Origin of the sequence: Pseudoalteromonas sp. T1lg76 (genome assembly GCF_002964725.1) — a bacterium.
In the GTDB taxonomy this organism is placed as follows: Bacteria; Pseudomonadota; Gammaproteobacteria; order Enterobacterales; family Alteromonadaceae; genus Pseudoalteromonas.
In genome coordinates this window covers 57,672-115,070 of the sequence record NZ_PQCE01000006.1, presented here as the reverse complement: position 1 = coordinate 115,070, position 57,399 = coordinate 57,672, and the positions used below count along the sequence as shown (strand labels likewise).

Annotated in this window: 53 protein-coding genes, 1 tRNA gene and 2 pseudogenes (1 of these 56 cut by a window edge); 30 read left to right on the top strand and 26 right to left on the bottom strand. The window is 49.7% G+C overall.

The window, feature by feature from the left end:
* The first annotated feature begins 98 nt into the window (after positions 1-98).
* On the top strand, positions 99-914 hold the full coding sequence (cysE, locus tag C2M35_RS02565; protein ID WP_105199651.1) for a serine O-acetyltransferase: 816 nt from the start codon (positions 99-101) through the stop codon (positions 912-914).
* A gap of 20 nt (positions 915-934) precedes the next feature.
* Positions 935-1,645: a hypothetical protein gene (locus tag C2M35_RS02560; RefSeq protein ID WP_105264538.1), complete on the top strand. Its 711-nt coding sequence runs from the start codon at positions 935-937 to the stop codon at positions 1,643-1,645.
* On the opposite strand, the gene xseA is transcribed toward C2M35_RS02560, so the two are convergent.
* A complete protein-coding gene (xseA, locus tag C2M35_RS02555) occupies positions 1,608-2,966 on the bottom strand; it encodes an exodeoxyribonuclease VII large subunit (protein WP_105264537.1) in 1,359 nt (452 codons plus the stop codon). The two genes, C2M35_RS02560 and xseA, sit on opposite strands and share 38 nt — an antisense overlap.
* Before the next feature lie 134 nt (positions 2,967-3,100).
* Here xseA and guaB point away from each other — a divergent pair, with 134 nt between their 5' ends.
* Together guaB and guaA are read left to right on the top strand one after the other, a co-directional pair.
* On the top strand, positions 3,101-4,570 hold the full coding sequence (gene guaB, locus C2M35_RS02550) for an IMP dehydrogenase (protein ID WP_105199653.1): 1,470 nt from the start codon (positions 3,101-3,103) through the stop codon (positions 4,568-4,570).
* Positions 4,571-4,681: 111 nt separating this feature from the next.
* The gene (guaA, locus tag C2M35_RS02545; protein ID WP_105199654.1) at positions 4,682-6,259 is read left to right on the top strand and encodes a glutamine-hydrolyzing GMP synthase; all 1,578 of its coding nucleotides are present in this window, start codon (positions 4,682-4,684) and stop codon (positions 6,257-6,259) included.
* 62 nt (positions 6,260-6,321) lie between these two features.
* Here the strand turns inward: guaA and C2M35_RS02540 are convergent, their stop codons facing one another.
* The 3 genes from C2M35_RS02540 to C2M35_RS02530 all read right to left on the bottom strand — a co-directional run bounded on the left by C2M35_RS02540 (position 6,322) and on the right by C2M35_RS02530 (position 8,912).
* On the bottom strand, positions 6,322-7,254 hold the full coding sequence (locus C2M35_RS02540) for a hypothetical protein (RefSeq protein WP_105264536.1): 933 nt from the start codon (positions 7,252-7,254) through the stop codon (positions 6,322-6,324).
* Between the two features lie 249 nt (positions 7,255-7,503).
* Positions 7,504-8,484 carry a zinc-binding dehydrogenase gene (locus tag C2M35_RS02535; RefSeq protein ID WP_105264535.1) on the bottom strand — a complete coding sequence of 327 codons (981 nt, stop codon included), beginning with the start codon at positions 8,482-8,484 and terminating at the stop codon, positions 7,504-7,506.
* A gap of 20 nt (positions 8,485-8,504) precedes the next feature.
* Positions 8,505-8,912, bottom strand: a complete 408-nt coding sequence (locus C2M35_RS02530; protein WP_105264534.1) for an Ohr family peroxiredoxin — start codon at positions 8,910-8,912, stop codon at positions 8,505-8,507.
* Positions 8,913-9,024: 112 nt separating this feature from the next.
* On the opposite strand from C2M35_RS02530, the gene C2M35_RS02525 reads away from it, so the two are divergent.
* From C2M35_RS02525 to rimI, 4 genes are all read left to right on the top strand, one after another.
* Entirely contained in the window at positions 9,025-9,903 is an 879-nt protein-coding gene (locus C2M35_RS02525) for a LysR family transcriptional regulator (RefSeq protein ID WP_105264533.1), read from the top strand.
* Positions 9,904-10,019: 116 nt separating this feature from the next.
* Positions 10,020-10,096 (top strand) — tRNA-Trp (locus C2M35_RS02520).
* Positions 10,097-10,158: 62 nt separating this feature from the next.
* Positions 10,159-10,464: a hypothetical protein gene (locus C2M35_RS02515; RefSeq protein ID WP_105213231.1), complete on the top strand. Its 306-nt coding sequence runs from the start codon at positions 10,159-10,161 to the stop codon at positions 10,462-10,464.
* A complete protein-coding gene (gene rimI / locus C2M35_RS02510; RefSeq protein WP_105264532.1) occupies positions 10,457-10,909 on the top strand; it encodes a ribosomal protein S18-alanine N-acetyltransferase in 453 nt (150 codons plus the stop codon). The genes C2M35_RS02515 and rimI overlap by 8 nt, the downstream gene beginning before the upstream one ends.
* 18 nt (positions 10,910-10,927) lie before the next feature.
* On the opposite strand, the gene C2M35_RS02505 is transcribed toward rimI, so the two are convergent.
* Together C2M35_RS02505 and C2M35_RS02500 are read right to left on the bottom strand one after the other, a co-directional pair.
* Entirely contained in the window at positions 10,928-11,353 is a 426-nt protein-coding gene (locus C2M35_RS02505; protein WP_105264531.1) for a GNAT family N-acetyltransferase, read from the bottom strand.
* Positions 11,354-11,399: 46 nt separating this feature from the next.
* On the bottom strand, positions 11,400-14,069 hold the full coding sequence (locus tag C2M35_RS02500; protein WP_105264530.1) for an ATP-binding protein: 2,670 nt from the start codon (positions 14,067-14,069) through the stop codon (positions 11,400-11,402).
* A gap of 243 nt (positions 14,070-14,312) precedes the next feature.
* Here C2M35_RS02500 and prfC point away from each other — a divergent pair, with 243 nt between their 5' ends.
* The 4 genes and pseudogenes from prfC to C2M35_RS02475 all read left to right on the top strand — a co-directional run bounded on the left by prfC (position 14,313) and on the right by C2M35_RS02475 (position 19,374).
* Positions 14,313-15,899, top strand: a complete 1,587-nt coding sequence (prfC, locus tag C2M35_RS02490) for a peptide chain release factor 3 (protein ID WP_105264528.1) — start codon at positions 14,313-14,315, stop codon at positions 15,897-15,899.
* A 59-nt stretch (positions 15,900-15,958) separates the two neighbouring features.
* Positions 15,959-17,700, top strand: a pseudogene (argS, locus tag C2M35_RS02485) (arginine--tRNA ligase).
* A gap of 268 nt (positions 17,701-17,968) precedes the next feature.
* Entirely contained in the window at positions 17,969-18,607 is a 639-nt protein-coding gene (pdxH, locus tag C2M35_RS02480; protein ID WP_105264527.1) for a pyridoxamine 5'-phosphate oxidase, read from the top strand.
* Positions 18,607-19,374, top strand: coding sequence for a TatD family hydrolase (locus C2M35_RS02475; RefSeq protein ID WP_105264526.1), 768 nt, complete (start codon positions 18,607-18,609; stop codon positions 19,372-19,374). The genes pdxH and C2M35_RS02475 overlap by 1 nt, the downstream gene beginning before the upstream one ends.
* Here the strand turns inward: C2M35_RS02475 and C2M35_RS02470 are convergent.
* Positions 19,341-19,964 (bottom strand): AhpA/YtjB family protein, encoded by a 624-nt coding sequence (locus C2M35_RS02470; protein ID WP_105199770.1) that lies wholly within the window; start codon positions 19,962-19,964, stop codon positions 19,341-19,343. The genes C2M35_RS02475 and C2M35_RS02470 overlap by 34 nt on opposite strands.
* A gap of 88 nt (positions 19,965-20,052) precedes the next feature.
* Here C2M35_RS02470 and serB point away from each other — a divergent pair, with 88 nt between their 5' ends.
* The 3 genes from serB to C2M35_RS02455 all read left to right on the top strand — a co-directional run bounded on the left by serB (position 20,053) and on the right by C2M35_RS02455 (position 23,641).
* Positions 20,053-21,066: a phosphoserine phosphatase SerB gene (gene serB / locus C2M35_RS02465; RefSeq protein ID WP_199774378.1), complete on the top strand. Its 1,014-nt coding sequence runs from the start codon at positions 20,053-20,055 to the stop codon at positions 21,064-21,066.
* 243 nt (positions 21,067-21,309) lie between these two features.
* Positions 21,310-22,680 carry a DNA repair protein RadA gene (gene radA, locus C2M35_RS02460; RefSeq protein ID WP_105199666.1) on the top strand — a complete coding sequence of 457 codons (1,371 nt, stop codon included), beginning with the start codon at positions 21,310-21,312 and terminating at the stop codon, positions 22,678-22,680.
* 52 nt (positions 22,681-22,732) lie between these two features.
* Positions 22,733-23,641, top strand: coding sequence for a hypothetical protein (locus C2M35_RS02455; RefSeq protein ID WP_105199667.1), 909 nt, complete (start codon positions 22,733-22,735; stop codon positions 23,639-23,641).
* A gap of 142 nt (positions 23,642-23,783) precedes the next feature.
* Here the strand turns inward: C2M35_RS02455 and C2M35_RS02450 are convergent, their stop codons facing one another.
* Together C2M35_RS02450 and C2M35_RS02445 are read right to left on the bottom strand one after the other, a co-directional pair.
* On the bottom strand, positions 23,784-24,143 hold the full coding sequence (locus C2M35_RS02450) for a hypothetical protein (protein ID WP_105255694.1): 360 nt from the start codon (positions 24,141-24,143) through the stop codon (positions 23,784-23,786).
* Between the two features lie 82 nt (positions 24,144-24,225).
* Positions 24,226-24,750: a hypothetical protein gene (locus C2M35_RS02445; RefSeq protein WP_158677895.1), complete on the bottom strand. Its 525-nt coding sequence runs from the start codon at positions 24,748-24,750 to the stop codon at positions 24,226-24,228.
* Between the two features lie 183 nt (positions 24,751-24,933).
* Between C2M35_RS02445 and yghU the strand changes: the two genes are divergently transcribed.
* Positions 24,934-25,773, top strand: coding sequence for a glutathione-dependent disulfide-bond oxidoreductase (gene yghU / locus C2M35_RS02440; protein WP_105264525.1), 840 nt, complete (start codon positions 24,934-24,936; stop codon positions 25,771-25,773).
* Positions 25,774-25,847: 74 nt separating this feature from the next.
* On the opposite strand, the gene serA is transcribed toward yghU, so the two are convergent.
* The 5 genes from serA to C2M35_RS02415 form a co-directional block, all read right to left on the bottom strand.
* Entirely contained in the window at positions 25,848-27,077 is a 1,230-nt protein-coding gene (gene serA, locus C2M35_RS02435; protein WP_105199670.1) for a phosphoglycerate dehydrogenase, read from the bottom strand.
* Positions 27,078-27,090: 13 nt separating this feature from the next.
* Positions 27,091-27,744, bottom strand: coding sequence for a ribose-5-phosphate isomerase RpiA (gene rpiA, locus C2M35_RS02430; protein ID WP_105264524.1), 654 nt, complete (start codon positions 27,742-27,744; stop codon positions 27,091-27,093).
* Positions 27,745-27,793: 49 nt separating this feature from the next.
* Complete coding sequence (locus tag C2M35_RS02425) at positions 27,794-28,393, bottom strand: 5-formyltetrahydrofolate cyclo-ligase (RefSeq protein ID WP_105213219.1); 600 nt, start codon at positions 28,391-28,393, stop codon at positions 27,794-27,796.
* 284 nt (positions 28,394-28,677) lie between these two features.
* Positions 28,678-30,216, bottom strand: a complete 1,539-nt coding sequence (locus tag C2M35_RS02420; RefSeq protein ID WP_105264523.1) for a S10 family peptidase — start codon at positions 30,214-30,216, stop codon at positions 28,678-28,680.
* Positions 30,217-30,276: 60 nt separating this feature from the next.
* Positions 30,277-31,161 (bottom strand): dTDP-4-dehydrorhamnose reductase family protein, encoded by an 885-nt coding sequence (locus C2M35_RS02415; protein WP_105264522.1) that lies wholly within the window; start codon positions 31,159-31,161, stop codon positions 30,277-30,279.
* A gap of 398 nt (positions 31,162-31,559) precedes the next feature.
* Between C2M35_RS02415 and C2M35_RS02410 the strand changes: the two genes are divergently transcribed.
* The 4 genes from C2M35_RS02410 to mrcB all read left to right on the top strand — a co-directional run bounded on the left by C2M35_RS02410 (position 31,560) and on the right by mrcB (position 35,905).
* Positions 31,560-31,898 (top strand): P-II family nitrogen regulator, encoded by a 339-nt coding sequence (locus C2M35_RS02410; RefSeq protein ID WP_105257771.1) that lies wholly within the window; start codon positions 31,560-31,562, stop codon positions 31,896-31,898.
* A gap of 11 nt (positions 31,899-31,909) precedes the next feature.
* A complete protein-coding gene (locus C2M35_RS02405; RefSeq protein WP_105264521.1) occupies positions 31,910-33,139 on the top strand; it encodes an ammonium transporter in 1,230 nt (409 codons plus the stop codon).
* Between the two features lie 89 nt (positions 33,140-33,228).
* Positions 33,229-33,390 (top strand): YqaE/Pmp3 family membrane protein, encoded by a 162-nt coding sequence (locus C2M35_RS02400; protein ID WP_105199678.1) that lies wholly within the window; start codon positions 33,229-33,231, stop codon positions 33,388-33,390.
* A gap of 220 nt (positions 33,391-33,610) precedes the next feature.
* Complete coding sequence (mrcB, locus tag C2M35_RS02395; RefSeq protein ID WP_105264520.1) at positions 33,611-35,905, top strand: penicillin-binding protein 1B; 2,295 nt, start codon at positions 33,611-33,613, stop codon at positions 35,903-35,905.
* A 168-nt stretch (positions 35,906-36,073) separates the two neighbouring features.
* On the opposite strand, the gene C2M35_RS02390 is transcribed toward mrcB, so the two are convergent.
* From C2M35_RS02390 to C2M35_RS02360, 7 genes are all read right to left on the bottom strand, one after another.
* On the bottom strand, positions 36,074-37,480 hold the full coding sequence (locus C2M35_RS02390) for a C69 family dipeptidase (protein WP_105264519.1): 1,407 nt from the start codon (positions 37,478-37,480) through the stop codon (positions 36,074-36,076).
* 52 nt (positions 37,481-37,532) lie between these two features.
* Positions 37,533-38,840 (bottom strand): phosphatidylserine decarboxylase family protein, encoded by a 1,308-nt coding sequence (locus C2M35_RS02385; protein ID WP_105257767.1) that lies wholly within the window; start codon positions 38,838-38,840, stop codon positions 37,533-37,535.
* Between the two features lie 29 nt (positions 38,841-38,869).
* Positions 38,870-40,237, bottom strand: coding sequence for an agmatine deiminase family protein (locus C2M35_RS02380; protein ID WP_105264518.1), 1,368 nt, complete (start codon positions 40,235-40,237; stop codon positions 38,870-38,872).
* 418 nt (positions 40,238-40,655) lie between these two features.
* On the bottom strand, positions 40,656-41,936 hold the full coding sequence (gene hemL / locus C2M35_RS02375; protein ID WP_105264517.1) for a glutamate-1-semialdehyde 2,1-aminomutase: 1,281 nt from the start codon (positions 41,934-41,936) through the stop codon (positions 40,656-40,658).
* Positions 41,937-41,960: 24 nt separating this feature from the next.
* Complete coding sequence (locus C2M35_RS02370; RefSeq protein WP_105199683.1) at positions 41,961-42,977, bottom strand: aspartate carbamoyltransferase; 1,017 nt, start codon at positions 42,975-42,977, stop codon at positions 41,961-41,963.
* 126 nt (positions 42,978-43,103) lie between these two features.
* Positions 43,104-43,538, bottom strand: a complete 435-nt coding sequence (locus tag C2M35_RS02365; protein WP_105199684.1) for a CopD family protein — start codon at positions 43,536-43,538, stop codon at positions 43,104-43,106.
* A 12-nt stretch (positions 43,539-43,550) separates the two neighbouring features.
* On the bottom strand, positions 43,551-45,233 hold the full coding sequence (locus C2M35_RS02360) for a chloride channel protein (protein ID WP_105199685.1): 1,683 nt from the start codon (positions 45,231-45,233) through the stop codon (positions 43,551-43,553).
* 202 nt (positions 45,234-45,435) lie between these two features.
* Here C2M35_RS02360 and erpA point away from each other — a divergent pair, with 202 nt between their 5' ends.
* Complete coding sequence (gene erpA / locus C2M35_RS02355) at positions 45,436-45,774, top strand: iron-sulfur cluster insertion protein ErpA (protein WP_105199686.1); 339 nt, start codon at positions 45,436-45,438, stop codon at positions 45,772-45,774.
* A gap of 59 nt (positions 45,775-45,833) precedes the next feature.
* Here the strand turns inward: erpA and C2M35_RS15735 are convergent, their stop codons facing one another.
* Positions 45,834-46,013, bottom strand: a complete 180-nt coding sequence (locus C2M35_RS15735; RefSeq protein WP_105199687.1) for a hypothetical protein — start codon at positions 46,011-46,013, stop codon at positions 45,834-45,836.
* Positions 46,014-46,304: 291 nt separating this feature from the next.
* On the opposite strand from C2M35_RS15735, the gene C2M35_RS02345 reads away from it, so the two are divergent.
* Entirely contained in the window at positions 46,305-46,538 is a 234-nt protein-coding gene (locus C2M35_RS02345; protein ID WP_105199688.1) for a helix-turn-helix domain-containing protein, read from the top strand.
* A gap of 45 nt (positions 46,539-46,583) precedes the next feature.
* Here C2M35_RS02345 and C2M35_RS02340 read toward each other — a convergent pair whose 3' ends face one another.
* The 4 genes and pseudogenes from C2M35_RS02340 to C2M35_RS02325 all read right to left on the bottom strand — a co-directional run bounded on the left by C2M35_RS02340 (position 46,584) and on the right by C2M35_RS02325 (position 50,389).
* Positions 46,584-47,996 (bottom strand): AmpG family muropeptide MFS transporter, encoded by a 1,413-nt coding sequence (locus tag C2M35_RS02340; protein WP_105264516.1) that lies wholly within the window; start codon positions 47,994-47,996, stop codon positions 46,584-46,586.
* A gap of 56 nt (positions 47,997-48,052) precedes the next feature.
* A complete protein-coding gene (locus C2M35_RS02335) occupies positions 48,053-48,682 on the bottom strand; it encodes a peptidylprolyl isomerase (protein WP_105213212.1) in 630 nt (209 codons plus the stop codon).
* A complete protein-coding gene (locus tag C2M35_RS02330) occupies positions 48,679-49,251 on the bottom strand; it encodes a YajG family lipoprotein (protein WP_105199691.1) in 573 nt (190 codons plus the stop codon). The genes C2M35_RS02335 and C2M35_RS02330 overlap by 4 nt, the downstream gene beginning before the upstream one ends.
* Positions 49,252-49,253: 2 nt before the next feature.
* Positions 49,254-50,389, bottom strand: a pseudogene (locus tag C2M35_RS02325) (methyltransferase).
* A 41-nt stretch (positions 50,390-50,430) separates the two neighbouring features.
* Here C2M35_RS02325 and C2M35_RS02320 point away from each other — a divergent pair.
* From C2M35_RS02320 to nqrE, 8 genes are all read left to right on the top strand, one after another.
* Positions 50,431-51,063 (top strand): alpha-ketoglutarate-dependent dioxygenase AlkB family protein, encoded by a 633-nt coding sequence (locus C2M35_RS02320; RefSeq protein WP_105264515.1) that lies wholly within the window; start codon positions 50,431-50,433, stop codon positions 51,061-51,063.
* Positions 51,064-51,098: 35 nt separating this feature from the next.
* Positions 51,099-51,413 (top strand): BolA family protein, encoded by a 315-nt coding sequence (locus tag C2M35_RS02315; RefSeq protein WP_105199694.1) that lies wholly within the window; start codon positions 51,099-51,101, stop codon positions 51,411-51,413.
* Between the two features lie 86 nt (positions 51,414-51,499).
* Complete coding sequence (gene fabV / locus C2M35_RS02310) at positions 51,500-52,690, top strand: enoyl-ACP reductase FabV (RefSeq protein ID WP_105264514.1); 1,191 nt, start codon at positions 51,500-51,502, stop codon at positions 52,688-52,690.
* 448 nt (positions 52,691-53,138) lie between these two features.
* The gene (locus C2M35_RS02305) at positions 53,139-54,482 is read left to right on the top strand and encodes a Na(+)-translocating NADH-quinone reductase subunit A (RefSeq protein WP_105199696.1); all 1,344 of its coding nucleotides are present in this window, start codon (positions 53,139-53,141) and stop codon (positions 54,480-54,482) included.
* Between the two features lies 1 nt (position 54,483).
* Positions 54,484-55,683, top strand: coding sequence for an NADH:ubiquinone reductase (Na(+)-transporting) subunit B (locus tag C2M35_RS02300; RefSeq protein ID WP_105199697.1), 1,200 nt, complete (start codon positions 54,484-54,486; stop codon positions 55,681-55,683).
* A complete protein-coding gene (locus C2M35_RS02295) occupies positions 55,676-56,443 on the top strand; it encodes a Na(+)-translocating NADH-quinone reductase subunit C (RefSeq protein WP_105199698.1) in 768 nt (255 codons plus the stop codon). The genes C2M35_RS02300 and C2M35_RS02295 overlap by 8 nt, the downstream gene beginning before the upstream one ends.
* On the top strand, positions 56,443-57,072 hold the full coding sequence (locus C2M35_RS02290) for an NADH:ubiquinone reductase (Na(+)-transporting) subunit D (protein ID WP_105199699.1): 630 nt from the start codon (positions 56,443-56,445) through the stop codon (positions 57,070-57,072). The genes C2M35_RS02295 and C2M35_RS02290 overlap by 1 nt, the downstream gene beginning before the upstream one ends.
* Positions 57,073-57,082: 10 nt before the next feature.
* Positions 57,083-57,399, top strand: partial view of an NADH:ubiquinone reductase (Na(+)-transporting) subunit E gene (nqrE, locus tag C2M35_RS02285; protein ID WP_105188154.1) — the 5' portion only. The gene runs 292 nt beyond the window's last position; 317 of the gene's 609 nt are visible here — the first part of the coding sequence; it begins with the start codon at positions 57,083-57,085; its stop codon lies off the right edge, out of view.

Here is a 57,399-nt window from a genome sequence, read left to right as displayed (position 1 = left end):
ATCTAATAACCAGCGCGCCGATTTCGGGGATAGCGCGTTTGCCGCCAGATCCGTTACACTTATAGAATTAAGTAGTTAGTCAATACTAGGAAACCGCCATGCGTCATGAGATCTGGCAGCAATTAAGAGAAGAAGCGAATCAAGTCGTTACCAAAGAGCCCTTGTTGGCATCCCACGTTTATTCTTGCGTGCTTAATCATGATTGTTTGGGCTCGGCGCTCAGTTTTATTGTTGCCAACAAGCTGGCCGATGCCGTGGTCTCTGCCTTTACCATCCGCGAGCTGTTCGATCAGGCCTTTGTTGAATGCGATGCCATGTTGACCCATGTGGCCCACGACATTAAAGCGGTGCGCGATCGCGACCCGGCGGTGGACACCTACCTGATGGTGATTTTAAACCTTAAGGGCTTTCATGCTATTCAGGCGCACCGTTTAGCTCATTGCTTATGGCGCCAAGGCCGCAAAGAGTTGGCGCGCTTTATTCAAAGCCGCAGCTCGGAAGTGTTTGGCGTGGATATTCACCCGGCCTGTAAGGTAGGTCATGGCATCATGTTTGACCATGCCACAGGTATTGTGGTGGGTGAAACCGCTGTGATTGAAGACAATGTGTCTATTTTGCAGTCTGTGACCTTAGGTGGTACGGGCAATGAGTCGGGCGACCGTCACCCGAAAATCCGCGCCGGCGTATTAATAGGCGCCGGGGCCAAGGTGCTGGGTAATATCGAAGTGGGCGAGGGTGCCCGTATCGGTGCCGGTTCTGTGGTGCTTAGCCCAGTGCCTGCGCACACCACAGCGGTTGGCGTACCAGCTAAAGTGGTGGGTCGTCCGGATTGTCCTTGCCCGGCCGAGTCCATGAACCAAAACTTTTTGGATGACGAACCGGAAAATAAATCCCATACTAGTGCCATGCTCTAAAACTGAACAGCAGGGAAAGTATGGCAAAGAATCAATTGGTTATGGCCGTTTCAGCGGCCTTTTTTGTGGGTCTGGGATGCGGCTATATGCTGTTTTCCGACACCGAACAACAGCTCACCGCAACAACCCCCAATAGCCTAGTAGCTCAGGCTGGCTTGCTTCCTGCTCCAGCGCCTGTAATTCAACAGGGTCAAAGTGAGATGATAAACAAGGCCGAGATGAGTGCTGAAGAACCAGTTCAGGAAGATCTGTTTCTCGGTGAGCCGCCTACTGGCGAAGCTGCAAGCACAGAGTCGGAAAATGCGAGCAAAATCCCGGAAGAGACGGAGCAGTTGGAACAACAACTGGCTCAGGCGCGCCAGGAAATAAAAATGTTACAGCGCGCCTTAAAAGGGCCGGAGAAAATGGAATCTCAGCTACAAGAGTTGTTTGCTCAGGAAGTCCGTGATGAAAGCTGGGCCTATCTGACGGAAACCCAAACCAGTGATTTTGTTTACAGTGAAGGTTTTGGCGATAAGATCGCCCTAGACAAGGTGCAATGTAAAAGTACCGTGTGTCGTATTGAGTTTTCCGTTTTGGATGGCGCCGAGCATGATCCGCGTACCGATTGGCGACAAATTCAATCACGCCTAGATAAGCAGCCATGGTGGCGCCAATTTCAGCGCACCAGTGCGGTGAGCTCAGATGGCTCCCTCAGCTTTTGGGTTGAACGCAAACCACCTGAGTCATAATTTCCCCGTCGGCAACCACGGTCGTTAATTGCTGCTGTGGTTGCACCTGATGCACCGACTTCACAATCCCTTGTTCACTTTTGGTTATGCTATAGCCCCGGGCTAATACCGCCAGCGGGCTGATGCTATCGAGTCTGGCCGCCAATTGCGCAAGCTGAGACTGAGCCTGATAGAGCTGCTCTTTTTGCACCGCCACCAAGCGCGTAGACAACTGCTGCAACTGGTATTTCGCCGCCGCCACCTGAGTACCCGGGTTGGCGCGTTGCATGCGCATATTAAGCTGATTTAACTGCCTCTGCTGGTGGCTTAAGCGTCCTTCCATGGCATGGTGCAGGCGCATTTGCAGTTCATCCAAGCGTTGCTGCTGTTGCATTAATTGATTGGCCGGATGCTGCTGCGCTAAGCGGCTTTGCAGTCGTTGTAAGAGCTGTGAGCGCTCATGCAACTGATGACGCCAGGCGCTGTAAAGGCGCTGCTTTTGATGCTGTATGGCTTGCTTGAGCTGATTGCTGTCCGGGCTCACCAGCTCCGCCGCTGCCGAAGGCGTGGCGGCGCGAATATCGGCAACAAAGTCGCTGATGGTGGTGTCGATTTCATGGCCGACGGCGCTGATCACAGGTAACTGGCTGTTAAAGATGGCATGGGCCAGCTGCTCGTTATTAAAACACCAGAGATCTTCCAGGCTGCCGCCGCCGCGACCGACGATCAGTACATCCACTTCATTACGGGCATTGGCCAGTTGCAGCTTGTCGATTATCCCCTGATGGGCGGTGTCGCCTTGCACCTGACAGGGATAAATCACCACTTCTAATTGCGGCGCCCGACGTTGTAACACGGTTAAGATGTCTTTGATGGCGGCACCGGTCGAGGAGGTGATCACCCCGACCTTGTTAATCGTGCTGGGTAAAGGTTTTTTATGTGCCGAGCTAAACAGACCTTGTGCCGCAAGGCGCATTTTCAGTGCCTCGAATTCTTGTTTTAAGGCGCCTTCGCCGGCGGCTTCCATCTGTTCGACAATAACCTGATAGTCGCCACGGGGTTCGTACAGGGATACTCTGGCTTGTACCTGCACCTGGTCGCCGTCTTTGGGGCGGAATTTGGCGTAGCGATTATTACCGCGCCACATGGCCGCGCGAACCTGAGATTTATCGTCTTTTAGCGAGAAGTACCAATGCCCTGAGGCGGGGGCGACAAAGTTGGAAATTTCACCGGTAAGCACAATCGAGGCAAAGCCACGTTCCAAAATGGTACGGATCTCGCGATTGAGTCGAGACACAGTATAAACGCCCTGGTTAGCGGCAGAATTTGATTGTGAATACATAGTGATAAAGCGCCTGGGGGAAACTTGAGGCAGTTTATCATAAATAAAGCGCAAATTTTATTTTACTCGTGCGTACATCGCTGATAAAATGCCGCCGCAACTCCACCCAATCACCAATTCGTGAGAAGTTGCCAATGCTTAGGATCGCTAAAGAAGCTTTAACCTTTGATGACGTACTATTAGTACCAGGTCATTCAACTGTATTACCACATACAGCAAACCTTAAAACTCGTCTAACCAAAACAATCGAACTGAATTTGCCAATCGTTTCTGCGTCTATGGACACAGTTACCGAAGCGCGTTTAGCGATTGCGTTAGCACAAGAAGGTGGTCTTGGCTTTATCCACAAAAATATGACCATCGCTGAGCAAGCAGCGAATGTTCGTAAGGTAAAAACTTACGAAGCGGGCATAGTTTCTCACCCTGTTACTGTCACTGCTGATCTGACTATTGCTGGTGCCTTAGAGTTAGCACACGATAAAGGTTTCTCAGGTTTCCCTGTTGTTGATACCGATAACAACCTAGTTGGTATCGTAACAAGCCGTGATATGCGTTTTGAAACCAAACTAGACCAGCCAATTTCGACAGTAATGACGAAAAAAGACCAGCTAGTAACGGTAAAAGAAGGTGCGGACCGCGAAACTATTCTAGGTCTTATGCACGAGCACCGTATCGAAAAAATCTTAGTTGTGAATGATGACTTTAAACTCAAAGGCATGATCACGGTTAAGGATTACCAAAAAGCACAAGATAAGCCAAACGCATGTAAAGACGAGCAAGGCCGTTTACGTGTGGGTGCTGCTGTTGGTGTTGGCGCAGGTACCGATGAGCGTATCGCTGCATTGGTTGAAGCGGGCGTTGATATTTTACTTATCGATACCTCGCATGGCCATTCACAAGGCGTTATCGACCGCGTTAAAGCAACACGCGAAGCCTTCCCTGATTTACAAATCGTTGCCGGTAACGTAGCAACGGCTGAAGGTGCGGTTGCATTAGCTGATGCCGGTGCAAATGCCGTTAAAGTAGGTATTGGCCCAGGCTCTATCTGTACGACTCGTATCGTAACTGGTTGTGGTGTACCACAAATTACCGCGATTTCAGATGCTGTTGAAGGCTTACAAGGCCGTGATATTCCGGTAATCGCCGACGGTGGTATCCGTTTCTCTGGTGATATTGCTAAAGCACTTGTTGCTGGCGCGTCACTGGTAATGGTTGGTTCAATGCTAGCGGGTACAGAAGAAGCACCAGGTGAAGTTGAACTTTATCAAGGCCGTTACTATAAGTCATACCGTGGTATGGGTAGCTTAGGTGCAATGAACCAAAAAGAAGGTTCATCAGACCGTTACTTCCAAGATGCTAAATCAGAAGAAAAGCTTGTACCAGAAGGTATTGAAGGTCGTGTAGCATATAAAGGCCCAATCGCTAATATTATTCACCAGCAAGTGGGCGGTATTCGCAGTGCCATGGGTCTAACAGGCTGTGCAACGATTGCAGAACTAAATACTAAGCCGCACTTTGTACGTGTTACTGCCGCAGGTATGGGTGAATCACACGTACATGATGTGCAAATCACCAAAGAAGCGCCAAACTATCGTCTAGGCTAATTGCCACTTTAGACGAAAACAGGGCTAGCAAGTTGCTAGCCCTTACTAATTTCTGATTAACGAAAAAGCATTAGCGTTAATCCAATTTCATTTAATTTAGATGAGATCGCAATGAGCAAAGATATCCATGACTCCCGTATATTGATCCTAGACTTTGGTTCACAGTACACGCAATTAATCGCCCGTCGTGTGCGTGAAATTGGTATTTACTGTGAGCTATGGGCATGGGATGTAACGGAAGAGCAAATCCGTGAATTTAACCCACAAGGTATCATTCTATCTGGTGGCCCAGAGTCAACGGTAGAGCAAGGCAGCCCTCGCGCGCCTGAGTACGTATTTGAAGCGGGTGTGCCGGTTCTTGGTGTATGTTACGGCATGCAAACCATGGCCATGCAGCTGGGCGGTAAGGTACACGGCTCTGATAAGAAAGAGTTCGGTTACGCGCAAGTTGAAAAAGTGGGTAACTGTCCATTATTCGACGCCATTGAAGATCACCTGGGTGAAAACGGCGCGGGTCTGCTGGATGTGTGGATGAGCCACGGTGACAAGGTTGAGTCAATTCCACCTCAGTTCGCGACTACCGCTAAAACAGATACTTGTCCGCATGCGGCCATGTCATGGGAAGAAAAGCGCTTCTACGGCGTTCAGTTCCACCCGGAAGTAACGCACACACTACAAGGTCAGCGTTTACTTGAGCGCTTTGTCGTTGATATCTGTGGTTGTGAAAAACTATGGACTCCGGCGCAAATCATCGAAGATGCAATTGCCCGTATCAAAGAAAAAGTAGGTGACGACGAAGTTATTCTAGGTCTTTCTGGTGGTGTTGATTCATCGGTTGTGGCCATGCTTATCAACAAAGCGATTGGCGACAAGCTGACCTGTGTATTCGTTGACAACGGTCTACTGCGTTTAAACGAAGGCCAACAGGTAATGGACATGTTCGGCGACCACTTCGGTCTGAACATAGTTAAGATTGATGCAGAAGAGCGCTTCTTGAAAGCCCTTGAAGGCATTGACGAGCCAGAAGCCAAGCGTAAGGCCATCGGTCACACCTTTATCGAAGTATTCGACGAAGAAGCTGGCAAGCGCGTAAACGCGAAATGGCTTGCTCAGGGTACTATCTACCCAGACGTAATCGAGTCAGCGGCCTCAGCTACAGGTAAAGCGCACGTGATCAAGTCACACCACAACGTGGGCGGTCTTCCTGAAGATATGGAGCTGGGCCTTGTTGAGCCACTACGTGAGCTATTCAAAGACGAAGTACGCAAGATAGGTCTAGAGCTAGGTCTGCCTTACGACATGCTTTACCGTCATCCGTTCCCGGGTCCTGGTCTAGGTGTACGTGTACTGGGTGAAATCAAGAAAGAGTACTGCGACCTGCTTCGTCGTGCCGATGCGATTTTCATCGAAGAGCTGCATAAAGCAGATCTTTACCATAAAGTGTCGCAAGCATTTACTGTATTCCTACCAGTTAAGTCGGTAGGCGTAATGGGTGATGCCCGTAAATACGACTGGGTTGTGAGCCTACGTTGCGTTGAAACCATCGACTTTATGACCGCGCGTTGGTCACACCTACCGTATGACTTCCTAGGTAAGGTTTCAAACCGTATCATCAACGAAATCGACGGTATTTCTCGCGTAGTTTACGATATCTCAGGTAAGCCGCCTGCGACTATCGAGTGGGAATAATTCCTGACTATCTCTCAATGAGATAAACACACTAAAAAAGGGCTGATATCAGCCCTTTTTTGTTATTGAAAATGAATACCCGTAATGTCGTATTCCTTGATGTAGCGTTTACCGTGCACATCGCTAAAGAAAAACTCCATCTCTATTTTGTTATCCAGCTGTCCATTGTGTTCAAGAATTTCTACTAGGTAGTAATCAACACCAGGCTGATTGATGTTTTCATAGCGCCTGTGTTGAGCCACCTCGAACTTGCTGGGGTTACCAATTTTATCGAAGTAGGCGAACAGGGTTTGCAGTCCACGCTTATAAATATCCTTGTTCTTTTCTGAAGCCTTGGGGTCGCGATACTTTAATAATGGTGCCGAGCGCTTGGCGTTTACTGCGCTGATAAAGTCCGTAATGATCTCTTCATGGGGTGTGACCTTGGTGGCCTGGGTGTCCTTAACCGCCTTCTTCAATTTTTCCGACAAAGGATAAATATTTGCCAGGTAAGCCTGGTAGTCGGTCGAGGCGCTGGTGTAGCTAAAATAGTGCGGCAGGCCCTTGTCGTATTCGGCTTTTAACTTGGTATAGCCTTGTGGGATATGCTGCGAATAAGACGAGAAGAAATTGTATCCGGCCTTGTGATCAAGATGATAAAAGTCGCTCTCATCAACAAGCTTTGAAAAAAGCAGGGTGTTAAAGTCTAAAAAGTTCTTTTGGTTGCTAAAGATAAAGACATCACTGATCCACGCTTTGTCGTCTTTTTTGATGCTAAGTGTAAATTCGTAAAAGACCTTGTCGTCCTCGGGCATAAAGGTGAGGCGCTTCTTGTTCACCTCATGTTTTTTCTCGCTGAGAATACTCTCGCTGAGCGACAGCTGGTATTGCTCTCCCAGTGCCAGTATTTCATCCGCTACTTCGATATTTAGGTAATTCTTTGCCAGAGTCGGCGTGCTTGCCAGCAGGGCGAGGGCGGTGCACAAGGGTACTAACCAGTTATTGGCTTTTTTCATATTAACGTCCTTATTTGCTTGTTAGCGCTTTGGCCATAAGCCATGCCTATAAAAGCGCTATCCATTTGATTTTTATTGGCATCCGTTTCAATGCCAAATAGGCCGTTAAGGAAAATAGCAAGCAGTCTACAAGGGTGTCAATCCACTTGTACCTATATTTATAGGTGTGCTGCTCATGGACAAAAAAAGGCCCTGGTTGGGGCCTTTTGACGTCACATTACTTAAATGACTTACTCTGAATTTCTTTGCTTAAGGCTGAATCATGAGCTTGCCTTGACGCGGCTGGTCATAGGTGGCACCGGCTTTAGCAATGTCCTTGATGGCAAAGGTTTCATGAACCGGCAAGGTTAGTTCGCCTTGCTCGGCCAACCCAATCAGCTCCAGTACCGAGTCGGTGATTTGCTCCGGTGTTAAACGGCTGAATTCCACCATGCCCCAAAAGCCTTTTACGGTGATTTCCTTAAAGATCAGATCGGCCGCATCCACCGCCATGGGCTCGTTGGACATGGCACCAAAAGACAGGACAGTGCCACCGTTTCCGACCAGGTTAATCAGCTTACGGGCGGCTTCACCGCCAATCATTTCGATACCGCCGACCACGGGGCCGTCAATAGCGGCGAGGGCACTTTCAAACCAATTGGCTTCGTCCATGGCAAAGACGTTGCCAATACCCAGCTTGTCAAGTTGCGCCTTGGAGCTGCCACGGTTAACCAGGCTCAGTACCTTAAGGCCACGGCCTTTGGCTATTTGGGCTACGGTTTTGCCGACGGCGCCGTTGGCGGCGTTAACCACGATCCAATCACCTGTTTTGGCGGGGATTTTATTAAGCGCCATTACCGAACTCATCGGCATGGCTAATAATTGCGCGGCGATATCGTCGCTGATGCTATCCGGCAGCGGCACCGCCGCCATAGCAGGAGCAATAAAGTACTCTGCCCAGGTGCCGGCGACGCCGGCCACGTTTACTCGTGTGCCAACAACAGGGCCTACAACGCCCTCACCCAGTGCATCAACAATGCCTACGGCTTCACTGCCGCCGATGGCGGGCAATTCGGGTAGGCTGCCGTACTCGCCGCGAACGGTCATGATGTCATGGTTATGTATGGGCGAGCGTGTCATACGCACGCGGATCTCCCCCGCTTGTGGCTCGGGAATGGCTATTTCACGGGCGTCTAGCACCTCTGCGGGGTGGCCTGTATTTGTATACATGGCGGCTTTCATTGTGTTCATACGGACTCCAAAATTTATCTTCAGGCGGATTGTTCAAGGTTTTTAACGCGCACCTTGGCATTGCCGCGCAGTGCATTTGAATAAGGGCAAACCTCATGGGCCAGGGCGATAAGCTGCTCGCTCTGTGCTGGCTCTAGGCCTTCTATTGAAACATCTATGGTTACATCAAGCAGATACTGCTCGGCGACCTTATCCAGGCCCACGGTAACCTGGGTTTGACAGCCCTTAAGTGCCATCTTCAAGCGCTTGGCAGTGAGAATAAGGGCATTGTCGAAACAGGCTGCATACCCCATGGCGAACAGCTGCTCCGGGTTATGCCCAGGTACGCTGGTACCCGGTGTGGTCATGGTAAGGGTCAGGCTATCGTCGGCTAGCTTGGCGCTGCCATCGCGGCCACCACTGGCAATGGCTGTGGTTGAATAAATCATACTGGCTACCTTGTTGGCTCTTACTGTGTTGGGACCCAGTATGCGTTAGAAGCAGGTAGAGGAAAAATAATCTAAACTTTGTTTAATATAATTTAATTTATAGCTGAAGCTTATGTCCATTCACCAACTACGCACCTTTGTTGAGGTCTACCGTCAGCGTTCTTTTAGCAAGGCCGCCGATGTTTTGCATATCACTCAACCTGCGGTTTCCAGTCATATCGCTTCACTCGAGTCGCAATTGGATCACCGTTTGTTTGTTCGCCATGTGCGCGGAGTGCGGCCAACCCGTATTGCCGATGAACTAGCGATACAACTGGGAGACACCCTGGATTATGCCGAAGGCGTGTTGGCAAAAATGAAGTCGCACGGCAGCAAAATAGACGGGGTGATACATATAAACGGCCCCATAGATATGCTCTCGAGTATGCTTGCCCCAAAGTTGCAACCGCTCACCGATGCCGGGGCGCAAATACGTTTACACCCCAGTCACGATGACGACATGTTTACCTTTCTGAAAGATGGTAACTCTGACTTTGCCTTGTGTTTAACGTCTCCGGAAGACGGGCAACTGGATTACTGTTTACTGGGAGAGGAGCGGGTTTTCTTGGTCGCCAGCCCAGCCAGGGCGCGGCAAATGAGCCAGGACCTGGAGCTGGTATTAAGTGAGCAACCCTTGGTGGCCTATGATCTGGGCCGTACCCTGGTGCGTCAATGGGTAAGCCATAATGGTTTATTCTTGGGGCACTTAAATGAGATTATCACCGCCCCAGATCTGCGTTGCTTGCGTACCCTGGTGCTGGCGGGATTAGGATGGTCGGTGTTACCCGAGTACCTGGTGAGTGATGATTTAAAACACGAACGTTTAGTCGCCATAGGCGGCTCTCAGTCAAACCCGGCGATACAGTATCACTTGTGTTGGCGGGCGGGGGCGTTGCGTAGCCCCAGGATTGCCAGAGCGCAGCAGTTGCTGCGTGGGGTATTTACGCCTTAATACGGCTAAAATAGACTGTTTTTTCTGCAGTTGTTTATTTTCAAAGCAATTGAACAGGTGCGGTGATATTTTTTCTTTACCTTTATAAAAAGCTCATTATAATGCGTCGACATTGCAGGGGCGTAGTTCCAATTGGTAGAACAGCGGTCTCCAAAACCGACGGTTGGGAGTTCGAATCTCTCCGCCCCTGCCACTTCTTTCCTGAGCGTCTTTACGCTACACTGGCAGCCGCCAAATGCAGTTAATAATTTCCCTATGCAATCACAGTTAGCCGATATTTTTGCTATACAGCCGGTGCGCTTACGTGCAGCTTATCGAACACAAGACACACAGCCTCTGGATGGTGAACAAGTCAAAGATTCACAACCCTTGTCCGGCACTCTGGCCGAGGATATTTTGCGCCTGCTTCCTGCGGGTAGCGAAGTGCACCTAGGCAATGTAAGTACACCACAACTACAAGGCAATCGCGTTTACCTTCCAAGTGATAACTTATCAGTGGCACATAAGCAGGCCCTGTGGCAGCAATTGTGTGAATGCGAGCAGGTACTTAGCCATGCATAGCCTGGCGCCTTTAGGCGAACAACACCTGGCGGATATGATGGTAATTGAGCGAGCCTGTCACAGCCATCCGTGGAGCGAAACGCTGATGCGCTCTTGTATGTCCGGACGCTATTTTTGCACCGGGCTCTTCAGTGATAACACGCTGTTGGGCTTTTATGTCGCCGAGCAAGCCGGCCCCGATATCACCCTAGTGGATATTTGTGTTGCGCCGAGCCAACAAGGGCAGGGCCTGGGTAAGGTGTTGATGCAATCGCTCATTAAGGACTCGAACGCGCGTAATGCCGAGCTGCTGTTTTTAGAAGTGCGCGAAAGCAATGTGGCCGCCATCGCCCTGTATGAAGGCTGTGGTTTTATCGCCAACGGCGTGCGCAAGAAATATTATCCCGATGGTGAGGATGCCACCCTGATGATGTGCGAATTAAGCGCACTCGAATACTTCAGCTAGTTATGCTGAGCGCGTTAACTAGAGCGCTTTAATCAGACAGTAGGTTGTGTGCCCCTTGGGGCAATCCACTAATTCTCCATAGACCTGATAGCCGAGCTTTTCATAAAAGGGCTTGGCCTGAAAATCCAAGGTTTCCGTGCGCATATAGTTAAAGCCTTGCGCCTTGGCATGAGCCTCAACCGCCGCCATTAGGCGTGAGCCCACGCCACTGCCACGGGTTTGCGCCGACAACCACAGCAGCTCGATAATGCAATAATTCCAAAAAGCCTTGGCACGAATGCCGCCAATCACTTCACCCTTGTCATTGCGCGCAAATGCGGCAAAGCGGGTATCCGGCTCAAAAACCACCTGTTTCGGCAAATGCTCTTGATTATAAGACTGGATCCCCTGGCTGATGGTTTTTAAATCCGCTTCTGAGGGGGCGGTGGCTAATTCTATGTGCATCTCTTACTCCGTACACTAACATTACTTTAGCGCCTTTTAGGTCGGCCTACAGGGGCTTGGTAGCATCCTTTTCTAAAACAAAGCGAATGGCGTGCTCAAGTTTAAGTACCGGATATTCGTGGTGCTCACACTCGCCGTTGCGCAGCGATAATTCTAGCTCGCTGGCGGCATCGGCCACGGCGTTAAAGCCAAAGCAGCTGGCACTGCCTTTGATGCTGTGGGCAATGGCCTGCAATTGCTCCCATTCTTTAGCTTCTTGGTGAGCCAAGACCTGCTCAAGGTAGTCGGGGAGCTTTTGCTTGTAGTTTTCATTGATCTGTAAAAAGCGCTCGCTTTTAAGTATGTCGTCCCACTTGGAGTTGGCCTCCTGCTGCAGACTTAAATAGGTGGCCAGGGTATGTTCAAGCTGCTCCTTGTCTATGGGTTTGGCCAGTGCCTTGTCGCAGCCCGCCGCTAAATAGCGCTCAATATCATGTTTCATCACGTTGGCGGTCAGCGCAATAATAGGCCCGTCGTAGGCGGCATGGCGCAGCATTTGCGTTGCTTCTTCACCGCCCATCACCGGCATCTGCATATCCATTAAGATCAGCTGGTAGTCTTTAACTAAGGCCTTTTCCACCGCTTCGGCGCCGTTATTGGCAAAGTCCGGGGTGATCCCCCAGCGCTCCAACAGCAAAGAGATAAGCGCTTGGTTGTCCTGATTATCCTCGGCCACCAGAATTTCGCCGTCAAACTGCTGCCAGCTTAAGGTCGGCATAGGCTCCCTGACCGGCTGCATTTCTTCGGCACCATAATAGAAGTCTGGGGCATCATACACCTGGTTACACTTGATTCTAATGGTAAAGCGACTGCCAATGCCCTGCTGGCTATGAGCATGGACATCACCGCCAAGCAATTGCGCCAGGTTTTTCGCGATACACAGGCCCAGACCACTGCCGCCAAAGCGACGGGTGGTGGTGGTGTCGGCCTGCTCAAAGGGCTTAAAGATACGGGTTAGCTCTTGATCTGAGATACCTATGCCGGTGTCACTGACTACGCACTCAAGCAAGTCGTCGTGGTAGCTGACCTCCAATTGCACCTGGCCTTGGGCGGTAAATTTAACCGCATTGGTGAGGATGTTAAGGAGGATCTGCTTAATGCGGGTCTGGTCGCTGTTAATGTATTTGGGTAAGGGGAACTGGTAGTTGATGGCAAACTCCAGCTGTTTTTGTTGCGCCTGGGGCTCGACTATGGAGTTTAAGTCGTCAAACAGCTCATAGAGTGACACTGGCTCGCGGTTCACCGCCAGTTTTTCCGCCTCAATTTTTGATAGATCCAAGATGTTGTTGATTAGCTCCAGCAGGTGACGCGAGTTACGCAGTACGGTTGCAAGCTGGTGTTGCACCTTGTCATCATCAATCTGGCTGTTCTCCAGCAACTGCTCGGTAAAGCCCATGATGGCGGTTAAGGGAGTGCGAATTTCATGGCTCATATTGGCTAAGAAGCGGCTTTTTAGCTGGTTGGCCTGCTCCGCCTGTTCAATGGCCTGTTCCAGCGCTTTATTGGTTTGCTCCAGCTCCAGGGTGCGTTCTTCAACTCTTTGTTCCAAGGTGTCTTTGTAATTTTTTAGCTCGACCTGGGAGTGATAAATCTTGCTCACCATGTTGTTAAAGTCGCTAAACAGCTGACCGACTTCATCGGTGCGGGTGTCATCAAGGCGCACGGCCAGATTGTTGTTGCCGACACAGTGACTGGCAGCCCCCAGTTGCTCTATGGGGTTAAGTAGCAAGTTGCGCACCACGATAAAGATCAACACCGGCAGGGTGATAATGGAGATCAGCACGATCAGCGCGGTGATGAGACTTATCAGCTTACCGGCCTGGTAGAGCATTTTTTTCGGGATGCTGGTAACGAAATAATGGCCGTCGGGCATTTGCACGCCATAGAGCATACGCTCCGTCTTATCGACGCTCTCAAGCACAATTTCATTGAGGCGGCCATTGTCGGCCCAGAGATCTATGGCCTCTAAATCCTGTTTGCTAAGGGTTTTGCCAAGCAAGGTGTGGTTAGAGCTAAACAGCACCTTACCTTGCTCGGTCAGCAATAAATTCAAGGTGTTGTTATAGGGCGCCTCTAAAATTGCGGTGTTTAAAACCGTCGGCTGTACCCGTAATATAATGTGGCCCAGCAGCACAGGGCGCTCCAAATGGTAGTCCGGGGCAAACACCTTTTGTGCAAAGTAGAGGCTGGTTTCGCCATTGTCTTCTTGCACCATAAACTGCTGGCGGCGCAAAGAGCTGGTCAGCAATTGCTCGAAAAACGGATATTGCGGAGGCGCACTTTGCAGCGTGGTGGAAAAGTAAGCGTAACTTTCCTGCTCGCTGGAAATAAAGTTAATGCTGAGAATATCCGGGTAGGCCTCGGTATAACTGCTAAATACATCGAGCAGGGCACCCAGATGCGCTGTATAGGAGCTTTTGGGGTGATTGAGCTGGTGTAAAAAGTTTTGCAATACCGGCGAGGTGCTAAGCAGTTCTGTGGTGGAATGATAGACATTGAGCGAATGAAACACCTTGTTCTGCTGCTGCTCAACAAAGCGGCTGACGATCAGCTGCGCCTGTTGCTCCGAGGAGCTGGTGACATTGGTAAGGGTAAAACCACCTAAAAACAGCAAGGGCAAGATCACCACAGGAGTGATGTACCACAATAAGCGAATACTGAGCTTGCTTGTTTTCACGGTGCGCCTCCTTGCAACGTCTTAAAATAGCCTGAGCGCGTTATGGTAATCGCCACAACAAAAAAATTATACAAAATGCTCAGCAATAATACACATAGGTGGGTCATGAAGTCACTTTTACTTGTATTCGACGCTTTTGTGCACACCCTAAAGTCGGTATAATCTCGCGTATTAATGTCTTTAAAATTTAATTGCGACTTAACCGCCTCGCCGTGGTTGGGTCGACAGCTCATAAGTGACCGCATGTCAGAATTAATACAGCAAATTAATAAGCGTCGCACCTTTGCGATCATCTCTCACCCGGATGCGGGTAAAACAACCATCACCGAGAAGGTACTCCTGTTCGGTCAGGCCATTCAAAAGGCCGGTACGGTTAAGGGCCGAGGCTCTAACCAGCATGCCAAATCGGACTGGATGGAAATGGAAAAAGAGCGTGGTATCTCGGTCACCACTTCTGTGATGCAGTTTCCTTACAATGAGCGCTTAGTTAACCTGCTGGACACCCCGGGACACGAAGACTTCTCGGAAGATACCTACCGTACCCTGACCGCCGTTGACTCCTGTTTGATGGTGATCGACGCCGCCAAGGGTGTAGAGGACCGTACTCGTAAGCTGATGGAAGTAACGCGTTTACGTGATACGCCGATAGTTACCTTCATGAACAAATTGGACCGCGATATTCGTGACCCAATGGAGCTTCTGGATGAGGTGGAAACCGAGCTTAACATCATGTGTGCGCCCATCACCTGGCCTATCGGCTGTGGTAAAGAATTTAAGGGCGTATACCACCTGCACCGTGATGAGACCATCTTGTATCAAACGGGTCACGGCCATACCATTCAGGAAGTTCGCACCATCAAGGGGCTGGACAGCGACGAGCTAGATGCCGCCGTGGGTGAGAGCCTGGCCGAGCAACTGCGTGAAGAAATCGAACTGGTGCAAGGTGCGTCAAACGAATTTGATCTGGAAATGTTCCTAAGCGGTGAGCTAACGCCTGTGTATTTCGGTACTGCACTTGGTAACTTCGGTGTTGACCATATGCTTGACGGTTTAACCGAGTGGGCGCCGGCACCTATGCCGCGTAAAACCGATGATGAGCGTGAAGTGAGCGCAGAAGACGAGAAGTTCACCGGCTTCGTCTTTAAAATTCAGGCCAATATGGACCCGAAACACCGCGACCGCATCGCCTTTATGCGTATTGTATCGGGTAAATACACTCAAGGCATGAAGATGAATCATGTGCGCTTAGGTAAGCAGGTGAGTATTTCTGATGCCGTAACCTTTATGGCCGGTGACCGTGAGCGCGCGCAAGATGCTTACGCTGGCGACATCATAGGTCTGCACAACCATGGTACCATTCAAATCGGTGATACCTTTACCGACGGTGAAAAGCTCAAATTCAGCGGTATTCCAAACTTTGCCCCTGAATTGTTCCGCCGGATTCGTTTGAAAGATCCACTGAAGCAAAAGCAATTGCTTAAAGGCCTGGTACAGCTTTCAGAAGAAGGCGCGGTGCAGGTATTCCGCCCGCTTATCAACAACGACTTGATCGTAGGTGCCGTAGGTGTGCTGCAGTTCGACGTGGTTGTGGCGCGCTTAAAAGCGGAATACAAGGTAGATGCCATTTATGAGAGCGTTAACGTTAACACTGCGCGCTGGGTATCAAGCGCTGACGTGAAGAAGTTTGAAGAATTCAAACGTAAGTGTGAAGCGAACCTGGCTCTTGATGGCGGTGATAACCTCACCTACATAGCGCCAACCCGTGTAAACTTAAATCTGTCGATGGAACGCTATCCTGAAGTGAACTTCAGTGAGACCCGTGAACACTAATCGCCCCTAATTTATCCCGGCCAGCGTGATGCTGGCCCAATTGCAAGGTAACTGCAACGATGAACATTAAACAAATTTTAATCGACAAAGCCAATGCCGCCATGCTTGCTGCGGGGCTTGAAGAAGGCACTAATCCAGCGGTAACGCAAAGCACGCGTCCGCAGTTCGGCGATTATCAAATCAATGGCGCCATGGGCGCGGCCAAAAAATTAAAAACCAACCCCCGTGAACTGGCGCAAAAAATTATTGATGCGCTAGACGTATCTGATTTAGCGGATAAGGTTGAAATCGCCGGCCCGGGTTTTATCAATATTCACCTTAAGCCTGAGTTCCTGGCCGAGTCTGTTGCCAGCGCCAACCAGGACGCCAAACTGGGTGTGGCCGAGCATGCGAAAGCCGACACGGTTGTGGTTGACTATTCATCACCAAACCTGGCCAAAGAAATGCACGTGGGTCACCTGCGCTCCACCATTATCGGTGATGCCATTGCCCGCACCTTGGAGTTCCGTGGAGACAAAGTTATTCGTCAAAACCACATGGGTGACTGGGGTACGCAATTCGGTATGCTGATTGCGCACCTCGAAGACCTGCTTAATGACGGTGTTGACCTGGAAAAGGTGGCCCTAGCCGACCTTGAGAGCTTCTACCGTGACGCGAAAAAGCGTTTCGATGATGAGGAAGGCTTTGCCGATCGTGCCCGTGAGTACGTGGTAAAACTGCAGCAAGGCGATGCCCATTGCGACAAGCTATGGCAGATGTTTATCGACACTTCCGTGAAGCACTCAGAAGAGGTATACGAAAAGCTGAATGTAACTCTTAAGCGTGAAGATATCTACGCGGAAAGTGCCTACAACAGCGAGCTACAGCGCATGATCGATGTGCTGCGCGAACAAGCATTGCCAAAGAAGACCAAGGTGCCCAGGTGGTATTCCTTGATGAGCTGGCCAACAAAGACGGCGAGCCTTCGGTGTTTATCGTGCAAAAATCTGGTGGTGGCTTCCTATATGCCACGACCGACCTTGCGGCCTGTGAGTATCGTTCACAGAAGCTAGGTGCGGATCGCATCATGATTTTCGTAGATGCCCGTCAAAGCCTGCACTTTAGCCAGGTTGAGATCACCGCCCGTAAGGCCGGTTTATTACGCGACGAAACCAGCTACGAATTCTGCCCGTTCGGCACCATGATGGGTGAAGACGGCAAGCCGTTTAAAACCCGCACCGGTGGTACGGTAAAACTGGCGGACCTGCTTGATGAAGCGGTCACCCGCGCCAAGGCGAAATTGTCGGAGCGCGAGTCGCCGTTAAACGACCAGGAGCAGGAAGAGATCGCCACTAAGGTGGGCATTGGCGCGGTGAAATATGCGGACTTGTCGAAGAACCGTACCAGCGACTATATCTTTAACTGGGACACCATGCTGAGCTTTGAAGGTGCTACGGCTCCTTACCTGCAATATGCCTATACGCGTGTTAAGAGTATCTTCCGCAAGGCCGGCATCGACAGCGCCGCGCATCAGGCACCGGTAGTGATTGCCGAGCCACAGGAAAAAGCGTTGGCCATTAAACTGATGCAGTTTGAAGAAGTGCTGGATCAAATGGTCGGTGACGCTACGCCGCACGTATTGTGTGGTTACCTGTATGAGCTGGCAAGCCTGTATATGAGCTTCTACGAAGCCTGCCCGGTACTAAAAGAGGGTGTGAGCGAGGAAGATAAGAACAGCCGTTTGGTGCTGTGTTCGCTAGTGGCGAAGACTTTACGCCAAGGTCTAGACTTACTCGGCATCGAGGTTATGGAGCAAATGTAATCTCAGCGGCCTGTAGTTCGTTTTGACGGCGTTGGTACTCTTTTTGAACACTAGTCACATACTTTATGTATGCTCCTAGGTATAAAAAAGAGTACCGCCTTGTCAGCACTCCTACACTTGCTGATGTGATTTGTAGGTCGGTGCTCTGCGCCGACAAGATAGCTGATAGTTCGTTTGTCGGGATTAAATTCCGATCTACAACCTATATTTGCGGCTTTAGCCTTGCCATTTGTGTTTTAGACGGCGGTGATAATTAGAAGGATTTGCTATGAAACTTGATGATATTCGTCGTGAATATTTACAAGGCGGGTTGGATGAGAGCATGCTCGAGGCCACGCCCATTGCGCAATTTGAGAAGTGGTTAGAGCAGGCCATAAAGGCGCAAATTCCAGACCCAACGGCCATGGTGGTGGCGACTGTGGATGAGCATGGTCAGCCTTCGCAGCGCATTGTGTTGTTGAAAAATCTGGATGAGAACGGCTTTGTTTTCTTTACCAACACCGGCTCGCGTAAGGCCAGTGAATTGGCGAAGAACAATAAGATCAGCCTGCATTTCCCCTGGCATATGTTTGAGCGTCAGGTAATCGTCTATGGCGAAGCTCAGCCCTTGCCGGTATCCGATGTGGCCAAGTACTTCTTATCCCGCCCTAAAGAAAGCCAGCTCGCAGCCTGGGCATCAAGCCAGAGCCGGCCCGTGTCTTCACGCCAGGTGCTGATGGAAAAATTCGCGCAAATGAAGAGCAAGTTTGCCAAGGGGGAGATCCCCTTACCGGATTTCTGGGGCGGTTATTGCGTAAAGCCCACCAAGGTGGAGTTTTGGCAAGGCGGCGCCCATCGCCTGCACGACCGCTTTATGTATATTCGCCAAGAAGATAACAGCTGGCGTGTTGAGCGCTTAAACCCCTGATGCGCTTTATTGACTCCCACTGTCATCTCGATTTTAGCGAATTCGATGAGGATAGGGCGCAGTGTATTGCCAATGCTCTGTCGCTGGGAGTCACACACCTTGTGGTGCCGGGCGTGAGCCTGGCACAATGCAAATACCTGCTGACCTTCACCAAACAATACCCCACGACCTATATCAGCGCCGGACTGCACCCATACTTTCTTGCCCAGCATCACGACTCGCATATCGCCGAGCTGAGTGATTTAATTGCGGCCAATCGCGACAGTTTTGTTGCCGTTGGCGAATGTGGTCTGGATAGAAGTATCGGTGAGCTAGAGAAACAGCAAAGCCTATTTGAGGCGCAAATCGCTTTGGCCAATGAATTTGAGCTGCCGTTGATTGTCCACCACAGGCAAAGTCACGACCTAATCGCTGCCAGCTTTAAGCGCTGCCCGCCCAAATTCGGTGGTGTGATCCATGCGTTTTCCGGCTCACAGCAGGTGGCCCAAAGTTACATCAAGGCCGGATTTAAACTCGGGGTGGGGGGCACCATCACCTATCCCAGAGCACAAAAAACTCAGCAAGCTTTGCGCCATGTAGGCGTCGAGCATCTGCTACTCGAAACCGATGCGCCCAGTATGCCCTTGTGTGGTTATCAGGGGCAAAGAAATACCCCAGAGCGCATACCTAATGTGTTTTTAGCCCTGGCCGCGCTGTTGCAACGGCAGGACTATGAGGCCTTAAGCGAGCAGCTTTATCTAAACTGCTTGGCTTTTGTGCGAAAGTAGCGCTTTAACTGCCAGCGCTTTAGACCGCGCCCAAGTTGCCAGGTAAAGATGCAACAAATAAACAGCATCAGCAGCACCTGGCGACCCACCTCATGAATATAGCGGTGGCTGGTGTCTATAGCTGTTTGTGGCAGGTAGTTGACCCGGGCAAAACCTATGGGTTTGTTGTCTTGTGGCGAGGTGATAGGCACCACTATGGGTTGTGTAAGCTTGCTGATCCCCGGTGTAGCCTGAGTGATCCCCAAGTCAGATTGATAGGGACTGTAGGCCTCGCTGTGTGCCTGAGCCGTGCCATGTATATCGTAAATAACCGCGCTTTGGATCACCGCATCGCTGCTGAGTTGATTGGCCAGCTCACCCAGGCGAGGCTTGTTGTTTTGCTCCAACGGCACAGCTGCGGTCAGCGCCAGCTGTTGCGACAGGCTTTTGGCACTGTGATAGCCTTGCTGGTAAAGCATATGGTGACCCTGAAAGCTGGTGTTAAAGGCCATCCAGGTCAGTAACACAAAACACAGCGCGGCAAAGATCAAGCGTCTAAGACGTTGCCATCGCGAGCTGCGCACCGGATTTTTTACTTGTTTATTTTTCATATCACTCATGTGGTTACTGACTTTCGTGGCTATCGGTGATTAAATTGGCAATGCCGTATCACGACTACATTTCGCCTGGGAGCCTTTGATGTCACAGCCTAATATTGCCTTTTCCACTTTAGCACAGCAAGACGATCTGTCCTTAAGTAATCAGCTAAGTTTAAACCTTTGGTATGACATCGACCATCCGTCTTTGGTGGCAGAAAACGCGCCTAACCCCCCAACTTATGTACTGCTATTCGGTTTTCAACTGGGTATGCAAGTGGCTAATTTAATACAACAATTACAACAATGGTCCGGTCAAGTCAGCGCCGTTTGCCGCTTTGAAGCCGACAGTGATTTGCCTCCGGCCTTTGTCTTTGTCGTGCATGGCGGGATGCCGGAATTGGCGCAGCAACTTAAGCAATATGGCGCCGATAATGGCGTGCAATGCGCGGCGCTGGTTAATCCGCCTAAGCTGAGCGAGCCTGGATTACTGGTGATGGATATGGACTCCACCGCCATTACCATTGAATGTATCGATGAAATCGCCCGCCTAGGTGGCGTTTATGAAGAAGTGGCGGCGGTGACCGCACAGGCCATGGCCGGAAAACTTGAATTTAGCGCCAGCCTGCGCCAGCGGGTCGCTAAGTTAACGGGGATCCCGTTAGACCTGGTGGCCGAACTACAAAGCCAGTTACCGCTTATGCCCGGCATAGAGCAGGTCTGTGAGGTCTTGAAACAACATAATTGGCATCTGGCCATAGCTTCTGGGGGCTTTGTGCCCTTCGCCGCTCAGGTGCAAAGGCTGTTAGATCTGGACCGTATTCATGCCAATGAGTTGGATGATGATGGTCAGGTCTTAGTGGGCACTGTGAGTGGGAAAATCGTCGATGCCGAGGAAAAGGCACGCTTTCTGTGTGCCTATCGCGATGAGCTGGGCCTGGCAAAAGCGCAAACCCTGGCCATAGGCGATGGTGCCAATGATCTGCCGATGCTGCATCAGGCCGGTTTAGGCGTGGCGGTGCATGGTAAGGCCAAGGTGGTGGCCGAGGCCCCTGCGGCGATCACCGCTGGCAGCCTGGCACAACTGCTTTATTTTTTAACTATTCCGGCACGTTAACCAATACCTTGTAACCACTTAATAGGGTGCTCGACCAGACTTGGTGGGCGCCTATATACACCTGCACCAGGCGCGGTATCAGCTCGTTTATGGCAGGACGCCCATTCCCCTTGCGCCCTTATTAAACCATTACCCAGAGGTGAAAAACCGTTATACTGACAGTCAAATTATTGTTTACTCTTTAATTACGCAAGTTTAAGCGCAAGGTTTAAACACAACCCAAGTAAAAGTTATGCCCTCACTATGGTAAAAAAGAAAACAGCCTTTGTATGTAACGAGTGTGGTGCCGAGTTCGCGCGCTGGCAAGGCCAGTGCAGTGAATGTAAGGCCTGGAACACGGTGACCGAATTTCGCGTGCCCTCGGTTAAAAACACCGGCCGCAGCAGCGCTACCAGCGGCTATGCCGGCCAGGTAGAAGCCAAAATTCAAACCCTAGACGAAGTTAACTTAGAAAGCCTGCCGCGCTTTTCCACCGGCTTTATCGAGTTTGATAGGGTGCTCGGCGGCGGCGTGGTGCCGGGTAGCGCCATTTTGATCGGTGGTGAGCCGGGTGCCGGTAAAAGTACCATCTTGCTGCAAACCATGTGTGGCCTGGCCGAGAACATGAAAACCTTGTATGTCACCGGCGAGGAGTCGCTGCAGCAGGTGGCCATGCGCGCCAAACGTTTGGGCCTGCCTACCGATAAGATGCAAACCCTGGCGGAAACCAATGTGGAAACCATTTGCCAGCTGGCGCTGCGTGAAAAACCCAGCATCATGGTTATCGACTCCATTCAGGTGATGCATATGGCCGATATTCAATCGGCCCCAGGCAGTGTTTCTCAGGTACGTGAAAGCGCCGCTTACCTCACCCGTTTTGCCAAACAAAACCAGATTGCCATACTTATGGTGGGTCATGTGACCAAAGACGGTTCTCTGGCCGGTCCTAAGGTGCTCGAGCACTGTATCGATTGTTCTATCTTGCTCGAGGGCAGCAGCGACAGCCGTTTTCGTACCCTGCGTGGCAATAAAAACCGTTTTGGTGCGGTCAATGAGCTGGGTGTGTTTGCCATGACGGGTCAGGGGCTGCGTGAGGTTAAAAACCCCTCCGCTATTTTTTTAAATCGCTCCCAGGAGCAGACGCCGGGCTCCTTGGTCATGGTGATCTGGGAAGGGACGCGTCCGCTGTTGGTGGAAGTGCAGGCGCTGGTGGACTATTCTCAGTTGGCTAACCCCCGTCGCGTGACCGTGGGCTTAGAGCAAAACCGTTTGGCCATGCTCTTGGCTGTGCTGCACCGCCATGGTGGCCTGCAGGTGGCGGATCAAGACGTTTTCGTCAATGTGGTTGGCGGCGTTAAGGTATCAGAAACCAGTGCCGATTTAGCATTAATTGTGGCCCTGGTTTCCAGCTTTAAGAACTACAGCTTGGAGCGCGAATTGGTGGTGTTTGGCGAGGTCGGTCTAGGCGGTGAAATTCGTCCCGTACCCAGCGGTCAGGAGCGTTTACGCGAGGCCGCCAAACACGGCTTTAAACGGGCCATAGTGCCGGTAGATAATAAACCGAAAGAGCCGATAGAGGGCATGCAGGTGCAGGCGGTTGCCAGCCTCAGCGAGGCTCTCGAAGCATTATTTTAGGGTTGTGCCCTTAATTTAACTCGGAGCGTGGACAGCTCCAAAGGAACTTAGTATGAAGAGACTACTTATTGTTGCCGCCCTCGGGGCCATGGCATTTGGCGGTTATAGCTACGCTAATTATTATGTCAGTAAAGAAGCCCGCAAAGACGTCGACGACTACTTATTGCAGCTACAGGCCCAAACCGGCCTGGATGTGCGCTATAAGGAAATAAGTAGCAACCTCTTCAACCAAAGCCTGGAGCTTAATAGGGTCGCGGTTAAAGGGCCTGATGGTGTGCAATTTGCTGATATCGACAGCATAGAGTTAGCGGGTTTCAATCCGATGCAGGCGAGCGATAATACTCGCATGGCCATAAATAACATGACCTTTATGGGTCCTGTGGTGGTGGAGATGCAGGAGCTCGACGGCGAGCGTATCAATGTGGTCAGCGAATTTAATTACAGCGCCGATAACGGTGATGCCGACACTAAGACCGTGATCAATGCCGGCAAGCTCGCCGATGTTGAGTTCAGCTTTGCCATGACCAACTCTCAGTCGCTGATGGCTCTGCGCCAGCAATTTGAAGAGCTAGAACAAAACGGGCAGGGTAATTTGCAACAGCAACTGGCGCTACAAAGCCAGCTGATGACGGCCATGACCGAGTTGGTGCCGAAAAGCTTTAGCTTTAAGCTGGACAATAACGGCAAACTTAAGGACCTGATACAAAGGGTGATTGCCGAGCAGGGCCTGACCTACGAGCAGTTTCAGCAACAGGCGCAGCAGCATCTAAGCATGTCACCAGCGCCGCAAACTTTGCGTGATGCGGCATTGGGCTTTATCGAAGGCACAGAGCAGTTTAAGGTTTCCGTGTCTTTACCCGAGGGCACGACCGTGGCCCAGGTTAATGAGCAGATGATGACCTTGATGGGTCACCCAGAAGAGTTGGCCAAGTATTTTAATTTAAAGGCCTCGGGTAAATAACCCTTTAGGGTTTGTTTAGGAAAAGCCGGATATTAATCCGGCTTTTTTGTGCATTCTCAGCCCGTTTTTATGTATATGGGGTACAGCGCCTAAGCTTTAGTTAGGGGCGCAGCTTTCTGTACACCTTGCCTTGTATCCCACCCTAAAACGCACTTGTTTTATCAATTTTAGTGCCGCAATAAAGGCAAGTATAGTGTCTAGCCGAGACAACCCGTGCGCAACTACCGCATACATTTGCAGGGGCAAATTTACCATCCAATGTACCATCCCGTAGATCAATTTCTTTCATTTTCGAAAGGAGCAGTTCTCGGTTAAAGCCAACCTCTTCGAGGAGCTCACTCATGGCCATGCAAACCAGAGAAAGGTGGTCGACTTTGCTTTGCAGCTCAACGATGTCGTATTGATTATCTGTAGCTTTGCGGTCAACCTGCCTAGTTCGCTCGGCTGCTTCGGTTTTCGTTTGCTCAAGACGGTACTGCTGAAATATATCGAATAGATCCACTTTTACCTCATTAGGGTTATTACTTGGCTGTAATGACAGTTAGCCAGTGCTTGTATTTTCTTTCGTAGCTGTTTTGTTGGCGTCAACCTAGATATTTCTGTTTTGGAATCTCACGGGCTTCAAGCTCTGTTAATTTTTCGGAGAGATATTTTCGAATATCATGGAGTGAAATGTTTTTGGGAACACCTATGGATAAGTTAAAACCCTGAGGGTCGCCAAATATGATTAACTTTCCATCGGGAACTGCAGCATTCGGTATATCTGTCAGTGACCATCCCATTAAATCTTTATAATCCTCTGTACGAGAATATTTTGTGCCAGTAATGATGACGGACGTTTCACTCAAAGAAATGGTAAGTATTTCTATTCGATTCCATTTAGAGATTAGCTCAGCTGCTGGGCCTGCGACCATACAGAACAGCATGGCCAGCAGTGTGAAGTCCCACATCACCGCTTTGTTTGTTAATAAAGCTGAGAGAGGTATTAGAATCAATGGAATTAGAGCGTACCCAATGGCCGATATGGTGATCAATAGTGGGTGGTACTCCGCTTGGTTTTGTAATTTTGCGCGCGCGGCGGCAATCTCTTTTGGCTCTGTCCATTTCATAGTTACTAACAAATTACTCTCGACCAAATGGGTCTTTCCTTGTTTAACTTATTTTTAACACACCAGCTAACTTATTGCTATGCATTGGCTTTGACTTACCTTTAGAGCGTTATCCCTTGTAATATTTTATTTCGACCATAGGTCTAGTAACTCAGTGGCGCAAAATTATGCAAAGGAGCATTCATGAGCACAACCCCCTATACTCCGCCTAAGGTCTGGCAGTTTGATAGTGAAAATGGCGGCAAATGGGCCAGTCTGAATAAACCAACATCCGGCGCAACCTTTGAACAGCATTTGCCGCGCGGGCAACATCCGTTTCAGCTTTATTCATTGGCCACTCCCAACGGCCAAAAAGTAACTATTATGTTTGAAGAGCTGCTGGCCAAGGGGTTCAGCGATGCAGAGTATGATGCATTTCTGATTGAAATTAGTGAAGGCTCGCAGTTTGGCTCTGATTTTGTCGCCATCAACCCTAATTCAAAAATCCCCGCCTTGTTAGACACCAGCACCTCACCGGCGACTCGGGTCTTTGAATCGGGCTCTATTTTGCTGTATTTGGCAGAGAAGTTTTCTTCATTTATTCCCAAGGATGCGCAGGCTAAAACCGAGTGTATGAACTGGTTGTTTTGGCAAATGGGCAGTGCCCCCTACGTGGGAGGTGGTTTTGGTCACTTCTATGCTTATGCGCCGGAGCCCATGGAGTACCCCATTAACCGTTTCGCCATGGAAACCAAGCGCCAGTTGGATGTGCTAGATAAGCACTTGGCACAAAACGAATACATGGCCGGGGATGAATACTCCATTGCCGACATGGCGATCTGGCCCTGGTATGGTGCTCTGGTGCTGGGCAAGGCGTACGATGCTGCCGAGTTTTTATCCGTGCATGAATATCGTCATTTACTTGCCTGGGCGAAGAAAATTGAACAACGCCCTGCGGTACAGCGCGGTCGACGCGTTAATCGCACTTGGGGCGACGAAGATGAGCAATTGCGCGAGCGCCACAGCGCCGCCGACTTGGACTAATTAATAAATCTACAGGCACAAAAAAGCACAGCCTAGGCTGTGCTTTTTCATATACGAGCACTGCTGTTGATAGCTTAGTGCAAGATACGGGCGCGAATGGTGCCGTCTACGGCACTCAGTTCTTTTAGCGCCACCTCCGAGTGGTCGCTGTCTACATCGATAACTACATAGCCTATGCTTTCGTCCGTTTGCAGGTACTGAGCGGCGATGTTGATACCGTGCTGGGCAAAGGCTTGGTTAATCTGCGTTAGCACACCCGGGCGGTTTTGGTGAATATGTAGCAGACGGCTGCGGTTAGCCAGCTCCGGCAGGGCTACCTCAGGGAAGTTGACAGCCGTCATGCTTGAACCGTTATCCGAGTACTTGGCCAGCTTGCCAGCTACCTCAACGCCAATGCTTTCCTGCGCTTCCTGAGTTGAGCCACCCACATGCGGAGTCAAAATCACATTATCGAATTGGCGTAGCGGCGAGATAAACTCTTCGTCATTTGATTTTGGCTCCACCGGGAATACATCGATGGCGGCGCCAGAGAGACTTTTATCTTCCAGAGCTTCGGCCAGGGCATCGATATCCACGACCGTGCCGCGCGAGGCGTTAATCAGTATGCTGCCTTTTTTCATCACTGCCAGCTCGGCGGTGCCGATGAGGTTTTTTGTTTGCGGTGTTTCCGGTACGTGCAGGCTTACCACATCCGAGCTTTGCAATAGCTGGGTCAGGTTTTGGATCTGCTGGGCATTACCCAAAGATAGCTTGTCTTCGATATCATAGTACTGCACCGTCATACCTATGTTTTCGGCCATGATGCCAAGCTGGGTACCGATATGGCCATAACCTATAATACCTAAGGTTTTACCACGGGCTTCGAATGAGCCTTCCGCGGTTTTTAACCACTGACCGCGGTGAGCCATGGCGTTGCGTAAAGGAATGCCGCGTAATAACAGCAGGATTTCACCCAATACCAGTTCGGCAACCGAGCGGGTGTTGGAAAAAGGCGCGTTAAATACAGCGATACCGCGTTGTTTGGCAGCGCTTAAATCCACTTGGTTGGTGCCGATGCAGAAGCAGCCCACGGCAATCAGCTTTTGTGCCGCGTCCAGTACCGCTTCGGTGATTTGCGTGCGTGAGCGAATACCCACAATGTGGGCATCGCTGATACGCTCGATGAGCTCATTTTCAGGTAACGATGTTTTGACATAGTCGATATTGCTGTAGCCGTTGCGCTTGAGTGTTTCAATTGCGCTTTGGTGTACACCTTCCAGCAAGAGAATCTTAATTTTATCTTTTGCTAACGATACCTTACTCATGTTCCTCATTCCTCTAACGTGTAGTTGGGCCCTCCGGCGTGCCGATGATCACTGTGTCGGCGCCGCGGTGAGCGAATAGGCCGTTGGTAACCACACCAACAACCTGATTTAAAGTTTGTTCCAGTGACTTGGCATCTGTGATCTGCAGGTTGTGCACATCTAAAATTACATTGCCGTTATCTGTCACTACGCCTTGTCGATAAACAGGGTCACCGCCAAGTTTTACAATTTCGCGGGCCACATAGCTGCGGGCCATGGGGATCACTTCGACGGGCAGTGGAAAATCGCCCAGAGTGTCGACCAATTTGCTGCTATCGACGATACAAATAAATTCTTTAGCCACGGCGGCTACAATTTTTTCGCGGGTTAACGCGGCGCCACCGCCCTTGATCATTTCGTTAGCGCCATTGATTTCATCGGCACCATCAACATAAATGTCCAGGCTATCAACATCATTTAATTCAAATACTTCGATACCCAGAGCCTTTAGGCGTTCGGTCGAAGCTTGCGAACTAGATACCGCACCGCGGATATCGTCTTTCATTGTTGCCAGGGCATCAATAAAGTGATTAACCGTTGAACCGGTGCCCACACCAACAATGGTGTCTTTCTGTACATAATCGAGTGCGGCCCAGGCGGCCGCCTTTTTCATTTCGTCTTGAGTCATGTTGTGCTCGCAAATGAGTTAATAGCTAAGGTTGCGGACTATTGTACCACTACCCGTGAGGGCAATAAATTCGCTCTGGGGTGACAATGTAATCTAATGGCACATCCCAACTGGCCACCGGCAGCGTATCTAGGTGCTGACATTGGTGCGCCACGCCGATTAATTTGGGGCGATGGGGCGCATCCGGTGGTATCTGGGCAAAGGTGCGGTCGTAATATCCGCCACCCATGCCTAAGCGATTACCCTGGCTATCAAAAGCCACCAAGGGGGTTAGGATAAAATCCAACGCCGCAACGGGGCTTACATGACTGCAATTCAACTCGGGCTCCAAGATACCATAGCGGTTAGTGCTCATGGGTGAATTTTCTTCATATCTCTGAAAGAGCAAATGCACCCCGGTAAAGGGGTGGAGAATGGGTAGAAATGGGGTCGCTTTATTTTGCCATAGCCATTGAAATACGGGGGCTAGATTGGGTTCACCATCATTGCTTAAATAGGTGCCTACTCGAGCGCTTTTAGGGTCTTTTATGACTTGAGAAATATTAATTTTCAGCGCGTTCGCGGCACTTTTTTGTTCTTCTGGAGTAAGCTTTTTGCGTAAATTTCGCATTCGCTTTCGAATGTCAACACGTTGCTCGTCAAATTGCATAGGGCTCTTATATTAAAGTTTGAGATAAGGAATAGCTCACACCTGGTATGGCTAGAAACACAGTGATCAGTACCAGTATAATGATTAATAACGAATGGCGATATTGTTCACTCATCTATCCCATGGCCATCATTGGCAGTGCTGTTGGCGACTCGGTCACACTTAGGCTTGAGTATAAATCCTTTTATTTAAAAAGAAAAAACCTAGCGGTAGGCGCCCATAAGGCATAAAAAACGCCGCACTAAAAAGCGCGGCGCAGTTGCGGTTTAGCAGCTCCTAAATGCTTAGTACTTGGCCGCTTCCCCTTCTGCCGGTAAGGCATTGATAATAAAGTCGCGCAGGTCGTTGTTGGAGCTTTCTAAGTCGGCGCGACGCAGATACATCATATGGCCGCTGCGGTAGCCTTTAAAGCTCAGGCGCTCTTTCATCTTGCCGCTTGGATCCAGTTGCCACATGGTGTATTTGGCATCGAAATAGTTGGTGGCACCGTCGAAATAACCGGCTTGAACCAGCACATTCAGATAAGGGTTTTGCGCCATGGCCAAACGCAGGTTTTCACCTGTGTTGTTGTTGCTGCGATCCCAAGGGTGAACCGAGCCAAACATATTGTATTTAACGTCGGTTTTATAATTTAGCTCTTCACGCAGATAGTAGTTGATGGCCGGGGTAAAGGAATGCAACCAAGAGGTTAGCTCGGCCCAGTAGTCCGGGCGGTCGCCGGCGTTGCGCTTGTCTATGCCCAGGTAGCGTGAGTCCAGACGGCCCACTGTTTTACCCTGGCTGCGCAGCAACTCTTTCCAGAACGACGAGGTGGGAATATCCAGGTTGTTGTTTTCCACGTAAGTCGGCGATACACCGGCATAGCGCGCCATTTGCGCGACAATACGCTGCTTTTCTTCGGCGCCGATAAAGCCGCCTTTAGCTATGGCGGGGATCAATTCGTTGACGGTAAAGTCTTCAACCTGAGGCAATAGCTCATCCAGGTCAAGGGCTTGCAGCTCGGCGTCCAACGCCTTGTGATACCAGGCGGTAGCGGCAAAGTAGGGCAGGCGGTTGGCCGCTTCTACCGGGCCTTCACGCTTAATACCAATCTCGGTAGGTGAAACCAGGACTACGCCGTTAAGGTACATCCACTGACTGTTTTGCAGCGCCAGCGCCAGACCGGCAACGCGGGTGGTGCCATAGCTTTCACCGATTAAAAACTTAGGTGAGCGCCAGCGATTGTGGCGACTGACAAAGGTATTTAACCATTCGGCCAGGTATTTAATATCGGCATTAACGCCAAAGAACATGTCTTTTTGCTTATCGCGACTAGGCAGTTTGCCATCGGCACCGGCCAGCACGCGCGAATAACCTGTATTCACCGGGTTCACATAAAGGATATCCGCCACATCCAGTACCGAATAAGGGTTCTCTTTTACGCCATAAGGCTGTACCGGGTAACCTTCATCGTCGATTTTTAGCACCTTGGGGCCGGTGTAGGCCAGGTGCATCCAGACCGAGGCAGAGCCCGGGCCGCCGTTAAATGAAATCAACAGCGGGCGCTTGGTATCGTTATCCACACCGACGCGCTTGTAGTAGGTATAGTGCAAGGTGGCGACTGCATCGCCGTTGTCATTCCATACCGGCTGAGTGCCGGTTTCGGCACTATAAGAAATGCGCTCGCCGTTAATGCGGGCCTTATGCTCGGTAATGACCTTGCTGTCGATATCGATTTGGCGACCATGAGCCGCGGCATTATGTTGGTCTACCTCGGCCAGCGCCGATGGGGCGATCACCACGGCCAAAGACAGGGCCACGGCTTTTAGATGGGTTGCAAACATGATTTACCTTTTGGTTTTTCTTTTCGCTCCATTAAAGGAGCTTGCATTGGAAACTACAAGTTATTGCGATAAGTGGGGCGTTAGCACCTCGGCGATGCGCTTAGCAAAATCGTTGTTTATTTCAATTCCATGTAAGGCAAGTCGCGTGTCTTTAAGGGCGCAATTCAAGGGGCGCGTGGCGGCATTGTTAGCGGCTGCTACGGGGGCTGGGCTCAAGGTGTTTGCGTCCAGGTCCAAAAGCGGCGCCATGGCTTTGGCCATATCCAGCTTGGTTAAGCGCTCCTGGGCACTGAGGTGATAGATCCCTTCTAGCTCAGAGCCCAAGGTGGTTATGGCGCCAGCCAAGGCATTGGCGATATCTGCGGTGTCGGTGGGAAAGCGCTGACATTCATTATCGAAGTGGGTGACGCCGTTTTGCAGTTGCTCGGCAATGACGGTTACCGCCGACTCACCGAGATAACCAACTTCACCGTAGAGCACGGGAATGCGAATAATGGCCGCGCTCGGGTAGTGCGCTTGCAATAAGGCTTCGCTGCGCGCCTTGGATTGGCCGTAAAGATTTAACGGGTTTACCTCGGCGTCCTCAGCATAGGGCGGGTTGCAGCCATCGAAGACATAATCGGTGCTAATAAAAATCAGCTTGCAATTGAACTGCTCACAGCACTTGGCAATATGCTCGGTGACCGCGCAGTTAAATTGGATGCTCTGCTCGGGGTCATTATCGAACTTGTCCGGATTGCGCTCGGCGGCGCTGTGAATAAAAAAGTCCGGTTGATGCGTTGCGAACAGGGTGCTGATGGCCTCTTTATCAAACAGATCTACTTTGACTATGGGTGCCTGTGCGCGGGAAAAACCCAAACCTGTTACCTGATGAGTGGGGGTTAGGTGCGTAAAAAGGGCACGGCCCAGCAGCCCGGTGGCACCGGAGACGATGATTTTAGCCATAACTTTGCTCTCTAACGGCAGGGGAAAGCGGCAGCCTAACTGTGGTGAAGGGTAAAGTCAAAGTGTCCATTATGGTCTAAAAATGCGTATGTTTACGTTGAAAGTTAACTAGTTAAGCTGACTCGCGGTTGGCGGCGCTCAAGCCTATGGTGTGTTGCTGCCGGCGTTTGAGGCAGGAAAAGCAGCCATGCTTATTCTCATTGCTTCATAGTAAACGGGCTGTGGCCTTGTGCCTTGCACAGCTTTGGCAAAAACCCCCTTTTAACGCACCAAGTTGGTGCGTTTTTTGTGCGCATCAAAAGTTATCTTTTTGTTAATTAAAGAGAAAATATTTTGGCACAAAGATTGATTTTATCTGATGGAAGAATAATAAACCGAATTGCCTACGAGGGGGCCATATGAAAATGATCAGTGCCATCATCAAGCCATTTAAGCTCGATGAAGTGCGAGAAGCGTTAGCAGAGCAGGGAATAGAGGGAATGACGGTAGTGGATGTTAAGGGCTTTGGCCGCCAGCGCGGGCATACCGAACTCTACCGAGGTGCCGAGTATAGGGTGGACTTTATTCCCAAAATTAAAATCGAGATTGCCACGCGTAGCGACAATGTGGAGCGAGTAGTAGAGCTGATCACCCGGGTTGCCAACAGCGGCAAAATAGGCGACGGCAAGATATTTGTTTTCGATCTTGAGCAAATCGTGCGCATCCGAACGGGTGAGCTTGATGAAGAAGCGATTTAGGGGGCGCAGTCATGGAAAACACCATAGTTGAATTACAATTCTCATTGAACACCTTTTACTTTTTGATCTCCGGCGTGCTGGTTATGTGGATGGCGGCGGGCTTTGCCATGCTGGAAGCCGGCTTGGTGCGTTCGAAGAACACCACAGAGATCCTGACCAAGAACGTCGCCCTTTATGCCATTGCCTGTACCATGTTTTTGCTGGTTGGTTACAACATCATGTATGTGGGTAACAGCGAGGGCGGTTTTGTGCCCAGCTTTGGCTCCTTGATTGGCACTCAGGCCAGTGACGCCGATCATGCGCTGGAGTCTGATTTCTTCTTCCAAGTGGTTTTTGTGGCTACGGCCATGTCCATTGTCTCCGGCGCCGTAGCCGAGCGCATGAAACTCTGGGCTTTTTTGATCTTTTGTGTGGTCATGACCGGCCTGCTATATCCCATTGAGGGCTACTGGACCTGGGGTGGCGGTTTTCTGTCGACCATGGGTTTTGTCGACTTTGCCGGTTCGGGCATAGTACATGGCGCCGGTGCCGCTGCAGCCTTGGCTGGGGTCTTGCTGCTGGGGGCGCGTCGTGGCAAATATGGCAAGCATGGTGAAATCTATCCGATTCCCGGTTCTAACCTGCCGCTTGCGACCTTGGGTACCTTTATCCTATGGATGGGCTGGTTTGGTTTTAACGGTGGCTCGCAACTGCTTATCAGTGATGCGGAAAATGCTACCGCGGTGGGCAAAATCATGCTTAACACCAATGCTGCTGCGGCGGCCGGTGCCATTGCTTCCCTACTGGTATGTAAAACCTACTGGGGCAAGGCAGATTTGACCATGGTGCTCAATGGTGCACTGGCGGGTTTGGTGGTGATCACCGCGGATCCGGCGTCGCCATCACCCTTGTTGGCGCTCTTGCTTGGTGCCATAGGTGGCATGGTGGTGGTCTTCAGTATTGTGGTTTTGGATAAGATGCATATCGACGATCCCGTGGGGGCTATTTCGGTGCACGGCGTGTGCGGAGCGCTTGGCCTGATGCTGGTGCCTCTGTCTAATAGTGAGGCCAGTTACACGACTCAGTTTATCGGTATCTTATGTATCTTTGGCTTTGTCTTTGTCGCATCCTCGCTGGTATGGGGAATTTTAAAAAGTACGGTGGGGATCCGCGTGAGTGAGGAAGAAGAGCTCAGTGGCATGGATCAACATGATTGCGGTATCGATGCCTATCCCGAGTTTGTATCGGTACGTTCAAGTTAATCAGCTAGTTATTACTTACAGCGGCGAGTTTATCTCGCCGTTTTTTATGACTATAATTCCATTTTCAGTCCCTTTAAAAGGTTCCAATCATGGACAATAAATTACTACTGATCATACTTTCAATCTTTTTACCGCCCGTTGCCGTATTTCTAAAGGCCGGTGCCGGTAAGCACTTAATTATCAATATTATTCTGTGCTTCCTATTCTTTTTGCCTGCGGTTATTCATGCCCTATGGGTATCAACCCGCTAAGCCCATCTAACTGAGCAGACAGCCAAGCGCACAGCTCTGCCTGCCTCTGAGTCAGATATATTCTGATTTTGATAAGCTAACAAAAGTCAGTACCAGTTAAGCTAGCCCTGGTTAGCCTTAACCTGCACCCTGTCTTGGCATACTCTTGGGCAATTAATTTTGTTCATGAGTATGTTAAGCTTCCACCAATTTTTCATTCAAGCCACGCATTTTCAATCCTATGGCGACAAAAAAGACACCGACAAAGAAACAACCGAAGAGAAAACCTAAGGCCGTACCTCCGTCAAAAATGAGGCGCCTGGGTAAGCGGTTATTTTCCGTAGCCTGGAAAATCGCCCTGGTCACTGTTATCAGCGTGGCCCTGTATATGATCTACCTTGATGCCAAGGTAACGCGACAGTTCGAGGGCAATAAATGGCAGTTGCCGGCTCAGGTATATGCCCGCGCCATGACTTTTTACCCGGGGCAATACCTGTCCATGGACGAGGTGGAGTGGGAGCTTAAGCGCCTTAACTATACCCAGGTAACCAAGCTCAATCACACCGGCCAATATGAGCAAAGCAAAACCCGCTTGCGTATTTATCGTCGTGCCTTCGAGTTTGCCGACGCCAATGAAGAGGCCCGTATTATTGAGCTGCGCTTTAGCGGCAACAAGGTTGCCAGCGTCAAAAACAATATAGGTCAACGTCTTGAGAGTGCTCGTTTGGAGCCGGTGCAAATAGCCCGTATCGGTAATGACGAAACTCAGGACCGCGAATTTGTGCCGCTCGATAAATTCCCAGACTTGCTAAAAGACACCTTACTGGTGGTTGAAGACCGCAACTTCTATAAGCACCATGGGGTGTCCTTATGGTCCATTATGCGTGCTCTTTACGCCAATATTCGCGCCGGCCGCACGGTGCAAGGTGGCAGCACCCTGACCCAACAGCTGGCAAAAAATTTCTACCTTACTCGTGAACGCTCACTGGTGCGCAAAATCAACGAGGCCTTGATAGCCCTTATTCTTGATTATCGTTATACCAAGGACGAAATCCTTGAAGCTTACTTAAACGAGGTTTATTTAGGACAGTCATATACCAAGGGTGTACATGGTATGGGTCTGGCGGCGGAGTTTTATTTCTCTAAGCCCATCGACGAGCTGGAGTTTGACCAAATAGCCCTGCTGGTGGCCTTGGTTAAAGGGCCATCTTATTACAACCCGCGCCGCTATGAAGAGCGCACCATGGAACGTCGCGATCTGGTACTCAGGCTGATGGCGGAAGATGGCCTTATCAGCACCACCGAATATCGTAATGCCCTTAATCGTCCGCTGGATGTTGCGCCTATGCGCCGGGATATAGACAAAACCTATCCGGGTTATTTAGAGCTGGTTAATCGCCAGTTGAAGGAGTTGCTCACCGACAAGGAAACCCTGGATGCCGGAGTGCGGGTCTTTACTTACCTGGACCTGCAAAAGCAGGAAGCCATGGAAGAGGCCATCGCTCAGTCTTTGCCTTATTTAGAGAAGCGCCCGAAAACCGAGCAACTTGAAGCAGCCATGCTTTCGGTGAATCGTCAGGTAGGTGGGGTCTCGGCTCTGGTTGCCGGTCGTGATATGCGTTATTCCGGCTTTAACCGGGTGCTGGATACTAAGCGTAATATTGGCTCCTTGGTGAAGCCGGCCGTGTATCTGAGCGCCTTGCAGGTGCCGCGTTATAATCTCGGTACCTTGCTGCATGATGAACCGCTGGAAATCACCGACGAGCGCGGTAAAGTTTGGCGTCCGGATAACTTCGACCACCAATTCCGCGGTGCCTTGCCGCTGTATAAGGCCTTTAGCAACAGTATTAATATTCCGGCGGTGAATCTGGGCCTGGATATTGGTGTCGACAAGGTGGCCAACACCTTAGAAGGTTTGGGTGTGGAAAGTCATATCAACCAGTTTCCTTCCTTGCTGCTGGGGGCCTTGGAGCTGTCCAGCTATGAGGTGGCACAACTTTATACCACCTTGGCAAACGACGGTGCCTATACCCGTTTAACCAGTATTTCGGCCTTGACCGACAACGGCGGCAAGCTGCTGTATCAGCACAAGCCGCAGTGGCAACAGCGCTTCCCTAAGGATGCCATGTATATGACCAAATATGGTATGAAGCGGGTGACCAAGGACGGCACGGGTAAACGTTTGAATAAGCATTTCCCCACCATACAGTTGGCGGGTAAAACCGGCACCAGTAACAATCTGCGTGATAGTTGGTATGGCGGTTTTGACCAAAATACCGTGACCGTGGCCTGGTTGGGACGCGATGATAACCAAAGTACCGGCCTGACCGGTGCGGTGGGCGCCTTGGAGATGTATATTCGTTATCTGCGCCAGCTAAATCCGCAGTCTATTGCCGATGAACGTCCAGAGGGGATTCGTTGGGCCTTTATTAACGAGCAAACCGGTATGCAGGCACCGCCAGGGTGTGGCAAGGTGATTCAACTGCCGATACGGGCCAGCGAATTTAACCCCAGACCTAGCTGTGTGCGTCCTTAAGGGCGCGCACTGAATGTAAAAAAAACCGCCCATGGGCGGTTTTTTTTACGGGTGTTATGCGTTGCTTACCTTCGGCTTACCTTCGGCTTACCTTCGGCTTACCTTCGGCTTACCTTCGGCTTACCTTCGGCTTACCTTCGGCTTACCTAGGGTACTGACTCGGTGCGGCTACTCGGTGGCAGGAGCTATGGTCGCTAACTCATTCATCAATTGATTCCTTCTTTGATGGGCAAACTGTAGCATCAAATCGCAGTTGCCCAGGGTATAGCGGTTGAGAAAAGAAATTGTCTGCGCCGTCGAGTTTGCCATCATGGTCGCGAGGTTTGGCATTAATTGAGTCAGCTCATTATAGAGGGCAATTTCCTGTGCCCTTATTTCATTGCCAATGCCTGACACAGCGCTTTGTTGGTGGGCATAAGCCAAGGTGAACAAGGTGCGATATGCCCAGTAGGCGCCGTGCGCATCAAAGTTATTTGTCCCGCTATGATAGCTGGCGGGGAAAGACTGAACCGCCCCGAAGAAGGGTAGATACATGGCACACAGTGGAGTGCTAACGGCTTGCCAGATCACCCCCTGAAGCTCATGAGGTTGTTGCTTATCTAAAGTAATGATATGGCTTTCAGCGGTTTTGTCATAACCTATGGGGCGATTTGCTTTACCCTCAAGCTCGGTGCCCTCATAGGTGGCCGTTAACACGCTAATGACGTCGGGAACAGACACCAAGGCGTCGGGCTTGAGAAAGAGCGGATATTGTTGCTGCCGGGGTGGCTGAGCTAACGAAGGGGTGAGCTTAAGCTGAGCAAGCCAAATGCGATCGACATTATAAGGCTGGCCGGTTACACCGAAGGCCTTAGCAAAATTAAAATGATGTTTATCCGCATCCGGTAATAATTGGTGTTGGCAAACAAACTCGTATAACCCAGGTGAGTGCAGAACCTCGGGAGAGTCCAGGTCGATATCATGAATGCGCATGGCATTGGCTACAACCAGATAGCTGTCTGCCGGCACTTTGACGGCAAGCCAATGGTGGCAGGAGCCATTTTCAAAATACCAAATCTCATTGACGTCGGCGATGGTGACACCATTTACTTCTGCGCTGCCGTATTGCTCAATATATTGTCCCAGCAATTGAATTCCGTGCCGGGCAGACTCGGCCTGGGGTAAAATTAAGGTCGGAATAACGGCTTCGGTGATCCCACCTTGTTTAAGCAAGGGATCGGCCAGCGCCGCCTTGTCATTCATGGCCAGGGTGTTGGTGGCCGACATGGCGACATTTTTTTCATTGATGCCGCGCTCTTCATAGAGAAACTTTGCTGGCATTAGGTTGCTTGCTTCGTTATTGGCGTCAAAGTCTGGTGCCGCACTATAGCTAAATGCCTGTGTTGGTTTAGGTACTTTGAGTCCGTTACCCAGGTGCCACAGGCCATCGTCAATGACTTTCTCATTGGCATATTCCGGTTGCTGGCGATAAACAAAATACTTGTTCCAGATATCACGCTCGCAATCCTCGTTTCGGGAGACAATATTTTGTCCGTGTGTCGTTGCATTTGCAGCCACTATTACACTCGTACACATAATCAATCCTTAAAGAGAAAAGGAAGGTTGCCCTTCCTTTGTTGTGATTTACTCAGTGCTTATTAGGCACCACTGTGGCAATTTCAGATTTGACGTGAATCGGCGAAGTTAACAGGTAATTTTGCCCTTCATTGAGTTCCTGACCATGGAAGTTAAAGTTGAGATTGACGCCTTTTCTAAACAATAAGCAATGGGTTGAACCGCCAAAGTGGAACATGCCCAGTTCGTCACCTTTTTTAACGACTTGCTGCGGTTTCACCGTGACGTCACAGGTTGATACTTCGGCCATACCCACGGCCATAAAGGCCATTAAGCCAATGTCGGGGCTGTCGGCCTTGATATAAATAATGGCCCGGGTTGCCATCTCCGTGATGTAGCCCTGGGATTCATTGGGCCCCGCGGGATCTTCACCTATTGCAGGTGCCTCTGCGTAATAGCTGCCATCTACGAATTCCACCATTTCAATGACGCCATCGACGGGGCTATTCCAACGGTGGTATTGAGTGGCACTCAAAAATGCCTGGTATACGGTACCACCGGCAAATTCCGGGTAGTAATCAGCATTGTTATTGAGCATGTGTTGCAAGGAATAGGGCTGACCTTTAATCCAAAATGTATCTTGAAGCTGCACATTGGTTGCCCATTTGTAAGGTGCAGACTCGCAGGCATTGGCGATGACGTTGTTATCATCGGGCGCGGCGACTGGGCGCTGATCCGCTTTAAAGACACGGGTAAAGAAGTCATCCCAACAGGAAAAGCCATAGTGGGGCAGCGTTGGATCACACTCAAATGTCTTAATAAATTCCTCTCGCGAACCCGCCATTTTCGCCATGGCGGCATCGCTTAACCAACCCGTGGGGGAGCCATTCAAGACCGACACGGATTCACTGGATTTTAAAAAGTTGCCCCAGTCATTGAGGATCCGTTTGAAGTGCTTGTTCACCGTGGGATCCCGAAAGGCGCAGTAGCCACTTTCCGTTGCCATCACCCGATCAAGGATGGCGTTGATTGGAAATCCCACCAGACCTGTTTCGTTAAATTCTGGAGGCATGCTGAGCACGTAGTTACACATGGCCAGCATTTGCTGGTAATTTTCGACAATAGGCGCTGGCTCAGGGCCGCTGTCGCCACCATGTATTGGTGTGTTGTGGCGTTTAGGTTGTTCATTAAACATGCGCGTAAAGAGCATAAAGGCGCCGGCGTCACCTTCAATGTAGTCTTTAAAGGCTTGAATGCATGGCTGTAAAGGCAAGTCCGCCTGCTTGGTCTTGGCGGCTAACTGGCGCAGCCAATCATTTAAGGTTTCCTGGTCTTGCGGAAGCCATTCGCCAACTCGATACGGGGTGTGACTGGTATTCATACTAGTGTCCTCATCTATAAGGGTTAGGTTTAAGGGTGAGTTGGTTTAAGGCTGGCTAACCAGTTATCGACCACCTGTCTGGGTACGCCTCGGGTGCGACAATGCATGGCATCGGTACCCAGCCAGGGAAACTCAGGCTTACTGTCAATGCCAACAACCGTATGGCCAGGTAATGCAGCTCGATAGGCAGTTAAGGCCGCTTCATCGTATTTTTCGTATCCCTGCCCAGACAGAGGAACATATACAAAGTTATTTAATATCAGGCTATTCGTGTAGGCAGCCGTTGTCGCAGGCTCGTCGGCGTTAGGAATATACATGTTTTGGCAAAGTACACGATAGACCTGATACTCCTGTGCGAAGTTATCGGCAATGACATTAAGTTTTTCATTAATCTCGGTATTTTCAGATTGGGCAACCAGTACCTTATCCTCTGATAAAAACTTACCCCAACAATCTATGTGACCGATGTAGGTGCCTGTGGGGTCATCGAGCACGCGATAAGAGCTAATGCCCATAAATCGATTAAGTTGCTCAAGTATGTAGTGCATTCGCTTCTCTATGATCTCCGGCGCATTTCTATAGAGGTCCCCCTCATTGTGGGTGGGTAGTTCATTTTGCGTTGCTACCAGATAGGTGGAAGCTATGTTGCCCTTTCCATCAACCATGTAGTTACCGCCCACATCGAGTAAGCCTGAATAATAGAAATTATGCACCTTGATGGGCGTCAACTTGGTTGGCTCTTCTTTATGCCAGCGGGCCTTATTCCACTGACGAATGGGATTGTTGAGAAAATCTGAAAATTTGACGGCGCCGTAATCATCATTGGGTCTAAAGATCCCAAGGCCTTCCTTAGGTGAGACATTCTCCGCACCTTCAACTAACCCCACTTCGCCGCCGCCTAAGGTGGTATAGGTATGCTTGGCAATACCGTAATAACCGGAGTCCTTGTTGTGCACCCACCAAGGTCCAAAATCCCGTGTCCAGAAGGTATCTGTATCCCAGGGAACTAGATGTAGGTGCTCAGGGTTATAGGTTAAACCCAGTGCCGACGCCGTTTCGCTAAGATCTTGATCGATAATTTTTTTTTGGCTTACATCGCCACACATCACAAAAATATGGACGGGGTTTGAGGTGTCATTTTGCTGCATGCGGACAATCAACTCATTCGGAATACCGAATGAGCGCGGTCCAGAGGGCGGAAACTGAGGTTGGCTTGGTGCCACTGTGCCAGGGTAGGCGATGAGCACACCGCCCATAGGCGCAAACTCCGCAATGGCACTTACGCAGCTGGGGGTGTCGTTATGATAGACGGTATTGGGTAATTCTTTGACTAGTTGGCTGACTTCGGATGCCAGGGAAACAGGAACTAACGTAGGGCGTTTGTTGGGGGTAGTCATAAGTACTCTCCGTGTGATTTGTTTATAAAAAACTAGGTCGAAGCAAAGGCGCTTTTCGCCAACAAGGCGAATAACAAAGTCCCTTGAATTTGATCACGTTCGTACAGCACTTAAACCATAGCTATGGATTATCAAAACGCAATTTCAAATGTTAAAATTTAGTTAATTTTTTACCGGTGGTGAATGGGCAGCGCAGGATTATGTTGGATTTGGCATCAAGGTGCGGGCGCTGTCATTATGGGATGGCTGCACTCACAAGGTGGTAATGGGTAATCTCGGGTGGGCTGTTAATCTGTAAGCGACTGTAAGGTTTTTTGAGCTACAAACCAATGACTGGGTACTGGGGTAAGCGGTAAAGCAAAAGTCTTTGCTGGAGTCTGAAACCGCCAAGACGGCGGTTTCAGTGTTCATTGCCAGCTTATAACTTAGCGAAGGCGCGCTCGGCCGCCGCTATGGTTTGGGCGATGGCTTCGTCATCGTGTGCCTGGCACACAAAGCCCGCCTCAAACGCAGAAGGAGCAAGGTATACGCCTTCTTCAAGCATCAGGTGGAAGAAACGCTTAAAGCGCTCTAAGTCGCACTCGGTGGCTTGCTGGTAACTGGTTACCTTGTCGGCATCGGTGAAGAAGAAGCCATACATACCACCGGCATAGTTGGTAGTAAGTGGGATACCGGCTTTGTCTGCAGCGGCTTGGAAACCTTCACAGATGGCCTTGCTTTTCGCTTCCAGCTCTTCATGTAAACCTGGCTCGCTAAGAAGTTCAAGGGCTTTTAGACCTGCGGCCATAGCAATTGGGTTGCCAGACAGGGTACCGGCCTGATAAACCGGGCCTACCGGGGCAATGTAATCCATGATTTCTTTCTTACCACCGAAGGCACCCACCGGCATACCGCCGCCGATCACCTTACCTAAACAGGTTAGATCCGGAGTGATATTGTAATAAGCCTGGGCGCCACCTAGGGCGACGCGGAAACCTGTCATTACCTCATCGAAGATCAACACGCTCTTATATTCATCACAGATTGCACGTAGGCCTTCTAAGAAGCCCTCAACCGGCGGAATACAGTTCATGTTACCGGCAACCGGCTCGATGATGATACAGGCGATCTCTTCTGGGTACTTTTCAAAAATCGCTTTTACTTCATCCAGGTTGTTGAAAGACACGGTCAGCGTGTGCTTGGCGAAGTCTTCAGGAATACCCGGTGAGTTAGGCACACCTAAAGTCAGGGCGCCAGAGCCGGCTTTTACCAGCAGTGAGTCGGCATGACCGTGGTAACAGCCTTCAAATTTTAAAATCTTGTCGCGACCCGTGTACCCACGAGCCAGACGAATGGCGCTCATGGTGGCTTCGGTGCCCGAGTTTACCATGCGTACCGAGTCGATAGACGGTACCAGTTCTTTGACCTTTTCGGCCATATCGATTTCCGCTTCGGTAGGCGCGCCGTAGCTTAGGCCGCGCTCAACCGCTTCGTGCACGGCCTGCTTAATTTTCGGGTGGTTATGACCCAAAATCATAGGTCCCCAAGAACCCACGTAGTCTATGTATTTGTTACCGTCGGCATCAAAGGTGTAGGCACCTTCGGCATGGGTGATAAACAATGGGGTACCGCCAACGCCGTTGAAAGCACGGACTGGAGAGTTCACGCCACCAGGGATCGAGGCTTGGGCGCGGGTAAATAAATCTTGGCTTTTGCTCATGTTGCTTCCTATTAGGTTGGCAAATTAATCTTCACGTTTACGGCTGAACCAGGGCACAGTGGTCTCATGTTTCTCGACCAGGTTGTCAACGCCCAGGGTTAGCGCAAACAAGGCCATGCGGATCAGCACGCCATTTTGTACCTGACGGAAGATGGCCAGGTTGTCGTTGCTATTTAGGTCGTTATCCAGCTCATTGGCATCGCTGCGGCTATCGCGCGGCAATGGGTGCATCAATACCGAGCTTGGCTTACAGTGGGCGTTGTAAATCGCCTGGCTGATGCGGAAACCACCGCGGTATTTATTGGCTTCTTCCTGGCTGGGGAAACGCTCTTCCTGAATACGGGTCTGGTAAACGATATCGGCGGCCAGATTGCCTTCCATTTTATCCACCAGTTCGATTTGGTGACCGGCATTGGTCACGGTATCAAGAATGCTCTGCGGCATTTGCAGGCCATCCGGCGCCACCATGGTAAAGCGAACATCTTTGTAGTGGCACAGTAGCTTAGATAAGGAGTGTACGGTGCGACCGTATTTTAAATCACCCACCAGGGCGATGTGCATACCATCGACCTTTTGGCCAAAACGGCTTAGTTCGCGGTCTATGGTTAGAAGGTCAAGCAGGGCTTGAGTTGGGTGCTCATTAGGACCGTCACCACCGTTTAGAACGGGGACGCTACAGCCGGTAGCAAACTCGGCGACCGAGCCGGCATCCGGGTGGCGCATGGCCACCGCATCCGCATAGGCGGAAATAACCCGGGCAGTATCATACAAAGACTCGCCCTTGGCCAATGCCGAGCTCTGCATGCCGGTTGTTTCGCGCACTAAACCGCCAAGCAGATTGAATGCGGTGCCGAAGCTCACGCGAGTACGGGTACTGGGTTCAAAAAACAGGTTGGCAAGAATGGCGCCTTCGAGCACCTTAGTGCGTTTTTGTTTTTTGGCATAAGGTTCCATCCGTTTTGCGACTGCAAATATATGCTCGATACTGTCTCTATCGAGTTGATTTACAGAGAGAATGTGTTCACCTTGAAAGCGTAGCATGGAGGTCGTCCCAAACGTTAAAGTAAATAATTCGGTGTTCTACCAAGAGGCGAATTTGCAAGTGCGCCCCTGGCATTTAAACGCCACCGCGTTTGGCTGCGCACTATAGCAAATTTTTCGGTATTTTTAGAGTACTGGTTTCAATACCGCTAAAAAGATAATGGCCGCGAGGATAAGTACCGGGAATTCATTAAAAATGCGGTAAAAACGATCGCTGCGGGTGTTGCGATCATGTTTGAAATCGGCCAGTAATTTAAAGCAGTAGCCGTGGTAGGCATAGAGCACCAAGACCAGCGCCAGTTTATAGTGCAGCCACATGCTGGCGCGGAACCATTCGCGACCATATTCCACTATGGCCAGCACCCCGAACACCGCAGTCAAAATTGCAAAAGGAGTGACGAAAAACAGCAGACGGCGTTCCATGACTTTTAACATGGCGCTGCATGATTTTTCTTCGTTCAGAGCATGGTACACAAACAGCCGAGGCAGATAGAAAATACCGGCAAACCAGGCAACCATAAAAAACAGGTGCAGGGCTTTGTAAACTAACACTAAGGTCATGGGGTTTCCTTTTTATAATAGTGCGTTACGAATGGTGAGGATGTGGCGAATTTGATCCCAGCGTAAAATACCGACGATTTCTTTTTCATCGTGCATATCATACACATATACAGCACCACTGCGTTTATCTTTAAGAATATCAAAGGCATCGGCCAAGGTGGCCTGTGAGCTTACACCATCGAGTTCAACATAGAGAATATTGATGTTTTCTTCAGACATCAGGTTTAAATCGTATTCCGCAAGGCGGTAGCCGTTATCTTCGTCGTAGACGATAAGTGGCGTTTGCCCATCAAGGTGAGCGAGGGATTCCTTGATCTGCTCCTTGTCGGCGGAGTACAGCAGCTTAAAGTTTTCATTCATTTCCGCCATGATGCCGACCTTCTGCAGTGCTTCTTTGGCGGGAGAAACCTGATAGGTGAGCTCTTGGAAATCCAGCTGTTGCAAGAAAATGGAGCGATTGCCAAAGACCTGCAAGGCGGTGACATAGGCGGTCACTATCACCAGCATGGCGGGCACGATAATTTGCGGGCTGGAGGTCAGCTCCATCACAGCCGTTAACGCCGCCAAAGGAGCGTGTAAGGTGGCGGCCAGTAAGCCGGCCATGCCCAATACGCCATAGGTACCTGCCACATCTGTGCCCGGCGCCACAAGGTGGGCAAAGAAGGACATGAGTGTGCCCATCACCACGCCCAAGCCAATAACCGGGCCGATAATTCCGCCAGGGATCCCCAAACCGATAGCGAATAAGGTGGCCAGCAGTTTGGCTATTAATATGGTTAGCAGCAGCTGCACATTATCCGGGGAGGTCATGGCGATGGTAATGGCACTCATGCCTGAGCCCATAGCCTGGGGCACCAAATAGCCTATGCCACCGGCGATAACCCCGGCGATTAACAACCGTGGCAACATGGAGAGAGGTTTAAAGGTACGGATAATCAGCATCAGATTCTTATTAAAGGCATAGGCGACGGCACCCAAGGTCATGCCGCAGATCACCAGGTAAGGGTAATGCCAAAAACTCAAGGGGGTTACGCTAATCAATGCCAGTTCTGAGTCGGCACCAAAAACAAACTGAGTGGCCAGGGCACCGGTCACAGCCGCCAGCATAATGGGCACGAAGATATGCACCTTGTATTCACGAATGACCACCTCCATTACGAAGATCACCGCCGCCAGCGGCGTATTGAAGGAGGCTGCAATGCCGGCGGCCACGCCGCAACCGCTCAAGGTACGCATGGCGTTATAAGGCAGGTGTAATTGATTGGCGAGAATACTGGCACCTGTAGCGCCCATATGCACCGAGGGGCCCTCACGGCCCACGGAAAAGCCGCTGATCAGCGCCAGGGCGCCACCAAAAAATTGGTTCACCGTGTTGTAAAACGGCATTTGCCCATAGTGCATCTTCATACGGTGAATAACGAAAGGGATCCCCAGGCGATAATGCTTAAAGCCGGTCAGATAGGCAAAAAAAGCAATAACGCAGGCGGCGCCTACCGGGAGTAAAAAGCGTTGCAGTTCACTGAGGGTGGTAAAGTCGTCGAAATCATCGAGGAACAGGTTCTGCGCTATGATAATCGTCAGGCGAAACATGATGATCAGGCCCGCAGCGATAAGGCCGGCGGCAATACCTAATAAGCACAGTTGTGCCGATGTTTTTGGCCGGGCAAGGCGACGTCTCAGCGCCTCTAGATGCATACCAATTCCTCTGGGCTTTGATGGGGCTAGGGTTATTAACAGTAGTTTATCAAAGCTTATCTAATAAATCCTTGTTTAGTATCAGGGTTTGCGACTTTGTATTTTAGCCTTAGGGGCTAAAAACCAAGGCGGTGCAGCCAATACTTGATTAACTTAGTCGGGTATTAGATAATTTGCACAAATAGGTAGTGAGAGAGACGGTATGTCCGAGCAAGTTCCAATTAAATTCAGTGATGCCGCAGCAGCGCGCGTTAAGCAGTTGATCGAAGAGGAGGAAAACCCTTCGCTAATGCTGCGTGTTTATGTCACCGGCGGCGGATGTTCTGGTTTCCAATATGGTTTTACTTTTGCCGAGGAAGCCAACCCGGGCGATATGCAAATTGTGAAAAATGGTGTGACCCTAGTGGTTGACCCTATGAGCTTGCAATACCTGGTTGATGGTGAAGTGGATTATACCGAAGGTTTGGAAGGCTCGCGCTTTTTCGTTAGCAACCCCAATGCCACGACCACCTGTGGCTGTGGTGCCAGCTTTAGCGTTTAACCACGCAATTAAGATAAATTTGAAAAAAGCCGCTTATGCGGCTTTTTTATTTTTGATGTCTATAAATCGCTGTTCGTTATGTACACCATCAAGGTGAAAAAGCCCAAGACGAACAATGAGAATATAATTATATAAAAGAACCCCTTACGGCCCTGTTTTAGGGGAATATTGTTGGCATTGAGAAACAGCCACCAAGCGGCGCAGAGAATCACGGGCAACAAAAACAGCAAACGAAACATCTTTTCCCCAAAAATGACGATTTAACTCAATCTTAGCGCAAAATTCCTACCCTCTAAAGAAAAATTAAAGACTTAGCGCAGGCCTGATAAATTAGAGCTATCTATCTAATTTATCAGTAGTATTTTATTGAATAAGGTATGCAAACTATTTCGCGCCGAAATTAGGTAAACTTTTGTACATACGCTATACCTAAAATGGGACATGTGCTTTAATACTGGCTGAATGAGACGGGCAAATTTCATTCGCTAATAATTATAGAAACTTTAATTCATCTAGTAGGAGATGTAATTATGATGGGTAAAACCGTTTCTTCCGAGGAAAATGGAAGACTAACCAAGTGGCTGAAAGATAAACGCCACGAGAAAGGCCATACCATGCGCAGCTTGGCACAAGTTCTGGGTACGCCGCATTCATTCATAGGTAAAATTGAAAATCAGGAACGTCGCTTGGACGTGATTGAATTTATGCGTTATTGCGAAGCACTGGATGTGGATCCTTATGAAGGGTTAGCGCTACTCAAATAAGCATTGACAGCCTATTTTCTGGAGCCCAGGAAGGGCTCTATAGTTTTATTCCTGCCCCTTGGCATTCCTTCCATTTTCATGAAACTGCCGCTCTAACTGATACAAGCGTTTACGTATCAAGAACAAAAACACCAAAGACGGTATTACCATCAGCGCCGTAAGAATAAAAAACATCGACCAATCGCCGTGCAACCAATCGTCGACTATGACACCACTGTACCCCGATAACAGGGTGCGTCCAAGATTGCCCAAAGAGGCAAGCAAGGCATAGTGGGTGGCGCTAAAGGCGCGGTCACAAAGCATGGAAATAAAGGCCACCATGGCCACCAAGGACCAGGCCTGGGTAAAGCCATCGAGAACAATGGCCATCGCGTAAAGTGAGAGTTTAGGGCCCGCGACGGCAATCCAGGAGAACATCAGGTTCGATGCAGCCATAGCTATGCCGCTGATAAATAAACCTTTTACTATTCCGAAGCGATTATTAAACACGCTGCCTAAAAAGGCAAAAATAATGGTGAGTACCGCGGTGCCGAGCTTGGAAAAGGTGGCGATATCTGAGTTGCTAAAACCCACTTCTTTATAAAAGACGATGGACATGCGTGCCAGGAAAGCCTCGCCAATTTTAAAGAGGAAGATAAAGGCCAGTAAGGCTAAGGCGGTTTTAACCCCGTTACGGGTAAAGAAACTGCGTAGCGGCTCGATAATGGTCACCCCAAGCCAGGCAATCACGATATTTAACCAACGTGGTAAAACGGTGGCGTGTTTACCGAGTTGCTGCTGATACTGTTGCTCTAATCGGGCGTGCACAAGCTCGCGATTCGACTCGGGCTCTTGGGCAAAGAATACATAGACGATCAAGAGCGCCACAATAACCGCCAAAGCCAAATACACATCCGGCCAATCCACCCCGGGAATATCCGCGGCATAAAAGGGCATGGCGCCGAGCAGAGCATAACCGGTCCACCATCCGCTGGTTGCCATGGCCGCCGCCGCCGACATTTTTTCACTTTCATTTTCGGCCAGTATATCAATACGGTAGGCATCAATGGCAATATCCTGGGTGGCAGAGGCGATGGCAATAATCAGTGCCAGCAGAGCTATAACAAATAGTTGCTCGCTGATATCGACAAACGCCATGCTCAGGGTGGCAGCAAACACAATGCAGAGACAGCATAAGATCCAACTGCGGCGTTGACCCAGCCAATCGGTGAGCAATGGAATGCGCACCCGGTCGACCAGAGGCGACCATAAAAAGTTAATGGAGTAGGCGCCAAACACCATGCCGAACAGGCCGATCATCGAGCGAGTGAGGCCTTCGTCTTTAAGCCAGGCGCTCATGACCGAGCCAATCAACACCCAGGGAAAGCCACTGCTGATACCAAAAATAAACACGGTGACCAGGCGTCGGTCGCGAAAATGTTGGGTGAAATCGCGTAAAGAGAGGGCTGTGTGGCTCATGTTTATTCTTATTATTAGCGAGAAGAAAAAGGGCGATTAGACTCGCCCTGATAGATTTAGTACGGCTGTGCCTCTAGCACCTTAATATCATAAATAATCACCGCTTGTTTGGGGACATAGGAGTAACCGATTTTCTCCTGAAAGTCGGTTTCAACACGCATGATTTTATCCAAGGTTTCAAAGCCTTCTACCACGGAACCGAATACCGAAAAACCCCAGTCGCTGCCCGGGTTAAGGTGGTCATTGTTATCCATGTTGAAGAAAAACTGGCGTGTGGCCGAGTGTGGTTTGCGGTCTTGATAGGCCATGGCAATGGTGTACATATCATTTTTAAGGCCGCTGCCGCTTTCGTTGAAAATGGGGTCATTTTCATGCAGGCCGTCATAGTCTTTGTCGTAGCCGCCGCCTTGGATCACAAAGTCGCGCTCGTTTTCTTCATCGCGCTCAACACGGTGAAACACCGAGCCCTTGTAGCTGCCATCTTGCACATAGGTAAGAAAGTTATTCACCGTCAGTGGTGCGCGTGAACGATCCAGCTCGACGGTGATTTTGCCTAGGCTGGTTGTGAACTCAACGCGGGGAAATAAATTGCTCTTTTGCACAAATTCACCCTGCACCGCCGCGTGCGCCAAGGGCGTTAGCAACAAACAGAAGGTAAAAAAGGCACTGATGAGGCGAGTGTTCATATCGCTCCCTTTTGCATGTAATTGTTAAGCTCAGGGTCGCTCATAATGCGTGCCACAAGCTGTTCGATAAGTTTATTTAGTTGCGCCTCAACCTTGGCCTGATCATAGCCAAAGGGACCGCGAAACTGGCTTTGGCCATTATACATTTTATTGAACTGACTACCATTGCGCTCGACAAACACCTGCAGAGCGATTTGCGCCTCGCTGTAGTGATCCACGGTATTTTGCATCACGGTGGCGTTTAAGGTGTGAATGGCTACCTGCATACGGGTGCCAGCCATGGCACTGATTTGGGCGCCGTTAGCTTCTAAGGCCTGGGTAAAAACCTTTTGCATCTTGTTATTTAAATCCGGGGTGGACATTAAATAACGATTTTCGCCCTGGGCAATGGAAATGGTTGGGGCCTTAGCTCTTTGGTCAATCACCTGTAACGACAAGCTTTGGTTATAGCTAGTAAACTGACCGCTTTGGTAGAAAGGGTCTAAGATGGCTTGTGCCGAGCGGTTGCTACATCCTGTAAGTGCCGTGCTCAAAGCGATAATAGCCAACAGTGAAAAACGGTTAAACATAATTATCCTATTACTTTTTTCGCGCTCAGCACGACAAACTTCTTGTTTGAGCCAAGGAGTTTGGAGCCGCCGAATAAGCGCTTTAGTTTTTCATGGTAATCAAGGTGTCGGTTGCCTACGATACGAAGCTCACCGCCGGGACGCAATACTTTTTTGGCGTCGTTAAACATCTGCCAAGCGATATGATCGGTCACTGCATTTTGCTGATGAAACGGTGGGTTACATAACACCAGGTCATAACCTTGGGCATTAAAACCACTTAGACAATCGTTATGGATAAACTCACAACGATGCAGTTCATGGGCAGGTTCTCTAGGATGGTTTGGCGCGCCGAGGCTACCGCCATGGCCGACTCATCGACAAAGGTTACTTGCGCCTCGGGGCATTTAATCAGGGTTTGCAGACCAATCACACCATTGCCACAACCGAGGTCGATAATGCGAATGGGCTTTTTCGACTGCGGCAGATAATTACTGAAAAAGCGTGCGCCTATATCCAAAGAGTCGCGGGAAAAGACATTGGCATGATTGACCAAGGTGAAGTCGCTGCCTTCTAGTTGCCAACTTTTTGGGAAGGGGCTTTGCTGCGCTTTATTGTGCATGGTGGCGGTGATAAGGCGTGCCTTCTTTTGCGCCAACGTGGTATTGGCCGGACCAATATAACGCTCCACCAGATTAATGGTTGAGGTATGAATGGCTTTGGTTTTGCCTGCCAGAACCACGGGGGTACCCGGCTTCAGACTTTGTGATAATTGCGCCAATTGATGCTGCATATAGCCGCTGTTTTTCGGTATTTTGCCGACCACTAGGTCATAATCGTCGGCAAGCGGTTCAAGGCTGGTCAGCGGCGTAAGTTGCTCGGTATTCAAGTTATTTTCTTTGAGATTATGCTGCCATGCTTGTATAGCAATGTACGAGTCGCTAACTGAATCTGAAGTTAATTGGTTAAAGGCGCAGGCCAGGGCGCCGAAGTCATCATTGAGGATCAGCAAGCGCTTGGCATCAGCATGATGCTCGTTAATATAGTCGACAAGGTATTCATCCGCCGCATCCCAGGCCTGCAGGCTGCGGTTTTTCTGTTGTAATGGCAAGCGATGTAAGTGGTAGGTATTACCACCTAGTTGAGCTGATGTTATCATGAGCACTTAGGTTTAACTGACAATGGCGCTAGTTTATCACGATGCGTGCCAACACCCACACCCAAAACAACGACCAATTGCCTGCGAGCTTACCGGCGAGCTTGCCAGCAGGCATGTTTAGCTATCAGCCTCATGCCCTTGATGAGGTTAAGGCACAGCGATTGTTTGCCCATTTACGTGATACCTTGCCCTGGCAGCAACCCAGTATTTTGGTCTATGGCAAGTGGCACGCTATCCCGCGCTTGCAGCTTTATATGGGCGATGCCGACAGTGCCTATGAATATTCCCAGCAGCGTTTTGAGCCCGCACCTTGGGTACCTGAGCTCGACGCCATGCGCCAGCGTCTCAACGGTGCCTTGGGCTGTCACTTTAATGCAGTCTTGATTAATTACTATCGCCATGGCCTGGATTGTATGGGTTGGCACAGTGACGATGAACCCGAATTAGGATCAGAGCCTGTAATCGCCTCAATATCTTTAGGAGCGCTGCGCAAGTTTAAATTACGCCATAAAGCCAGTGGTGAGGTAACTGACTTGGCCTTGACCAATGGCAGTCTGCTTATTATGAAGGGGCAAAGCCAGCACTGCTACGCTCATAGCCTGCCTAAGCAACGCAAGGTGACGCAGGGGCGTATCAATTTAACCTTTCGCCACATTGATTCGTCTTTGCTATAGTAGCCTCACCTAAGTATTTGGCAGGCACTCTATTTATGTCTATGCAAACGCGTATTGAGGAAAAACTCAGCGCCGCCATTCCCTGCAAACATCTGCGGGTTGAAAATGAAAGCCATATGCATGCCCGTGGCAGCGAGTCCCATTTTAAGGTGGTGGTGGTCAGTGAGCAATTTACCGGTCAGCGGCTGCTGCAACGTCATCGCGCTATAAACGATATTTTGGCACAGGAGCTGCGTGAGCATATTCATGCGCTGGCTATCCATGCCTATACCCCCGAAGAGTTCAGCGAAAAGCAAGGGCAAGCCCCTGAGTCGCCGAGCTGTTTAGGCGGTTCTAAATTTGATAACTAAACACCCGGCGCGAGTCATCAGACCTGTGTAGTGAAGAATAGTCGCTACACTAGCGCTAATTTTTCGGCAAGATATGGAATTTTATCATGGTCATTAAGCCTAAAATCCGTGGATTTATATGCACTAACGCACACCCAGCAGGCTGTGCGGCACATGTACAACAACAAATAGAATATGTAAAAAGCCAAGGTGACTTGGGCCAGGGTCCAAAAAACGTTTTGGTCATTGGTTCATCAACAGGTTACGGCCTAGCATCTCGTATCGTATCGGCATTTGGCCATGGCGCTAAAACGCTGGGCGTGTTCTTTGAAAAAGAAGGCACAGAGAAGAAAACCGCCTCAGCAGGTTGGTATAACACTGCGGCCTTTCAACAGGCTGCCGACGAAGCTGGCATCTGGGCTAAGAACATCAATGGCGATGCGTTTTCTGATGAAATTAAGGCGCAAGCCATCGACACCATTAAGAGTGAACTAGGTAAAGTAGACCTGGTTATTTACTCTTTGGCGTCACCGCGTCGTACCGACCCGAAAACAGGTGAAACTTACTCGTCAACGCTTAAGCCTATCGGTGAAAGCGTAACCACTAAAAACCTTAACACTTCAAAGCGTGTTATCGACGAAGTGAGCGTTGAAGCGGCCAGCGAAGAAGAAATTGCCAACACAGTTAAAGTGATGGGTGGTGAAGACTGGCAGCTGTGGATCGATGCTCTTAATGAAGCAGGCGTATTGGCGGACAACTTCAAAACTACTGCTTACACCTATATTGGTAAAGAGCTGACCTGGCCTATCTATGGTCACGCGACTATTGGTAAAGCCAAAGAAGACCTGGACCGTGCGGCACAAGAGATCAAAGCATCGACTGCTGCGTTATCTGGCGAAGCCTATGTAAGCTCACTGAATGCAGTAGTGACGCAGGCAAGCTCGGCTATTCCAATTATGCCTCTGTACATTTCAGCACTATTCAAAGTGATGAAAGCAGACGGTACCTATGAAGGCACCATAGAGCAAATTACCGCGCTATTCAAAGAGAACCTGTACGGTGAAACACCACGCTTTGATGACGGTGGTCACCTGTTCCAGAACTACAAAGAGCTTGAAGACGATGTGCAGCAGCGCATTCAGACTATTTGGGATACGGTTGATACCGATACCATAGACGAGCTGACCGACTACGTGGGTTACCACAAAGAGTTCTTACATCTATTCGGCTTTGATTTAGCCGGCGTTGACTATGACGCGGATGTGAACCCGGATGTGGCCATCAACAACCTGCTGTAATTGGGTTGTATCTGCTAAAAAAGCCAGTCTTAAGACTGGCTTTTTTGTATCTGGGTAACGGTGTTATGTGATTAATTAGCAATTAGTCACAATTGAACACGCGGAATTAAGACTTTGGTCTATATTGAAGTTTATTCATTCGAGAACGCCGCTGATCCTTGGATAATTTTTACTTTTTAACTCGCATAGTCGCCGTGAATGATGTTAAAATTCGGCAGATGTGTGACAAGTTCGCTGCGTTGCTTGAAACACTGGCTGACATAGGTGCTCTTTTATACCGTTTGTATTACTGATGTAGGTTGATAATTACTCATTTTGATGTTTTTAAAACGTCGTTAGGGGGAGTTGGCCTTACATTTACAACGCGGTTTGGTACCAGTCGGTCGATGCTAAGCGGCGCGGTTGGTGAGATTTTAAGTTTCTTTCCTTTAATGTAATGCAAGTGCGTATGATCAACATAAAAAAAGGTCTGGATCTACCGATAGAGGGCGCACCTCAGCAAGTTATTCATGACGGTCAACCCGTTAAACGAGTAGCTGTGCTAGGTGAAGAATACATCGGCATGCGTCCAACCATGCGAGTTCGTGTGGATGACCAAGTCAAAAAAGGCCAAGTTCTTTTTGAAGATAAAAAGAATCCTGGCGTAATCTACACTGCACCGGCTGCCGGCGTAGTAAAAGAAATCAACCGTGGTGCAAAACGTGTACTGCAATCAGTTGTTATTGAAGTTAATGGCACTGAGCAAGAAACGTTTGCCAAATTCGACCAAAGCCAACTAGCAAGCCTAGATCGCGACACAGTTGTCGATCAACTTGTTAAGTCTGGTCAATGGACCGCACTACGTACTCGTCCTTTCAGCAAAGTTCCTGCGGTAGATGCTAAGCCTAGCTCAGTATTCGTAACTGCTATGGACACCAATCCGCTAGCCGCTGATCCAGTGGTTGTGATTGCCGAAAATGCTGATGCTTTCGAAGCCGGTCTGGCCGTGGTTTCACGCCTTACCGAAGGTAAAGTGTACGTATGTAAGAAAGCGGGCGCGCAAGTACCTAGCTCATCAGTTGCTTCTGTTGAAGTACATGAGTTTGGTGGCAAGCACCCAGCCGGTCTTGTTGGTACTCACATCCATCACCTAGATCCAGTATCTGCATCTAAGCAGGTTTGGCACCTAGGCTACCAGGACGTGATTGCTTTCGGTCAGCTTTTCCTAACTGGCGAAATTTACACAGATCGTGTGATTTCTTTAGCCGGTCCTCGCGTTAAAAACCCGCGCCTAGTTAAGACCCACATGGGTGCTGCACTAGACGATTTAGTTGCGGGCGAACTAGAAGACGGTGACAACCGTGTGATTTCTGGTTCTGTACTTTCTGGTACTAACGCCACTGGTCCACACGCCTTCCTAGGTCGCTACCACACGCAAGTGTCGGTACTGCTTGAAGGTCGTGAGAAGGAACTATTTGGTTGGATTGCACCAGGTAGCAACAAGTTCTCTGTAACACGCACCTTCCTTGGTCACCTTGCACCAAGTCGTCTATTCAATATGACTACCTCTACAGGTGGTTCTAAGCGTGCCATGGTACCAATCGGTAACTATGAGCGTGTAATGCCGCTAGATATTTTGCCTACGCTACTGCTACGTGACCTGATTGCACGTGACTTAGACAGCGCAATTACCCTAGGCGCATTGGAGCTAGACGAAGAAGATTTAGCATTGTGTACCTTCGTTTGTCCTGGTAAATACGAGTACGGTTCAATCCTTCGTGAGTGCCTGACAACCATCGAGAAGGAAGGTTAAGATGGGCTTGAAGAAATTTTTAGAAGACATCGAACCGCATTTTGAACCTGGCGGTAAACACGAAAAATGGTATGCCCTGTATGAAGCAGCTGCGACTATTTTCTACACACCAGGCCATGTAAACAAAGGCGGTACTCACGTTCGCGATAACATCGACCTAAAACGTATTATGATTTTAGTGTGGATGGCAACGTTCCCAGCCATGTTCTTTGGCATGTTCAACATTGGTCACCAAGCGGCTGACGCAATCGCGAACGGCTTTGCACTTGGCGATTCATGGCAAGTAGCTTTATTCCAACTGTTCGGTGGTGAACTAACCGCTGATTCGGGTTGGGGTGCGAAGATGTTCTACGGTGCCTGTTTCTTCCTACCTATCTACGCAGTCACTTTTGCTGTGGGTGGTTTCTGGGAAGTACTATTTGCATCGGTTCGTAAGCACGAAGTAAACGAAGGTTTCTTCGTAACCTCTGTGCTGTTCGCGCTAATCCTGCCGGCGACTATTCCACTTTGGCAAGTAGCCCTAGGTATTACCTTCGGTGTTGTTATTGCCAAAGAGGTATTCGGTGGTACTGGTCGTAACTTCCTAAACCCGGCACTAGCGGGTCGTGCTTTCCTATTCTTCGCATACCCTGCGCAGATTTCAGGTGACACGGTATGGACAGCGGTTGACGGTTTCTCTGGTGCAACTTACCTAGGCCAAGCGGCTACAGGTGCATTGGATTACGCCAACATGGAACTTTGGTGGAATGCTTTCTACGGCTTCATTCAAGGTTCTGTAGGTGAGACCTCGACGCTAGCGCTTGCTATCGGTGGTTTATTCCTTATTTATGTGCGTATTGCTTCGTGGCGCATCGTACTAGGTACTTTCCTAGGTATGGTGGTTACATCAATGTTACTTAACTTCATCGGTTCTGAAACTAACGCAGCATTTGCTATGCCTTGGCATTGGCACCTAGTGCTGGGTGGCTTCGCCTTCGGTATGTTCTTTATGGCAACCGACCCGGTTTCAGCGTCATTCACCGATAAAGGTAAGTGGGCTTACGGTGCGTTAATTGGTTTCATGGTGGTAATGATCCGCGTAGTGAACCCTGCGTACCCAGAAGGCATGATGCTAGCAATCCTATTTGCTAACTTATTCGCGCCGCTATTCGACCACTTCGTAGCGCAGTCAAACATCAAGAGGAGATTGGCACGTGGCTAGTAAAAACGAATCAATCGGTAAAACGCTTGGTGTAGTAGTGTCACTATGTTTGGTGTGTGCGGTTATCGTATCGTTTGCATCAGTACAATTACGTCCACTACAGCAAGAAAACAAGCTTAAAGATATTCAAAGCAATATCCTGGCTGCAGCTGGTTTTGAAGGCGTTACAAACGTTCAATCTACGTTTGATGCAAACATCGAAACCCTAGTTGTTAATGTTGAAAGCGGCCAACAAGTGCAGTTTGACAATGAAGACGCTCGTAGCGCTTGGATTAAAGCGTACGATTTTGAGAAAAGTAAGTTCGATGCGGCAATGAGCATCAAGCTAACTAAAGCTCAAGATAAAGCGGGTATTCAACGTCGTACTACTGAAGCGCCGGTATACATTAGCCGCGCCGACGACGGCTCAGTAAACTCTATCATTCTACCTATCCAGGGCTACGGTCTTTGGGGTGTAATGTATGGTTTCCTAGCGCTAGAAAACGACGGTGAAACTGTTAAAAACCTTATCTTCTACAAGCACAATGAAACTCCAGGCCTGGGTGGCGAAATCCAAAACCCAACTTGGACGGCTCAGTGGCAAGAAAAAGAGCTTCCTATTGACCTAGTGAAAAGTGGTGCCAAGAATGCTCACCAAGTTGATGGTCTATCTGGTGCAACACTGACGTCTAACGGTGTTGATAACACGGTTGACTACTGGACTGGCGATCATGGCTTTGGTCCTTTCCTTGCGAAAGTACGTGAAGGAGCGTTGAAATAATGGCTGATACTAAAGAAATGAAGTCGGTTCTATTTGGACCTGTCTTCGCCAATAACCCAATCGCCCTGCAAGTACTAGGTATTTGTTCTGCGCTGGCGGTTACTTCAAGCTTGAAAAATGCCTTGATCATGTCAATCGCATTGACCTTGGTAACAGCCTTCTCAAGCTTGTTTATCTCGATGATCCGTAACCAGATCCCATCAAGCGTTCGTATTATCGTACAGATGACGATTATCGCTTCATTGGTAATCGTGGTTGACCAGGTGCTACAGGCCTTCTCTTATGCAACTGCAAAAGAGCTATCGGTATTCGTTGGTCTAATCATTACCAACTGTATCGTAATGGGTCGTGCCGAAGCATACGCAATGAAGTCACCGCCTTTGATGTCATTCCTAGACGGTATTGGTAACGGTCTTGGCTACTCGGTAGTGCTACTGACTGTTGGTTTCATTCGTGAGCTATTCGGTAAAGGTTCACTATTCGATGTGGAAATCATTCCACTGGTGCAAAACGGTGGCTGGTACCAGCCTATGGGTCTATTGATCCTTCCACCAAGTGCATTCTTCATCATCGGTCTATTCATCTGGGTACTTCGTACCTATAAGAAAGACCAAGTAGAAGCGAAATAAGGGGCGAGTTGTGGAACAGTATCTTAACTTATTTGTTAAAGCGGTTTTCATTGAAAACCTTGCGCTTGCCTTCTTCTTGGGTATGTGTACTTTCCTAGCTGTATCTAAGAAAGTAAAAACGTCACTAGGCCTAGGTATTGCGGTTATCTTCGTACTAGGTATTGCGGTACCGGTAAACCAAGTGGTTTATCACGCGGTATTGGCACCAGGCGCACTTGAGTGGTTGGGTTTCCCAGAAGCTGACTTAAGCTTCCTACGCTTCCTAACCTTCATCGGTGTTATTGCTGCCCTAGTACAAATTCTAGAGATGGCTCTGGATAAGTTCTT

Bases quoted from the DNA above. Each gene is read 5' to 3' on its own strand.
- C2M35_RS02305 (WP_105199696.1), top strand. From the start codon at position 53,139: ATGATCAACATAAAAAAAGGTCTGGATCTACCGATAGAGGGCGCACCT.
- erpA (WP_105199686.1), top strand. From the start codon at position 45,436: ATGTCCGAGCAAGTTCCAATTAAATTCAGTGATGCCGCAGCAGCGCGC.
- C2M35_RS15735 (WP_105199687.1), bottom strand. From the start codon at position 46,013: ATGTTTCGTTTGCTGTTTTTGTTGCCCGTGATTCTCTGCGCCGCTTGG.
- C2M35_RS02540 (WP_105264536.1), bottom strand. From the start codon at position 7,254: ATGAAAAAAGCCAATAACTGGTTAGTACCCTTGTGCACCGCCCTCGCC.
- radA (WP_105199666.1), top strand. From the start codon at position 21,310: ATGGTAAAAAAGAAAACAGCCTTTGTATGTAACGAGTGTGGTGCCGAG.
- C2M35_RS02415 (WP_105264522.1), bottom strand. From the start codon at position 31,161: ATGGCTAAAATCATCGTCTCCGGTGCCACCGGGCTGCTGGGCCGTGCC.
- serA (WP_105199670.1), bottom strand. From the start codon at position 27,077: ATGAGTAAGGTATCGTTAGCAAAAGATAAAATTAAGATTCTCTTGCTG.
- fabV (WP_105264514.1), top strand. From the start codon at position 51,500: ATGGTCATTAAGCCTAAAATCCGTGGATTTATATGCACTAACGCACAC.
- prfC (WP_105264528.1), top strand. From the start codon at position 14,313: ATGTCAGAATTAATACAGCAAATTAATAAGCGTCGCACCTTTGCGATC.
- pdxH (WP_105264527.1), top strand. From the start codon at position 17,969: ATGAAACTTGATGATATTCGTCGTGAATATTTACAAGGCGGGTTGGAT.
- C2M35_RS02425 (WP_105213219.1), bottom strand. From the start codon at position 28,393: ATGCAATTTGACGAGCAACGTGTTGACATTCGAAAGCGAATGCGAAAT.
- C2M35_RS02410 (WP_105257771.1), top strand. From the start codon at position 31,560: ATGAAAATGATCAGTGCCATCATCAAGCCATTTAAGCTCGATGAAGTG.
- rpiA (WP_105264524.1), bottom strand. From the start codon at position 27,744: ATGACTCAAGACGAAATGAAAAAGGCGGCCGCCTGGGCCGCACTCGAT.
- yghU (WP_105264525.1), top strand. From the start codon at position 24,934: ATGAGCACAACCCCCTATACTCCGCCTAAGGTCTGGCAGTTTGATAGT.
- C2M35_RS02345 (WP_105199688.1), top strand. From the start codon at position 46,305: ATGATGGGTAAAACCGTTTCTTCCGAGGAAAATGGAAGACTAACCAAG.
- C2M35_RS02470 (WP_105199770.1), bottom strand. From the start codon at position 19,964: ATGAAAAATAAACAAGTAAAAAATCCGGTGCGCAGCTCGCGATGGCAA.
- C2M35_RS02370 (WP_105199683.1), bottom strand. From the start codon at position 42,977: ATGCTACGCTTTCAAGGTGAACACATTCTCTCTGTAAATCAACTCGAT.
- C2M35_RS02335 (WP_105213212.1), bottom strand. From the start codon at position 48,682: ATGAACACTCGCCTCATCAGTGCCTTTTTTACCTTCTGTTTGTTGCTA.
- rimI (WP_105264532.1), top strand. From the start codon at position 10,457: ATGCATAGCCTGGCGCCTTTAGGCGAACAACACCTGGCGGATATGATG.
- C2M35_RS02535 (WP_105264535.1), bottom strand. From the start codon at position 8,484: ATGAACACAATGAAAGCCGCCATGTATACAAATACAGGCCACCCCGCA.
- cysE (WP_105199651.1), top strand. From the start codon at position 99: ATGCGTCATGAGATCTGGCAGCAATTAAGAGAAGAAGCGAATCAAGTC.
- C2M35_RS02530 (WP_105264534.1), bottom strand. From the start codon at position 8,912: ATGATTTATTCAACCACAGCCATTGCCAGTGGTGGCCGCGATGGCAGC.
- C2M35_RS02515 (WP_105213231.1), top strand. From the start codon at position 10,159: ATGCAATCACAGTTAGCCGATATTTTTGCTATACAGCCGGTGCGCTTA.
- C2M35_RS02525 (WP_105264533.1), top strand. From the start codon at position 9,025: ATGTCCATTCACCAACTACGCACCTTTGTTGAGGTCTACCGTCAGCGT.
- C2M35_RS02455 (WP_105199667.1), top strand. From the start codon at position 22,733: ATGAAGAGACTACTTATTGTTGCCGCCCTCGGGGCCATGGCATTTGGC.
- C2M35_RS02315 (WP_105199694.1), top strand. From the start codon at position 51,099: ATGTCTATGCAAACGCGTATTGAGGAAAAACTCAGCGCCGCCATTCCC.
- serB (WP_199774378.1), top strand. From the start codon at position 20,053: ATGTCACAGCCTAATATTGCCTTTTCCACTTTAGCACAGCAAGACGAT.
- C2M35_RS02420 (WP_105264523.1), bottom strand. From the start codon at position 30,216: ATGTTTGCAACCCATCTAAAAGCCGTGGCCCTGTCTTTGGCCGTGGTG.
- C2M35_RS02380 (WP_105264518.1), bottom strand. From the start codon at position 40,237: ATGACTACCCCCAACAAACGCCCTACGTTAGTTCCTGTTTCCCTGGCA.
- C2M35_RS02365 (WP_105199684.1), bottom strand. From the start codon at position 43,538: ATGACCTTAGTGTTAGTTTACAAAGCCCTGCACCTGTTTTTTATGGTT.
- hemL (WP_105264517.1), bottom strand. From the start codon at position 41,936: ATGAGCAAAAGCCAAGATTTATTTACCCGCGCCCAAGCCTCGATCCCT.
- C2M35_RS02400 (WP_105199678.1), top strand. From the start codon at position 33,229: ATGGACAATAAATTACTACTGATCATACTTTCAATCTTTTTACCGCCC.
- C2M35_RS02290 (WP_105199699.1), top strand. From the start codon at position 56,443: ATGGCTGATACTAAAGAAATGAAGTCGGTTCTATTTGGACCTGTCTTC.
- C2M35_RS02300 (WP_105199697.1), top strand. From the start codon at position 54,484: ATGGGCTTGAAGAAATTTTTAGAAGACATCGAACCGCATTTTGAACCT.
- mrcB (WP_105264520.1), top strand. From the start codon at position 33,611: ATGGCGACAAAAAAGACACCGACAAAGAAACAACCGAAGAGAAAACCT.
- C2M35_RS02560 (WP_105264538.1), top strand. From the start codon at position 935: ATGGCAAAGAATCAATTGGTTATGGCCGTTTCAGCGGCCTTTTTTGTG.
- C2M35_RS02390 (WP_105264519.1), bottom strand. From the start codon at position 37,480: ATGTGTACGAGTGTAATAGTGGCTGCAAATGCAACGACACACGGACAA.
- guaB (WP_105199653.1), top strand. From the start codon at position 3,101: ATGCTTAGGATCGCTAAAGAAGCTTTAACCTTTGATGACGTACTATTA.
- C2M35_RS02330 (WP_105199691.1), bottom strand. From the start codon at position 49,251: ATGTTTAACCGTTTTTCACTGTTGGCTATTATCGCTTTGAGCACGGCA.
- C2M35_RS02340 (WP_105264516.1), bottom strand. From the start codon at position 47,996: ATGAGCCACACAGCCCTCTCTTTACGCGATTTCACCCAACATTTTCGC.
- xseA (WP_105264537.1), bottom strand. From the start codon at position 2,966: ATGTATTCACAATCAAATTCTGCCGCTAACCAGGGCGTTTATACTGTG.
- C2M35_RS02405 (WP_105264521.1), top strand. From the start codon at position 31,910: ATGGAAAACACCATAGTTGAATTACAATTCTCATTGAACACCTTTTAC.
- C2M35_RS02505 (WP_105264531.1), bottom strand. From the start codon at position 11,353: ATGCACATAGAATTAGCCACCGCCCCCTCAGAAGCGGATTTAAAAACC.
- C2M35_RS02320 (WP_105264515.1), top strand. From the start codon at position 50,431: ATGCGTGCCAACACCCACACCCAAAACAACGACCAATTGCCTGCGAGC.
- C2M35_RS02475 (WP_105264526.1), top strand. From the start codon at position 18,607: ATGCGCTTTATTGACTCCCACTGTCATCTCGATTTTAGCGAATTCGAT.
- C2M35_RS02385 (WP_105257767.1), bottom strand. From the start codon at position 38,840: ATGAATACCAGTCACACCCCGTATCGAGTTGGCGAATGGCTTCCGCAA.
- guaA (WP_105199654.1), top strand. From the start codon at position 4,682: ATGAGCAAAGATATCCATGACTCCCGTATATTGATCCTAGACTTTGGT.
- C2M35_RS02445 (WP_158677895.1), bottom strand. From the start codon at position 24,750: ATGAAATGGACAGAGCCAAAAGAGATTGCCGCCGCGCGCGCAAAATTA.
- C2M35_RS02360 (WP_105199685.1), bottom strand. From the start codon at position 45,233: ATGCATCTAGAGGCGCTGAGACGTCGCCTTGCCCGGCCAAAAACATCG.